55 protein-coding genes, 1 rRNA gene and 1 other RNA gene (1 of these 57 running past the window's edge) are annotated in these 56,030 nt (G+C 63.9%); 9 read left to right on the top strand and 48 right to left on the bottom strand.

Annotated elements, in window-relative coordinates:
• Together ACTIEZ_RS12240 and ACTIEZ_RS12245 are read right to left on the bottom strand one after the other, a co-directional pair.
• Positions 1-747: ribosomal RNA gene (locus tag ACTIEZ_RS12240) — 16S ribosomal RNA — on the bottom strand; the annotation flags it as partial.
• An 800-nt stretch (positions 748-1,547) separates the two neighbouring features.
• Positions 1,548-1,967, bottom strand: coding sequence for a CBS domain-containing protein (locus ACTIEZ_RS12245; RefSeq protein ID WP_439546964.1), 420 nt, complete (start codon positions 1,965-1,967; stop codon positions 1,548-1,550).
• Positions 1,968-2,142: 175 nt separating this feature from the next.
• Between ACTIEZ_RS12245 and ACTIEZ_RS12250 the strand changes: the two genes are divergently transcribed.
• Positions 2,143-2,358 carry a hypothetical protein gene (locus ACTIEZ_RS12250; RefSeq protein WP_439546965.1) on the top strand — a complete coding sequence of 72 codons (216 nt, stop codon included), beginning with the start codon at positions 2,143-2,145 and terminating at the stop codon, positions 2,356-2,358.
• 20 nt (positions 2,359-2,378) lie between these two features.
• On the opposite strand, the gene ACTIEZ_RS12255 is transcribed toward ACTIEZ_RS12250, so the two are convergent.
• From ACTIEZ_RS12255 to ACTIEZ_RS12280, 6 genes are all read right to left on the bottom strand, one after another.
• The gene (locus ACTIEZ_RS12255) at positions 2,379-3,365 is read right to left on the bottom strand and encodes a DUF4167 domain-containing protein (protein ID WP_439546966.1); all 987 of its coding nucleotides are present in this window, start codon (positions 3,363-3,365) and stop codon (positions 2,379-2,381) included.
• Positions 3,366-3,532: 167 nt separating this feature from the next.
• Positions 3,533-4,336 carry an SDR family NAD(P)-dependent oxidoreductase gene (locus ACTIEZ_RS12260; RefSeq protein ID WP_439546967.1) on the bottom strand — a complete coding sequence of 268 codons (804 nt, stop codon included), beginning with the start codon at positions 4,334-4,336 and terminating at the stop codon, positions 3,533-3,535.
• On the bottom strand, positions 4,333-5,019 hold the full coding sequence (locus tag ACTIEZ_RS12265; protein ID WP_439546968.1) for an NnrU family protein: 687 nt from the start codon (positions 5,017-5,019) through the stop codon (positions 4,333-4,335). Before ACTIEZ_RS12265 ends, ACTIEZ_RS12260 begins: the two co-directional genes overlap by 4 nt.
• Before the next feature lie 39 nt (positions 5,020-5,058).
• Positions 5,059-6,354: an amidohydrolase family protein gene (locus ACTIEZ_RS12270; protein WP_439546969.1), complete on the bottom strand. Its 1,296-nt coding sequence runs from the start codon at positions 6,352-6,354 to the stop codon at positions 5,059-5,061.
• Positions 6,351-7,772, bottom strand: a complete 1,422-nt coding sequence (locus ACTIEZ_RS12275) for an amidohydrolase (RefSeq protein WP_439546970.1) — start codon at positions 7,770-7,772, stop codon at positions 6,351-6,353. Before ACTIEZ_RS12275 ends, ACTIEZ_RS12270 begins: the two co-directional genes overlap by 4 nt.
• A gap of 53 nt (positions 7,773-7,825) precedes the next feature.
• Positions 7,826-9,586, bottom strand: coding sequence for a peptide MFS transporter (locus ACTIEZ_RS12280; protein WP_439546971.1), 1,761 nt, complete (start codon positions 9,584-9,586; stop codon positions 7,826-7,828).
• A gap of 133 nt (positions 9,587-9,719) precedes the next feature.
• On the opposite strand from ACTIEZ_RS12280, the gene ACTIEZ_RS12285 reads away from it, so the two are divergent.
• On the top strand, positions 9,720-10,298 hold the full coding sequence (locus ACTIEZ_RS12285) for a nitroreductase family protein (protein WP_439546972.1): 579 nt from the start codon (positions 9,720-9,722) through the stop codon (positions 10,296-10,298).
• On the opposite strand, the gene ACTIEZ_RS12290 is transcribed toward ACTIEZ_RS12285, so the two are convergent.
• From ACTIEZ_RS12290 to ACTIEZ_RS12315, 6 genes are all read right to left on the bottom strand, one after another.
• The gene (locus ACTIEZ_RS12290) at positions 10,299-10,979 is read right to left on the bottom strand and encodes a head GIN domain-containing protein (protein ID WP_439546973.1); all 681 of its coding nucleotides are present in this window, start codon (positions 10,977-10,979) and stop codon (positions 10,299-10,301) included. It abuts the gene before it with no gap.
• A gap of 59 nt (positions 10,980-11,038) precedes the next feature.
• Entirely contained in the window at positions 11,039-11,581 is a 543-nt protein-coding gene (locus ACTIEZ_RS12295; RefSeq protein ID WP_439546974.1) for a hypothetical protein, read from the bottom strand.
• A gap of 30 nt (positions 11,582-11,611) precedes the next feature.
• Positions 11,612-12,115, bottom strand: coding sequence for a CarD family transcriptional regulator (locus tag ACTIEZ_RS12300; protein ID WP_439546975.1), 504 nt, complete (start codon positions 12,113-12,115; stop codon positions 11,612-11,614).
• 346 nt (positions 12,116-12,461) lie between these two features.
• Complete coding sequence (fdxA, locus tag ACTIEZ_RS12305) at positions 12,462-12,800, bottom strand: ferredoxin FdxA (protein ID WP_439546976.1); 339 nt, start codon at positions 12,798-12,800, stop codon at positions 12,462-12,464.
• Between the two features lie 57 nt (positions 12,801-12,857).
• Entirely contained in the window at positions 12,858-13,187 is a 330-nt protein-coding gene (locus ACTIEZ_RS12310; protein WP_439546977.1) for an RNA-binding S4 domain-containing protein, read from the bottom strand.
• 3 nt (positions 13,188-13,190) lie between these two features.
• On the bottom strand, positions 13,191-15,794 hold the full coding sequence (locus tag ACTIEZ_RS12315) for a helicase-related protein (protein WP_439546978.1): 2,604 nt from the start codon (positions 15,792-15,794) through the stop codon (positions 13,191-13,193).
• 349 nt (positions 15,795-16,143) lie between these two features.
• Here ACTIEZ_RS12315 and ACTIEZ_RS12320 point away from each other — a divergent pair, with 349 nt between their 5' ends.
• Genes ACTIEZ_RS12320 through ACTIEZ_RS12330 form a run of 3 tightly spaced genes read left to right on the top strand, consistent with a single transcriptional unit; the run spans position 16,144 to position 18,882 of the window.
• Positions 16,144-17,703, top strand: coding sequence for a peptidoglycan DD-metalloendopeptidase family protein (locus ACTIEZ_RS12320; RefSeq protein ID WP_439546979.1), 1,560 nt, complete (start codon positions 16,144-16,146; stop codon positions 17,701-17,703).
• Positions 17,704-17,753: 50 nt separating this feature from the next.
• The gene (locus ACTIEZ_RS12325; protein ID WP_439546980.1) at positions 17,754-18,413 is read left to right on the top strand and encodes a class I SAM-dependent methyltransferase; all 660 of its coding nucleotides are present in this window, start codon (positions 17,754-17,756) and stop codon (positions 18,411-18,413) included.
• 43 nt (positions 18,414-18,456) lie between these two features.
• Positions 18,457-18,882, top strand: a complete 426-nt coding sequence (locus tag ACTIEZ_RS12330) for a DUF3429 domain-containing protein (RefSeq protein ID WP_439546981.1) — start codon at positions 18,457-18,459, stop codon at positions 18,880-18,882.
• Here ACTIEZ_RS12330 and ACTIEZ_RS12335 read toward each other — a convergent pair.
• The 12 genes from ACTIEZ_RS12335 to ACTIEZ_RS12390 form a co-directional block, all read right to left on the bottom strand.
• Positions 18,879-19,751, bottom strand: a complete 873-nt coding sequence (locus ACTIEZ_RS12335) for a class I SAM-dependent methyltransferase (protein ID WP_439546982.1) — start codon at positions 19,749-19,751, stop codon at positions 18,879-18,881. The two genes, ACTIEZ_RS12330 and ACTIEZ_RS12335, sit on opposite strands and share 4 nt — an antisense overlap.
• A complete protein-coding gene (locus ACTIEZ_RS12340) occupies positions 19,748-20,977 on the bottom strand; it encodes a M16 family metallopeptidase (RefSeq protein ID WP_439546983.1) in 1,230 nt (409 codons plus the stop codon). The genes ACTIEZ_RS12335 and ACTIEZ_RS12340 overlap by 4 nt, the downstream gene beginning before the upstream one ends.
• Entirely contained in the window at positions 20,974-22,365 is a 1,392-nt protein-coding gene (thrC, locus tag ACTIEZ_RS12345) for a threonine synthase (protein ID WP_439546984.1), read from the bottom strand. The genes ACTIEZ_RS12340 and thrC overlap by 4 nt, the downstream gene beginning before the upstream one ends.
• A gap of 10 nt (positions 22,366-22,375) precedes the next feature.
• Complete coding sequence (locus ACTIEZ_RS12350) at positions 22,376-23,017, bottom strand: SURF1 family protein (protein WP_439546985.1); 642 nt, start codon at positions 23,015-23,017, stop codon at positions 22,376-22,378.
• Positions 23,014-23,316, bottom strand: a complete 303-nt coding sequence (locus ACTIEZ_RS12355) for a DUF983 domain-containing protein (protein ID WP_439546986.1) — start codon at positions 23,314-23,316, stop codon at positions 23,014-23,016. The genes ACTIEZ_RS12350 and ACTIEZ_RS12355 overlap by 4 nt, the downstream gene beginning before the upstream one ends.
• A gap of 61 nt (positions 23,317-23,377) precedes the next feature.
• Complete coding sequence (locus tag ACTIEZ_RS12360) at positions 23,378-24,211, bottom strand: cytochrome c oxidase subunit 3 (protein WP_439546987.1); 834 nt, start codon at positions 24,209-24,211, stop codon at positions 23,378-23,380.
• Between the two features lie 10 nt (positions 24,212-24,221).
• Entirely contained in the window at positions 24,222-24,815 is a 594-nt protein-coding gene (locus tag ACTIEZ_RS12365; RefSeq protein ID WP_439546988.1) for a cytochrome c oxidase assembly protein, read from the bottom strand.
• Complete coding sequence (locus tag ACTIEZ_RS12370) at positions 24,812-24,994, bottom strand: hypothetical protein (RefSeq protein ID WP_439546989.1); 183 nt, start codon at positions 24,992-24,994, stop codon at positions 24,812-24,814. Before ACTIEZ_RS12370 ends, ACTIEZ_RS12365 begins: the two co-directional genes overlap by 4 nt.
• Complete coding sequence (locus ACTIEZ_RS12375; RefSeq protein ID WP_439546990.1) at positions 24,991-25,917, bottom strand: heme o synthase; 927 nt, start codon at positions 25,915-25,917, stop codon at positions 24,991-24,993. The genes ACTIEZ_RS12370 and ACTIEZ_RS12375 overlap by 4 nt, the downstream gene beginning before the upstream one ends.
• Positions 25,918-25,962: 45 nt before the next feature.
• A complete protein-coding gene (gene ctaD / locus ACTIEZ_RS12380; RefSeq protein WP_439546991.1) occupies positions 25,963-27,600 on the bottom strand; it encodes a cytochrome c oxidase subunit I in 1,638 nt (545 codons plus the stop codon).
• Positions 27,601-27,623: 23 nt separating this feature from the next.
• On the bottom strand, positions 27,624-28,580 hold the full coding sequence (gene coxB, locus ACTIEZ_RS12385) for a cytochrome c oxidase subunit II (protein ID WP_439546992.1): 957 nt from the start codon (positions 28,578-28,580) through the stop codon (positions 27,624-27,626).
• A 107-nt stretch (positions 28,581-28,687) separates the two neighbouring features.
• Entirely contained in the window at positions 28,688-29,524 is an 837-nt protein-coding gene (locus ACTIEZ_RS12390) for a crotonase/enoyl-CoA hydratase family protein (RefSeq protein ID WP_439546993.1), read from the bottom strand.
• 29 nt (positions 29,525-29,553) lie between these two features.
• On the opposite strand from ACTIEZ_RS12390, the gene ACTIEZ_RS12395 reads away from it, so the two are divergent.
• Positions 29,554-30,075 (top strand): (2Fe-2S)-binding protein, encoded by a 522-nt coding sequence (locus tag ACTIEZ_RS12395; RefSeq protein WP_439546994.1) that lies wholly within the window; start codon positions 29,554-29,556, stop codon positions 30,073-30,075.
• Between the two features lie 39 nt (positions 30,076-30,114).
• Positions 30,115-30,354 (top strand): hypothetical protein, encoded by a 240-nt coding sequence (locus tag ACTIEZ_RS12400; RefSeq protein WP_439546995.1) that lies wholly within the window; start codon positions 30,115-30,117, stop codon positions 30,352-30,354.
• A gap of 10 nt (positions 30,355-30,364) precedes the next feature.
• Here ACTIEZ_RS12400 and ACTIEZ_RS12405 read toward each other — a convergent pair whose 3' ends face one another.
• The 14 genes from ACTIEZ_RS12405 to rpoB form a co-directional block, all read right to left on the bottom strand.
• Positions 30,365-30,904 (bottom strand): DsrE family protein, encoded by a 540-nt coding sequence (locus ACTIEZ_RS12405; RefSeq protein WP_439546996.1) that lies wholly within the window; start codon positions 30,902-30,904, stop codon positions 30,365-30,367.
• A gap of 11 nt (positions 30,905-30,915) precedes the next feature.
• Complete coding sequence (locus ACTIEZ_RS12410) at positions 30,916-31,431, bottom strand: DsrE family protein (RefSeq protein ID WP_439546997.1); 516 nt, start codon at positions 31,429-31,431, stop codon at positions 30,916-30,918.
• Entirely contained in the window at positions 31,428-32,381 is a 954-nt protein-coding gene (locus tag ACTIEZ_RS12415) for an NAD(P)H-dependent flavin oxidoreductase (RefSeq protein ID WP_439546998.1), read from the bottom strand. Before ACTIEZ_RS12415 ends, ACTIEZ_RS12410 begins: the two co-directional genes overlap by 4 nt.
• Positions 32,382-32,558: 177 nt before the next feature.
• A complete protein-coding gene (locus ACTIEZ_RS12420; RefSeq protein ID WP_439546999.1) occupies positions 32,559-33,995 on the bottom strand; it encodes an aldehyde dehydrogenase family protein in 1,437 nt (478 codons plus the stop codon).
• 140 nt (positions 33,996-34,135) lie between these two features.
• A complete protein-coding gene (locus ACTIEZ_RS12425; RefSeq protein WP_439547000.1) occupies positions 34,136-35,419 on the bottom strand; it encodes an amidohydrolase in 1,284 nt (427 codons plus the stop codon).
• Entirely contained in the window at positions 35,389-36,171 is a 783-nt protein-coding gene (locus ACTIEZ_RS12430) for a sulfite exporter TauE/SafE family protein (protein ID WP_439547001.1), read from the bottom strand. Before ACTIEZ_RS12430 ends, ACTIEZ_RS12425 begins: the two co-directional genes overlap by 31 nt.
• Positions 36,172-36,175: 4 nt before the next feature.
• Positions 36,176-36,829 carry a DUF4893 domain-containing protein gene (locus ACTIEZ_RS12435; protein WP_439547002.1) on the bottom strand — a complete coding sequence of 218 codons (654 nt, stop codon included), beginning with the start codon at positions 36,827-36,829 and terminating at the stop codon, positions 36,176-36,178.
• Positions 36,829-37,434: a guanylate kinase gene (gene gmk / locus ACTIEZ_RS12440; protein WP_439547060.1), complete on the bottom strand. Its 606-nt coding sequence runs from the start codon at positions 37,432-37,434 to the stop codon at positions 36,829-36,831. The genes ACTIEZ_RS12435 and gmk overlap by 1 nt, the downstream gene beginning before the upstream one ends.
• A 65-nt stretch (positions 37,435-37,499) precedes the next feature.
• Positions 37,500-37,997: an SspB family protein gene (locus tag ACTIEZ_RS12445; protein ID WP_439547003.1), complete on the bottom strand. Its 498-nt coding sequence runs from the start codon at positions 37,995-37,997 to the stop codon at positions 37,500-37,502.
• Positions 37,998-38,065: 68 nt separating this feature from the next.
• Complete coding sequence (locus tag ACTIEZ_RS12450; RefSeq protein WP_439547004.1) at positions 38,066-38,203, bottom strand: hypothetical protein; 138 nt, start codon at positions 38,201-38,203, stop codon at positions 38,066-38,068.
• A 261-nt stretch (positions 38,204-38,464) separates the two neighbouring features.
• Positions 38,465-38,814, bottom strand: a transfer-messenger RNA (tmRNA) gene (ssrA, locus tag ACTIEZ_RS12455).
• Complete coding sequence (locus ACTIEZ_RS12460) at positions 38,807-40,000, bottom strand: glycosyltransferase family 4 protein (protein ID WP_439547005.1); 1,194 nt, start codon at positions 39,998-40,000, stop codon at positions 38,807-38,809. Before ACTIEZ_RS12460 ends, ssrA begins: the two co-directional genes overlap by 8 nt.
• Before the next feature lie 156 nt (positions 40,001-40,156).
• Entirely contained in the window at positions 40,157-44,299 is a 4,143-nt protein-coding gene (gene rpoC, locus ACTIEZ_RS12465; protein ID WP_439547006.1) for a DNA-directed RNA polymerase subunit beta', read from the bottom strand.
• 136 nt (positions 44,300-44,435) lie between these two features.
• Positions 44,436-48,578, bottom strand: coding sequence for a DNA-directed RNA polymerase subunit beta (gene rpoB / locus ACTIEZ_RS12470; protein ID WP_439547007.1), 4,143 nt, complete (start codon positions 48,576-48,578; stop codon positions 44,436-44,438).
• Positions 48,579-49,136: 558 nt separating this feature from the next.
• On the opposite strand from rpoB, the gene ACTIEZ_RS12475 reads away from it, so the two are divergent.
• Positions 49,137-49,679 (top strand): outer membrane protein, encoded by a 543-nt coding sequence (locus ACTIEZ_RS12475; protein WP_439547061.1) that lies wholly within the window; start codon positions 49,137-49,139, stop codon positions 49,677-49,679.
• A 59-nt stretch (positions 49,680-49,738) separates the two neighbouring features.
• Here ACTIEZ_RS12475 and ACTIEZ_RS12480 read toward each other — a convergent pair whose 3' ends face one another.
• From ACTIEZ_RS12480 to ACTIEZ_RS12495, 4 genes are all read right to left on the bottom strand, one after another.
• Positions 49,739-50,131 carry a cupin gene (locus ACTIEZ_RS12480; protein WP_439547008.1) on the bottom strand — a complete coding sequence of 131 codons (393 nt, stop codon included), beginning with the start codon at positions 50,129-50,131 and terminating at the stop codon, positions 49,739-49,741.
• 182 nt (positions 50,132-50,313) lie between these two features.
• Positions 50,314-50,688, bottom strand: a complete 375-nt coding sequence (gene rplL / locus ACTIEZ_RS12485; RefSeq protein ID WP_439547009.1) for a 50S ribosomal protein L7/L12 — start codon at positions 50,686-50,688, stop codon at positions 50,314-50,316.
• Positions 50,689-50,732: 44 nt separating this feature from the next.
• On the bottom strand, positions 50,733-51,254 hold the full coding sequence (gene rplJ / locus ACTIEZ_RS12490; RefSeq protein ID WP_439547010.1) for a 50S ribosomal protein L10: 522 nt from the start codon (positions 51,252-51,254) through the stop codon (positions 50,733-50,735).
• A 352-nt stretch (positions 51,255-51,606) separates the two neighbouring features.
• On the bottom strand, positions 51,607-53,211 hold the full coding sequence (locus tag ACTIEZ_RS12495) for a hypothetical protein (RefSeq protein WP_439547011.1): 1,605 nt from the start codon (positions 53,209-53,211) through the stop codon (positions 51,607-51,609).
• Between the two features lie 165 nt (positions 53,212-53,376).
• Between ACTIEZ_RS12495 and ACTIEZ_RS12500 the strand changes: the two genes are divergently transcribed.
• A complete protein-coding gene (locus ACTIEZ_RS12500; protein ID WP_439547012.1) occupies positions 53,377-54,060 on the top strand; it encodes a PEPxxWA-CTERM sorting domain-containing protein in 684 nt (227 codons plus the stop codon).
• A gap of 88 nt (positions 54,061-54,148) precedes the next feature.
• On the opposite strand, the gene rplA is transcribed toward ACTIEZ_RS12500, so the two are convergent.
• The 4 genes from rplA to secE form a co-directional block, all read right to left on the bottom strand.
• Positions 54,149-54,847 carry a 50S ribosomal protein L1 gene (rplA, locus tag ACTIEZ_RS12505; RefSeq protein WP_439547013.1) on the bottom strand — a complete coding sequence of 233 codons (699 nt, stop codon included), beginning with the start codon at positions 54,845-54,847 and terminating at the stop codon, positions 54,149-54,151.
• A gap of 4 nt (positions 54,848-54,851) precedes the next feature.
• On the bottom strand, positions 54,852-55,286 hold the full coding sequence (gene rplK / locus ACTIEZ_RS12510; RefSeq protein ID WP_439547014.1) for a 50S ribosomal protein L11: 435 nt from the start codon (positions 55,284-55,286) through the stop codon (positions 54,852-54,854).
• Positions 55,287-55,358: 72 nt separating this feature from the next.
• On the bottom strand, positions 55,359-55,895 hold the full coding sequence (gene nusG / locus ACTIEZ_RS12515) for a transcription termination/antitermination protein NusG (protein WP_439547015.1): 537 nt from the start codon (positions 55,893-55,895) through the stop codon (positions 55,359-55,361).
• 8 nt (positions 55,896-55,903) lie between these two features.
• Positions 55,904-56,030: the 3' portion of a preprotein translocase subunit SecE gene (gene secE, locus ACTIEZ_RS12520; RefSeq protein WP_439547016.1), read on the bottom strand. Its footprint extends 101 nt past the window's final position; only the last 127 of its 228 coding nucleotides appear in the window; its start codon lies beyond the right edge, outside the window — the gene reads right to left on this strand; it ends in the stop codon at positions 55,904-55,906.

Raw genomic sequence — 56,030 nt, forward strand, 5'->3', positions numbered from 1 at the left:
ACTACCAGGGTATCTAATCCTGTTTGCTCCCCACGCTTTCGTACCTCAGCGTCAACAATGGTCCAGTGAGCCGCCTTCGCCACTGGTGTTCTTCCGAATATCTACGAATTTCACCTCTACACTCGGAATTCCACTCACCTCTCCCATGTTCAAGCTACCTAGTTTCAAAGGCAGTTCTGGAGTTGAGCTCCAGGCTTTCACCTCTGACTTGAATAGCCGCCTACGTACGCTTTACGCCCAGTGATTCCGAACAACGCTAGCCCCCTCCGTATTACCGCGGCTGCTGGCACGGAGTTAGCCGGGGCTTATTCTCCCGGTACGGTCATTATCTTCCCGGGTAAAAGAGCTTTACAACCCGAAGGCCTTCTTCACTCACGCGGCATTGCTGGATCAGGCTTTCGCCCATTGTCCAATATTCCCCACTGCTGCCTCCCGTAGGAGTCTGGGCCGTGTCTCAGTCCCAGTGTGGCTGATCATCCTCTCAGACCAGCTAAGGATCGTAGCCTTGGTGAGCCTTTACCTCACCAACTAGCTAATCCTACGCGGGCTCATCCCTGGGCGATAAATCTTTGGTCCGAAGACATCATACGGTATTAGCAGTAATTTCTCACTGTTATTCCGTACCCAAGGGCAGATTCCCACGCGTTACGCACCCGTGCGCCACTAAGCCCGAAGGCTTCGTTCGACTTGCATGTGTTAGGCATGCCGCCAGCGTTCGTTCTGAGCCAGGATCAAACTCTCAAGTTCATGCGACCAGATGCTACGGGGAAAACCGTTTGCATCCGACCGTTCGTTCAGGAGCTTATTCTGTCTGCACAACATCACTAACGTACCGGCAAAAAGCCGGTGTGCTTTGTGGTATTGAGACATATAAGCGTTGGTTTAACCACGGTATCCGGAGCCTGAACCCCCGAACCGTGGACCGCCGCCCACATGTCCCTTCATTTCAACCTACGATGAGAAAGAGCGACACCTGCTTGCCCCCTGGTTGCCCAGGTTCCAAACCGGTGTCTTGTCTGAGGTCGGCGGCGAACGCTTTGCCCTGAAGGGCGGTGGGCTCGTCGTCGGCGACGGAGGCGGCTTATGGTCCGCTCAGAACGCTCCGTCAACAACTTTTTCCGTTTTCTTTCCGATTGCTCGGAAGCTCCGAAGTTCCCGGAACCACAATGATTGTCTGCCCACTTTACTGGTGGGTCAAGACGACCGTTGCTGTTGTCGTTGGCTTTCGGCGAGAACCGGTGGTGCTCGTCGGCCGGGAGCGCTCGTCTATGGGCGGGGCCTCGAACTGGCAAGGAGTTTTTGCGGAAACGTGAAATTTTATGTCTCTCCCTTGGAAGATGCGAACCCTGTCCCTGTTGGACGACGCGCTTGCATGGCCCGGTTTTGGATGTCCCAGCGGCGGCAATGCGCCGAATCGGTGGGAACGACTCCTGGTTCAGACGGTTGGAGGCACCGTCACGAACCGGATTCGGAGCAAGGACCTGGTGCAACTGCCCTCTCGCAAGGACGAATCACTGCCCTGAGGCAGCGGCGTGGCAGCGGCACAATCAGCTCGCGATATAGTGTTTGAGCGAATCGGCCTCGGCCTCGGCATCCTCGATGCGGCGTTTGACGAGATCGCCGATCGACACGAGGCCGAGCAGCTTGCCGTCCTCCACGACCGGGAGATGGCGGAAGCGCCGGTCGGTCATGATGGCCATGGCATCACAGACACTCGTGCGCGGATCGGTGGTGATCACCGGTGCCGTCATCAAGTCACGCGCACGGGCATCATGCACTGCGGTGCCATGGGTGTGCAGGCAGCGGCAGATGTCGCGTTCGCTGACCAGGCCTGCAATCGCATCACCATCCATCACCAACACGGCACCAATGCGATGTTCGTGCAGTAGGGCGACAATTTCCGGCATGGTGGCATCGGGGTGCACGCTGACAACCGCCGTCTTGTCGACCAGAATCGAACCGATCATGATTCGCCTCCCCATGATTGGCGCGGTATGGTGCGCCGTGGGCCTGTGATCCGGATCGATGATGCGCCCATCCGGACAGGAAGGCAAAAGTTCAGTGAACAACAGACGAGACGGGCATGACCCGCAGGGCCAGGGCTCCCCAGCGATATCGGCATGGGTGCCATTCAAGCGGCTGATGGCGATTGCGAGCGGCCTGGCATTTGCCGCAGTCGTGGCGGCAGCGGCCTGGCTGCAGTGGACCGGCGCGCCGCCGCGCTGGGAGCTTTATCTGGCAGTGTCGGTGGGCGTGGCCGGCACGGTGCTGCTGACCGGCGCGCTGATGGGCCTGGTGTTCGTCTCCAGCCGATCAGGGCATGACGAATCGGTCGATCGCCGCGACGCGGGCGACTGACGCCCACGTCGCGGCAATGCTCATTCGGCGGCCGGCTCGATTTCGGCGACGACCTTGCGCGGACGTCCGCGGCGCTTGGGCGCCGGAGCTTCGGCCGATTCGTCTGGTGCAGGGGCCGGCGCAGGCGGTGCGGCTTCCTGAACCTGAGCCTCAGGTTGAGGTTCAGGCGTTACGCTGAGCGGACGATCTTCGTCGCGCACCGGCGCGCGGGCCGGTTCGGCACGTGAAACCGGCGGCGGCAGCGCCTGCAGCAGCGACTCGCGATCATCGGCAGCATCGGCGGCGCGCGGCGCGTCGTCCCGCTCCGGCCGACGGCTGCGGTCTTCGCGGGGGCGGTCACGCTGCCAATCGCGGCGGCTGCGGTCTTCGCGGGGGCGTTCTTCCTGCGGACGCTCGGTGCGCTGGCGCTCTTGCGGGCGATCATCACGCTGGCGGTCACTGCGGGGCCGGTCTTCGCGGGGACGATCATCGCGCTGACGGTCGTCACGTTGGCGATCCTGGGGACGATCCTGGGCCCGTTCCTGCGGGCGGTCCTCGCGCATGCGTTCGTTGTTGCGTTCCTCATCGCGGCGGGCGTCGTCGCGGCGCGACCCGCGATCATCGACATCGTCGCGGCCATCGTCACTGCTGTCGTTTTCACCATCGCTATCGATGCCATCATCGTCATAGCCTTGGCCGCGGCGCGCGTCGGGCTGGCGATCACGATAATCGCCGAGCAGGCGGAAATAATGTTCGGCATATTGCAGATAATATTCGGCGGTCACCCGATCGCCGGCCTGCTGCGCATCACGCGCCAGGGCCCGATATTTCTCCAGCAACTGGGTGGCATTGCCGCGCTGGCGATTGTCGAGCCGCGGGCCATAATTATTGCCACCAGCCATTTGCTGCGGGCGGGGGCCATTGTTGCTGCCACCCCGACGCCGGCGCTGGTTGTTTCTGATCAAGAGCCTTGTCCCCGTTCTTGGCCCCACCTGGGCCCGCTGTGGGTGAACTTCAGTGCCTTGCACTTGCCATCAGGCTCCAGCGTTGCCGAGTCTGCGGTTGTGCCCGCCTGCGGTTCCGTGGCCGTAAAGCCCGGCTGCCGATGTGCGAAGGCCGTCCAGCTGCAGTGCATGCGCCGGCTACCTGTGTGCGCCTTAGCGGCGCTGACGCCATCCGCCAAGGGAAAAAGACATTATCGGGCAACCTTGGGCGCCATGCTGGCCATCATGGCAAAGCAGCCTTCGGGGTCTTGCCGCTTCAGATCGAGCAATTGCATCTCCGGCGCCCCTTCGCGACCCACAGGAATCTCCGGCTTGTCGGCCAGGATGCCGGCGATGATCTGCGCCGCGGCTTCGTGGATGGAGATGCCGGCGTCGACCGGATCATCGCCCGCGCCTTTCTGGCTGCCATCACCGCGCAGCGCGTTGGCACCGATGCCGGTGGCAACAAAACCCGGCGTCAGCACATGCACGTGCAGGCCATATTGGCTGATTTCGGCGCGCATCGCATCGGACCATCCGACAAGCGCGTGTTTGGCCGCGCAATAACCGGTGCGCAGCGGCGAGCCGACCTTGCCGGCGACCGAGGCATTGTTGATGATTCGGCCGCTTCCCCGCGCGACCATCGCCGGCAGCACCAGCTGCGTCAGCCGCAGCGGCGCGAAGAAATCCACCTCCATGATGGTCCGGTACACGCTGAAATCCGTGTCGAGCGCCAGGCTGCGCTGCGAGATGCCGGCATTGTTGACCAGCCAATCGATGCCGCCGGTCACCGCCTGCACACGATCGACAATGGTGGGCAGCGCATCAAGATCGGTGCCTTCGAACGCCTCCACGATGCTGCCGGGGCATTGGGCCGCCACTTCATCGAGGGCGGCCTGGTTGCGGCCGGACAGCACCAGCCGGGCGCCATGGGCGGCCAGCGCCAGCGCCAGCCCCTTGCCGATGCCCGACGAAGCGCCAGTGATCCAGATAATTTTGCCCGCAACATTGCTCATTGCATGTAACTCCAACCTGCGGCGGGAACGCCGATCAGCCAGCTGTGGCCCCAGCCCAGAAACACGAACCAGATCGCGGCGCCGCCCAGCATCGGCACCACGCCGGGCCACACTGCACTGACCGGCTGCCGGCCGGCAAGGATCGCCCCGAACGGCACATGGCTGGTGCGCGCCATGTGGGCGGTGTAATTGCTGTCCTGTTGCTGCTTCTTGCTGTCCTGCATCACGGTGCCGATCAGCGCCAGCGCAGCGATGCCGGCGGCCAGGATGATGGTGCGCGGATCGGCGGTCATGGCCATATGCACCCCGGCCCACAGCACGAAGCTCCACATCATCGGATGGCGGGTGATTCGCTGCATGCCCTTGGGCTCCCCCTTCACGCCGGGCATCATCGCCGGGTTGGGCGCAGTGACGGATCCGACGAACAGGATGAAGGCGATCAGCATGACGACCAGCGCCGGGCCATAGGCCCAGGCCGGCGTGTCCCACAGCCGGGTGCCGGGGATCTGCCGCCACAATTGCACGGCACTGCTCAGCGTGGCGATCGCCACCAGCGAATAGACGACCGCAAAGCCCCCTGCCCCCAGCCGCGCCACCAGCGGTGCGCGCAACGGGTGGGAGAGAAGTTCATGGGTGACGACAAACGCGCCAACCAACACGGCGAGCAACAGCAGATCAGACATGTTGTTCTCCCCGCGCTGCGGCCCTGCCGGCTGCAGCGATCATTGCGGATATTGCAGCGGCAAATCCGTTCGGCCAAGCGTCTTGTAACGCTGCGCCAATATGCTCTGCCGGCTGGTCATCGGCTGCGACGCCCCGTCGATCCAGACAATGGTCGGCGTGCTGGTCAATTCCAGCGGATCGCCATCCCACAGCACGATATCGGCGCGCTTGCCGACCTCCAGCGTGCCGGTATCGGTGAGGCCGAGCAGGCGCGCTGGATTGGCGGTGATGCTGGCGAGCGCCTGGGCATGGCTGAGCCCCTTGCCGCCGGGGATCAGCCCTTGCGCCACCGCATTGCCGGCATAGCCCGGCAGATTGACCGGCGTGGTGCCACCGATGCCGCCCAGGGGACCCAGCACCACCGTCACGCCTGCCGCCGTCAGGATGCCGGCATTGTTGCGTGATGCCGCCAGCCCTTCGAAATCGTCGGGCAGATCATAGAGGCTGTGGGTGATCACCGGAACGCCGGCGCGCGCAATCTGCGGCGCCACCAGCCAGGCTTCGCGGGCGCTGACCAGTACGGGCCGCAGCGCCGGGTAGCGCGCCTTCAACTTGAGCACCTCGAGGATGTCGGCGGCGCGTTCGACATGCACCATCAGCAATTGCGTGCCGTTCAGGACTGGCAGCAGCGCCTCCACATCGCGGCGCTTGACCAGCGAGCCTTCATCCTCGCCGCCAACATTTGTGGCCGGGTTGGCCGCCAGCCGTTTCGCAGCATCGAGCAGGCCGAGCAGTTGCGCCCAAGCCGCCGGGCGCGAGCCGCCGGCCAGCCGCGCACCGGCTTCGCCCAGTTCGACATATTGAAAGGCACGCGCCTTGATTACCGTTGGACCATCGGCCGCCAGGCTGACCAGCGCGCCCTGGCCGCCAAAGATGGCAGCACCCGATTCGGGCACGGCGGCGGCGCGGGTGACACCAGCCATGCGATAGATAGCGAAATGCAGCGAGGCCGGGTTGATGGCGGCCGCCATGTCCAGCGACGCCGAGAAGGGCGAGGTGCGCGCGCTGCCATCATTGGTTTCGCGCACGCCGCCGACTTCGGTCAGGCCGAGATCGCTGGGCACGGCGACGATGCCGGGGGTGACCGGCTGGCCCTTGGCGTCGATCACCGTCGCGCCGGCCGGGGCGGGCAGGCCAGCGCCAATGGCGGTGATGCGGCCATTGTCGATGATGATGGTGGCGTTCCGGATCACCTCCTCACCGCGTGCCGTGTGGGCGGTGGCGCCGGTGATGGCGATGGGGGCGGAAAACGCCGGTGCGCTTGCCAGCAGCGCAAGAATCGCAAGCCGTTTCATTTCACTTCCCCCTGGCCGGGCTGGCCCAGCTCGAAATCGGCAATCGGCCGGCGTTTGGGGTCGTCCCAATCATACATCAGCGCGCCATCGATCCAGACGTTCATGGGCCGCGCATAGACGCTGAACGGTTCGGCCGACCACAGCACGACGTCAGCGGCCTTGCCGACCTCCAGACTGCCGGTGCGATCGGCGATGCCGAGGCCCTTGGCCGGGTTCAGGCTGAGCCAGGTCCAGGCATATTCGGGCGTGATGGTCAGGCCCAGCCGGCGGCCGGCGGCGATGGCCTTGGCGGCTTCCTGATTCAGGCGCTGGATGCCGTTGGCATCATCGCTGTGCACGATGGCGCAGGCGCCGGCGGCGTCCACCAGCGCGATATTCTCGCGGATGCCGTCATAGCTTTCCATCTTGAAGCCGTACCAATCCGCCCACATTGCCGAGCAGATGCCTTCGGCTTTCAGCATGTCGGCGATCTTGTAGCTTTCTACCGCGTGGTGGAAGGCCGTCACCTTGTAACCAAACTCCTTCGACATGCTGATGACGTTGGCCATTTCATCGGCGCGATAGCAGTGGTTCTGCACCAATATCTCGCCACTGAGCACGCCGGCCAGCGTGTCCATTGCCAGTTCGCGGCGCGGGACGTCAGTGGGCTTGGCTTTGCCGGCCTCGGCGCGGCTGCTGTAATCATCCCAGCGGCGCTTGTAGGCCGCCGCGTCCGACCATAATTGGCGCGCGTAGGCAATATTGCCCATGCGGGTGGAGGGCAGTTGGTTGCGGCTGCCATAGACGCGCTTGGGGTTTTCGCCGCAGGCCATTTTCAGGCTGTAGGGCGCGTTCGGAAACTTCATTTCCTGCACGCTGCGGCCATAAACGGGTTTCAGCGTGGTGCCGCGGCCACCGAACAGATTGGCGGAGCCGGGCAGCACATGCAGCGCGGTGATGCCGCCGGCCAGCGCCCGCGAAAATCCGGGGTCCTGCGGCCAGACGCTATGTTCGGCCCACACTTCCGGGCGGGCCGGGCTGGTGGCTTCGTTGCCGTCGCTGTGCGCCTGCACGCCGGGGCTGGGATAGACGCCGAGGTGGCTGTGAATGTCGATGATGCCGGCCGTCACATATTTGCCGGCGGCCTCGATCAGCTTGGCGCCGGGCGGCACGGCGACCGATGGGCCGATTTCGGCGACCTTGCCGTTTTCGATGCGGATCATGGCATTGTCGAGCCGGCGGCCGGTGCCATCATAGATGGTGGCACTGCGGATCACCGTGGTCTGGCCGGGGTAAGGCTTGTATTGGCTGGGCCAGGGATCCTTGCCGACCCGGATGACTTCGGCGGGGGCGGGCGACGCATCGTCCTTCTTGTCGGCGGCGTAGGCTGTGGTCGCCAGCACCAGTGTGGCGGCAGCCAGCAAGTAGGTCGATTTCATCAAACACGCTCCCCTGTTGGCGCCATGCTGGGCCAACGACATGCAAATCGCAATCACTTCACGCCGTGCATCAACCGCTTCAGCAACGGCGAGATCAGCAGCAGCACGCCGCCGATGGCCGCGGCCGCCAGCCCGATGGTCTGGAACACCTGGGTATAGGTATCGAGGCTGACCTTCAGGTTGGTGACCTGGCCCCCCACCGTCTCGACACTGGCGACCTGCGCCACCAGGCCGCCGACATATTGCGCGCAGGCGATGGAGACGAACCACAAGCCCATCATCAGCCCGACGATGCGGGCGATCGACAATTTGGTGACCATCGACAGGCCGACCGGGGAGATCATCAGTTCGGCCATCGAATGGATCAGATAGAGGCCGGCCAGCCACCACACGCCGACCTTGAAATTCGGGCCGGCAAACTGCGTACCCCACACCAGGAACAGGAAACCGAGGCCGACGCCGACCAGCGCCATGCCAAACTTGACCGGAATGCCCGGTTCAATGCCGCGCCGGCCCAGCGCCTGCCACAGCGCACTGAACACCGGGGCGAGCATGACGATGAAGATGGCGTTGAAGAATTGCGTCTGCGCCGGCTGGATATCGAACAGGCCGAAGATCGACAGATCGGTGTTGCGCGACGCGAACAGGGTCAGGCTGGAGCCGGCCTGCTCGAACAGCGTCCAGAACACCACGTTGAACACAATCAGCACGATGGCGGCGAGCATCATCTGCCACTCCTGCCGCGTGCCGACCATGAACGACCAGATCGGGATCAGCACCACGCAGGCGAGGAAGGTTGCGAACAGCACCTTGCCCAGGATCGGCAGGGCGATGAGATAGCCGATGAAGCCCTCGCCCTCCACGGGGGGCGGCGCCGCCATCAGATTGGTGAACAGGAACCACACCAGCGGAATGGTGAGGATGGCACCGATATAGATGGGCAGATCGCGCTTGGGGGCATCCTTGGGCGGTTCGCCATAGCCGGCGAGTTTCGGCCCGGAAAACTGGATCAGATACCAGGACAATGTCATGCCCAGCGCGGCCAGCAGGAAACCGGCCCACCAGCCGAACTCGGCCGCCACGAACGGACAGGCGAGCTGGCTGCCCAGCGAACCAAGGTTGATGCCCATATAAAAGATGGTGAAGCCTGCGTCGCGTCGGGGATCGCCCTTGGCATAGAGGCTGCCGACCATCGTCGAGATATTGGGCTTGAAAAAGCCGTTGCCGATGGTGACGGCCGACAGGCCGAGCAGCAGGATGGTGACGGTGAGCGCATTGCGATCCCCGCCAGCTTCGAAGCCGCCCTTGGCAATGCGGCGCGCTTCGCTGCCATCGGGCACGGTGAGCGATACGCTGCCGTCTTCATTGCCCTTGATCTGCAGGCGGGTGCCATCCAGCTCGACGAACTGCGCGGTGTCGTTGCCGGTCTTCACCACGGTGACGTCGTAACGCTGGCCGTCGATGCTAGCCCAGGGCCGCGCCGCTTCGCCACCGAAACACAGGGTGAAATAGCCCACCGCCATCATGATCGCGCCGAATTTCACGGCTTTTTTGGATCCGAGATACTTGTCGGCCAGCAGGCCGCCGATCAGCGGAGTGAGATAAACCAGCGCGGTGAAGCCGCCATAAAGGCTGGTGGTCGTGCTGTCAGAAAACAGGAAATGCTCGGCGAGATAGAGCGTGAGCAGCGCCCGCATGCCGTAATAGCCAAAGCGCTCCATGGCTTCGGTGGTGAACAGCCGCGCCAGTTGCGCCGGGTGGCCGAACCATTGCGGGCGGGTGTCGGCCACCGCGGCGCTCGCATTCTCGCTCAAATCGCGTCTCCCTCGCGCGCCGCCCAGGGGCAGCGTCCAACCTCGACTCCTGATAGCGGGGTTGCATCGCTTGGCAATGGGGCGGCCTTGCACTGTGATTGCCGAGGCGCACTGCCAGCGCTAAACCAATGCCATGGATAGTTTCAATGATCAGACCAACATGGCCAGCCTGCTCGCGACGCGGCGATCGGGCAAGGCGCGCGATATGGTGGCGCCGGGGCCGGACGCGGGGCAGTTGCAGGCGATCCTGGCGGCAGCCGCGCGGGTGCCGGACCATGGCAAGCTGAACCCGTGGCGGTTTGTGGTAATCGATGATCGGGCGGCGTTTTCCGAGGCGCTGATGGCCATCTATCTGGCCGGCAAACCCGATGCCGGCCGGCTGGAGCGTGAAGCGGTGACGCAGTTCGCCACTCAGGCGCCGTGGCTGGTGGTGGTGATATCGAGCCCGAAGCCGAGCCATATCCCGCGGTGGGAGCAGGAGCTTTCGGTGGGGGCCGCCTGCCAGAATCTGCTGCTGGCGGCGCATGCGCACGGCTTTGTCGGCAATTGGCTGACCGGCTGGGCGGCTTATGACGCGGCCGTGCTGGCGCTGCTGGGTGGCGCCGCGCCCGAACGGATTGCCGGGTTCTTCTTCATCGGTTCGCAAGCGCGTCCGCTGGAAGAACGGCCCCGGCCCGAATTGGCTTGCGTAGTCAGCCGCTGGCCGGCCTGATCAGCCGCAGCGCACCGTGCCGCTGCCGGCGACCCGCTTTGTGCAGCGCCCGCCGCCGGTGATGGTCACATCGCCAGAGCCTGCGACACGGACGGTGGCTTCGGCAGTGGCGTGGGCGGCGACATCGCCCGATCCGCTGACGGCGATGTTGGCGCGTTCGCACTTGAGGCCGGCCAACATGGCATCGCCGCTGCCGGAAATGCGCACATCAAGTGCCCCGCATTTGCCAGCCGCCGTGGCGTCGCCAGAGCCGGACACAGCCAGCTTGACAGTGGCGGCATCGAGCGCAGCCACGTTGATGTTGCCCGAACCGGAAATAGCCATGGCAAATTCAGGGCCCTGGCCGCGATCGGCCGTGACATTGGCCGAGCCGGAAACCGACAACGCATGCAGCGCGGGCATGGTCACCGCAACTTGCACGCCCTTGCCGCCCCAGCTCCAGCGCTCCGATTTGCGGCGCACCTTCAACTGGCCATTTTCCACCACAAGATCGAGCTTTGCCAGATCGTCGTCGGTGCCGGTGGCCACCACGCGAAAGGCGCTGCCCTGGCGGATGCTGACATTGTCACTGCCGGCGACAGCCACCTTGTCAAAGCCAGCCAGTTTGAAACTGCGATCCGCAGCCAAGGACGGGGCGGCGAGGCCGGCAATCAGGCTGGCGGCAATGGCGTAGCGGGACATGGGCAGACACTCCTTAGCGTATTGCCTGAGCAATACACCTGCGTGCTGACCTGCGCAAGTCACAGCTTCGCGCGGGTTGAATCAAGCCCGAAAATATTGATTTCAATGACGAAAAAACAGACGATCCAGATGGCTGCATCCCAGAAATCCAGCCATGCACCATCCATCCCCCACCAGACGGCGCAGAGGAAGGTGATGCCATAGAGGCTCCAGCGCAGCGCGGCGCGCGCTGGCCCGCGCGATCCATCCGGGCGGAACAGATCAACCCAGATCAGCGCCGAGATTGCCAGCCAGGCAGTGGCGTTGGCGATTTCGATGGGGTCGCGGATGGCGACATAATGGTTCAGCGCAAACAGCGCGCACGCATAGCCGAGCAGTTCAAAGCCCAACGAAGGCACGCTGATGCGGGTCAGCGCTTCGCCGGGCGGCAAGCGGCCAGTTTCCCATTCGAAGACAGCGAGGATGATGATCCAGCCGATCTGATCGACTGCCTTGGGCGCCAGCCAATCATCGCCGTCCAGAATGAACAGGCCGACATTGGCCAGCAACGCCGCATAGACCACGGCCTTGAAGGCCTGGAACCAGAGGAATTTGCTGGCCAATGTCGGCGCTGATCAGATCAGCGGATTGGCTCAGGCAGCTTTGAGCACCTGTTCGATCTTCTGCTGGGCGGCTGGTTCGTCGATATTTTCCATCGCCGCCAGTTCGCGCGCCAGCCGGCCGATGGCGGCTTCGTAGATCTGCCGCTCGGAATAGCTTTGCTCCGGCTGATCCTCGGCGCGGTGGAGATCCCGCACCACTTCGGCGATGCTGACCAGATCGCCCGAATTGATCTTGGCTTCATATTCCTGGGCGCGGCGCGACCACATGGTGCGCTTGATGCGCGGACGGCCCTTCAAGGTGGTCAGCGCTTCGTTCATGGTGGCCGTGCTCGACAGCTTGCGCATGCCGACGCTTTCGACCTTGTTCATCGGCACCCGCAGCGTCATCCGCTCTTTTTCGAAGCGCAGCACGAACAGATCGAGCGCGACCCCGGCAATTTCCTGGTGCTGGATCTCCACGACACGGCCAACGCCATGCTTGGGATACACAACATAGTCACCGACTTCGAAACCGAGCGGTTTGGCAAGTGCCATCGATCCATGTCCTTCTATTCTTTGCGGCAGCCGGGGCAAATCCACGCGCATCCCGACCGGTTAGGCGCCGGTTGATGCCATTTCGCGAATTCGACCAACCATGCTGCCTGCCTGCCTTGCTCCAGACCTGGCCCCTCATCCGCCCGGCAGGGGGGCGCGTGGATGGTGAACCGGCGATACGGAAATGGCATTCACCACCAACCGTGTAGGGTTAGTATCAGAAACTTGTCACAAACGCCATATCAGCGTGACAAAAGCGTCGGCGGATGACCGCCGACGCCGATTTCAACCCTTATCGTCTGGCAGCAACGCGCAAAAACGTCGCGTTTTGCCCGTTAGTTGCCGCTCAGGACCCTTTGCCGGGTGTATCGGTGAAATATTTGTCGAACTTGCCTTCTTCGCCCTTATGCGAATCGGCGTCGTCCGGGGTTTCGCCCTTCATGGTGATGTTGGGCCACGATGCCGCGTAGGTGGCGTTCAGCTCCATCCACTTTTCCAGGCCGCCTTCGGTATCGGGCAGGATGGCTTCGGCCGGGCATTCCGGTTCGCACACGCCGCAATCGATGCACTCGTTGGGGTTGATGACCACCATGGTCTCCCCTTCATAGAAGCAGTCCACCGGACAGACTTCCACACAATCCATATACTTGCACTTGATGCATGCTTCGGTGACGACGTAGGCCATAAGTCTCCCCTGGAGCCAGGTTTTGGGGGGCTACCCCCCTTCAAGTTCGTCGCGGCCTTAGGCGACCGCAAAGCCTTCTGGCAAGAGGGCATGTTGCCCACAGTTCATGTTGCTGCGCTCCGGCGTCAGATCGGTGTAATATTCCCGCGCCTCCACATAGGGTCCGCGCCGGTCGGGAATGCCCTCCACCCGTACCACGATGATCTCGTCGCCGCGCGGCCAACTGAGCACGCTGCCAGCGCGCACCAGGGCCGAGGCGCGATCGACAACGCGGCCATCGATCCGCAATCGTCGGCTTTCACACAGGTCCTGGGCATAAGATCGGCTCGGCGCCAGGCGCGCGAACCAGAGATATTTGTCGAGCCGAAGCCCTGCCCCGTAGACCAAATGCTACCTGCCTTTCATGCCAGCCAGAACAGCGAAGGGTGACGTGTCGTTCCCTCTGGCCACAGGAACGGCGTCAGGTGGTGGCAGTGGTGGGCGGCGCCTGCCGGCCCAGGCAAAATGCGGCGCGCCATCGACCAGGCGCGGGCGATAGCCGAGTGCACGCAGCAGCCGCGCCAGCCCGTCCTGCGACAGGCCCAGGCTGGCGGCCCAATTGGGATCGGGCATGAACGGCACGCGGCCATCGCGGCGTTCGTGGATGTGCCGCGCCAGCCGATCGACCATGTCGATGCGCACGGCGATGGCGTCGCGGCCCCCGTTGCCGCTACTGCCGACACGCCAGTAGCCGGCGACGGCCAGCACATCGGCGTCGGCCTCCACGTCGGCCGCCATGGACACGCGACCCGGCGCCGGCAGTGGCGGCAACATCGTCAGATCATTGGCCACCGCCCACAGCGCCAGTCGCCAGCGGGTCGGTTCCGGGCGCAGCAGATTGGCCATGAACAGGTGCAGTGGCCCCAGCCGCACACCGCAGCGCGCCAGCGCCTGGCGATCCGTACGGGTGAGGCCGACCATCTGTTCGGCGACGGCTTCGCGCGACAGCACGCCCAGGGCGGCCACCAGTTGCACGATCAGGCCGCGCGCCGACGGCGAGACATCGCCATGCAGGGCGGAAAGTTTGGCCAACGGCGCCAGCACCTTGCCGGCGCTGTCGGCGACGAAGCGTTCGAGCCGTTCGCTGACCCGGCGGCGATCATCGGGGGCAAGGCCAGCGATGCTGCGGTCCACCTCCACCCGCGGGGTGAGCGCATCGCGGCCCTTGCGCAGCACCGCCACCCGTGCGCCGCGCCACGTGAGGCGGGGCGGCAGATCGCCATTGAAATCAAGTGCGAAATCCTTGTCGTCGCTCTCCGCAAGTTGCTTCGCCCGCGCGGCCAGTTCGCGCACCAGATGGCGTTCGGCGGCCGCCAGCAGCAGGCGTTGTTCGCCGGCGCGGGCCTGAGCATCGGCGGTGAAACGAAAGCCCTCCAGCCGCCCGATCGGCTCGCCATCCACCGCGACTTCGCCGGTGGCGTCGATCAGCACGGCAGCGGACGCGCCCTTGGCCTTCAGATCCTTCAGCAACACTGCGGTGCGGCGATCGACGAAGCGCTGGGTCAGCGCGCCGTGCAGCGCATCGGACAGGCGGTTTTCGACATCGCGGGTGCGTTCGGCCCATTCCGCCGGATTGGCCAGCCAGTCGGGCCGGTGCGCCACATAGGTCCAGGTGCGAACCGCGGCGATCCGGTCCGCAATCGTCTCAACATCGCCGCTGACGCGATCGAGATGCGCGACTTCGGCAGCGATCCAGGCTTCGGGCAGATGGCCGGCGCCTTCGGTGAGGTGGCGGAACACCCGGCCGGCCAGACGCGTGTGCGCCTCCACGCCGGTCTTGCGATAATCGGGCAGGCCGCAGGATTGCCAGAGGCGGAACAGGCCGCGTTCGCCGAGCAGGCGGGCGTTCGCGCGTTCCATCACCCAGGGTTCGCCAGCGAGGCGCTTCAGCACGGCCAGATCGAGTGCATCATCGGCGCGCACCAGTTCGGGGCGGGGGCTGCGCGCCTCCATGGTCGCCACCAGCCGCGTCAGGCTGGAGAAATCCAGATCATGGTTGCGCCACACCAATTGGGTCAGCGGCTCGAAACGATGTGCTTCCAGCCCTTCGATTTCTTCGGGCGTGAAGGCGCAATTGGCTTCGGCGCCCAGTTGCACGGTGCCGAACGTGCCGTCCTTCTGGTGGCGGCCGGCGCGGCCGGCAATCTGTGCCATTTCCGCCAGCATCAGCCGGCGCTGGCGCTTGCCATCGAACTTGCCCAGCCCAGCGAATGCGACATGGGCGATATCCATGTTGAGGCCCATGCCGATGGCATCGGTGGCGACAAGATAATCGACCTCGCCCGATTGATACATCGCCACCTGCGCGTTGCGGGTGCGCGGCGACAGGCTGCCCATCACCACTGCAGCACCGCCCTTTTGCCGGCGCAGCATTTCGGCGATGGCGTAAACCTCGGCAGCGGTGAAGGCGACGATGGCCGTGCGGCGCGGCAGCCGCGAAAGCTTCTTCGGCCCGGCGTAGGCCAGGGTGGAAAAGCGCGGCCGGGTGATGATCTCGGCTTCGGGCACCAATTTGCGGACCAGCGGCTTGATGGTTTCGGAGCCCAGGATCATGGTTTCGGCATAGCCGCGCGCATGCAGCAGGCGGTTGGTGAACACATGGCCGCGTTCGGGATCGGCGCCCATCTGCGCTTCGTCGATGCCGATGAACGCGGCTTCGCGGTCGAGCGGCATCGATTCCATCGTGCACAGGAACCAGCGTGCCTGCGGCGGCACGATCTTTTCCTCGCCGGTAATGAGCGCCACGCTGTTGGCGCCCTTGGCCGCGACAACCTTTTCATAGACTTCGCGGGCGAGCAGCCGCAGCGGGAAGCCCATGATGCCGCTGGCATGGCCGCACAGCCGTTCGACGGCCAGATGGGTCTTGCCGGTGTTGGTGGGGCCGAGCACGGCCGTGACCTTCGCCTCACCAGACGAATTGCCGGGCCGATTGAACGAGGCGCCGATACCATTCACGCGATGAAGGTGGCCGTTGCTGGCCCGCCCCGCAATGGGGTGTGGCGATTGCGCCCGACGAAGCGAGCCAGGAGCGCGGGTGCCAGAGCGTATGGGTGAGCGGGCGGACAAAAGGCCGGCAAACCGGCGGCGAGCGAAGCGGCGTGACGCCGGATCGGCAGGCAGTCTGTCACGCGAATGGAGCACCGCTGGACATGACCGGAAATAAGCACAGCCGCGAATCGGCGGCAAGTGACCGTTTGATGGCAACGCTTGGCCGGGATTGACAGTATCAGCCGCTGTTGCGGAATTGACACGACGACTCGGCAGGGGCAGACCATCGCGAACCGGTCCTGCGTCTCGGATCGAAATGCGGTGGGGTCGCACCTTGTACCAGGCGGGATTGCAATCACTGGCGGGCGGCAATGTCGCCTCGCCGCGCGCGCGGCGTGCGCCGCTGCCAGCAAGCCTGTTGCGCCGGGTGGGCGATGGCCTGACCGATGTGCGGCAACAACAGATGCGCCTGGGCCGCGATGCGGTTTCCCTGCTGCGCAAGGCCCGCAATGGCGAGATTGATCCCAGCGATCTTGATCTTGATCTTGGCACCGGGCTGTTCAGCCGCGCCTGGTGGCTGAAGGCCGCAGGGTGCACGCTGTTGCTGGGTGCCGCGCTGTGGGCGGGCAGCCACGTGACGCCGATCCTGGAGGCGACCCCGGCGGCGTTCACGCCCAGCCAGCGCGAGGATGCTGCGGTGTTCGCCCTTGCGCCGCTGGCGCGCGGCGGCGTGACCGGCATGGCGCCGCGGGTGGATGCCCGGCAATTGCGGCCCTTGGCCGAAGCGCCGGAACGCCCGCGTGTGGAGCGCAGCCTGACCATCGGCCGGCGCGGATTGACCGCAGCGCTGCGCAACGCCGGGGTGGGAGCCACGGATGTTTCCGCGGTGACGCGCCTGTTGGCCGGGATCAACCCTGGCGGCGGGTCACGGGCGGAACTGGTGCTGGGCCGGCGCGAGACGAAATCGGTGCCGCGGCCGCTGGATCAATTATCCTTGCGCGCGGCCTTTGATCTGAAGGTGGAGCTGACCCGCGTCGATGGCGCGCTGACCCTGAAACGCATCCCGATTGCGGTCGATTCAACGCCGCTGCGGGTGGAAGGCGCTGCCGGCGGCAGCTTGAACCGGGCGCTGCGCAGTGCTGGCATCCCGGCGGGGCCAGCGGCCGAATTCGTCAAGCAGATGCGCCACGTGGTGGATTTCCAGCGCGGGTTGGGCAAGGCCGACCGCTTCGACATCATCGTCGAACAGGATCGTGCCGCAACCGGCGAAGTGCGGCACGGCAAATTGCTGTTCGGCGCACTGACCCGCAAAGGCAAGACGCCAGTGGAAATCGGTCTTTACAAAGGCGACTATTACCAGGCCAGCGGCGAAGGCGTGACCCGCGGCTTGATGCGCACACCCGTCAATGGCGCGCGGATGACCAGCAAGTTCGGCATGCGCCTGCATCCCTTGCTGGGCTTTTCGCGCATGCACCAGGGTGTCGATTTCGGCGCAGTCAGCGGCACGCCGATCATCGCCGCCGGTGGCGGCACGGTCAGCTTTGCCGGCTGGCACGGCGGCCATGGCCAATATGTGATGATCCGCCATAACAAGGACCTCGCGACGGCCTATGCCCATATGTCGCACATCGCGGTGAAGGCCGGGCAGAAGATCCGCCAGGGCCAGGTGATCGGCAAGGTGGGATCGACGGGCATGTCAACGGGCCCGCACCTCCATTATGAAGTGTGGTTGCGCGGCAAGCCGGCGAACCCGGTGTCGCTGAAGTTCATTGGCGGGGCCGAGCTGGCCGGGCGCGACCTGGACGCATTCCAGCGCCAGATGAACCGCTGGCGGGCGCTGCCGGAAAGCCAACCGGTCGTGGCGGCCGACGACTGACATTTTTCCGGTGACATTTTTTGGCCATACGCGACTGTCATAGTCGGGTCATGCACCTTCTGCTCCCGTTGATTCCGCTGTTGCTGGCCGCTGCGCCGGCGACTCTTCCGAAACCGCAACGCCCGGTCGCGCCGGTGGTCGCGCTGGAATGGGGCGATGAAGCCTCGCGCGACCGGGTGGGGGAGGCCGCCGACGTGATGCGCATCGCCGGCATCAAGGCCGGCAGCGCGGTGGCCGATATCGGCACTGGCGGCGGCTATTATGTGATGCGGCTGGCGCCCGTCGTGGGCCCGCAGGGGCGGGTGTTTGCTCAGGATATCTCGCTGGCGGCGCTGAATCAGGTGCGGCGGCGGGTGACGGCGGCCAAATTCACCAATGTGCGCTATGTGCGCGGCGGCCAGGCCAATGCCCGGCTGCCGGCGGCGAGCATCGATGTGGCGTTGATGATCCACATGTATCACGAGATCGAGCAGCCCTATCTGTTGCTCGATCGCTTGCGGAGCAGCCTGAAGCCCGGCGGACGGATCGTGATTGTCGATCTGGATCGGCCGTCGCAGCAGCATGGCATGCCCAAGGCGCTGCTGACCTGTGAGGTGAAGGCGGTGGGCTATGAAATGGTGAGCATTACCGACATTGCCCAGGGCTATGTCGCGGTGTTCCGCCCTGGCTTGCGGCCCAAGCCGGGCAGCGTGCGTGCCTGCAGGGCATGATGCCGCATTTGCGCGCCGCCGGGCGCATGACAATCGGGGTGGCATGACTGGGAAGCCACCTGCCGCCGTGTTGTTTTATGGGTTTGCCGGGTTGATTCCGTTTTTTGCGCCGCCCGTGCTGTCGTGGTTGTTTCCCGATCATCGCCTGATGTTTGAACAGGCCTTGCTGTGGTGGGCGGCGATCATCCTGTCCTTCCTGGGCGGCGCGCGCTGGGGCGCGGCGGTGCAGGCGCCGGCGCCTGACCCACTGCTGATCGGGCTGACCATGCTGCCGAGCATCTTTGCGTGGGGGGCTTTACTGGCGCCGGTGGCGCTGGCGGAACGCGTGCTGATTCTTGTGGCGGGGTTTACCCTGCTGCTGATCTGGGATCGCCGGTCAGGCGGCTTGCCGGGCTGGTATGGCTGGCTGCGACAATGGCTGACGGTGCTGGCCAGCGTAGGATTGCTGGGGCAGTTGCTGGTCAGTTAGGCGCTCCAGCGCGCGAAGATCGCGGTGGGCAGGATCAGGCCGCGCGTTTCCTCGCGGATGCCCATGTCGCCAACTTCGATAACACCGCCGCGCGGGGACAGCGCCTGATCGAGCAGCGGGTGAAGGGCGAGGGCCGACATGCGGATAGCGTACACCGTCAGCACCATGAAGCGAGCATCGTCGGCCAGCAATTGCCGTGCCAGATCAACCAGTTCGGGCAGATCGCGCTCCAGCTGCCAGATCTCGCCATCGGGGCCGCGGCCATATTTCGGCGGATCGAACATCAGGCCGTGATATTTGCTGCCGCGACGGACCTCGCGGCGCAGGAATTTCAGCGCGTCGTCGATGATCCAGCGGATCGGCGCATCGCCAAGGCCGGACAGCGCCGCGTTTTCGCGGGCGGCAGCGACGCTTTTCTTGCTGGCATCGACATGGGTGACATGGGCGCCAGCGCGCGCCGCGACCAGGCTGCCCACACCGGTGTAGCCGAACAGATTGAGCATCCGGTCACCGGGGCGGAGGTGCGATTGCAGCCAATCCCACTGACCGCCCATGTCCGGAAAGAAGCCGAGGTGGCGAAACGGCGTGTTGCTGGCCCAGAAGTCGACTGGCCCAGCGGGGGATGGCCGCTGCATGGCCCAGCGTTCGGGCACATTGCTGAGCTGCCAGCGACCGCCGCCGTCTTCGTCACTGCCGCCGATGAACTCGCCATCGGCTTTCCAGTCCGGATTGGCCGGGGACCACATCGCCTGCGGTTCCGGGCGGATGAACTTGAACCGGCCATAGCGTTCGAGTTTGCGCCCCGATCCCGAGTCGATCAGGCCGTAATCCGCCCAGGGTTCGGTGACGAGGGTGTCGAGCGCCGTCATGCAGGCTTGTGGCGGCCGATCTCGGCGCGGGCCGGGGTGTGGGCGAGCATGGCGGCACCAGCAGCGCGGGCTTCGTCCACCGTCACCGCTTCGATGCGGGCGACGATTTCGGCCGGCGGCACGATTCGGCGGTGCACCAGCAGGCTGCGCGCCATGAAATCCGCAACACCCTGCGGCGCCTCAAGCGCCATCAGGAGGCCGGCGAGCGCCTGGGCGCGGGCGCGGTTCAGCTCGGCCTGCTCCAGCCCGGCGGCAGTTTCGTGCAACACCTGTTCGACCAGCGCGCGTGCGGCGGCGGCCTGGGCCGGATCGGTGGCCGCATGGACGCTGAGCAGCCCGCCATCGGCATAAGGCTGCAGCGCCGCCGACACAGTGTAGGCGAGGCCGCGTTCTTCACGCACCTGCTGGAACAGCCTTGAAGACATGCCGCCACCCGCCGCCAACGCGAACAGCAGGGCGGCATCCTGCGCCGAATCATGGTGGCCCGGCGCGGCCCAGGCGGCGGTGAGCTGCGCCTGTTCGATGCGGCGCTTGTCGTGGCGATTGGATGGCGCGAATTGCGCGGCATCGCCGTTGGGTGCGACGGCATCGGTGGCGGGGCCGGGAAACGCGGCTTCGGCGAGGCGGCACAGCGTGTCGTGATCGAGCTTGCCGGCGGCCACGAGTGTCAGGCGCTGCGGGGCGTAATGATCGGCCTGCCACGCCAGCAGATCGTCGCGGGTGATGGCAGCGAGGCTGGTTTCGTCGCCCAGCACGGAGCGACCGAGGCCCTGATTCGGGTAGGCGGCCTCTTGCAGTTGATCGAACACGATATCGTCCGGTGTGTCGCGGGCTTCGCCGAGCTCCTGCAGCACCACCTCTTTCTCGCGGATGATATCGTCAGCATCGAAGCGCGCGCTTGTGACGAGATCGGCAATCAGATCGACGCCCAGCGGCAGATCGCGCGCCAGCAGGCGGGCGTGGAACATGGTGGCGTCGCGGCTGGTCCAGGCGTTCAGCTGCGCACCGACATCTTCCATCTCCTCGGCGATCGCGCGAGCCGACCGGCGCGCTGTGCCCTTGAACACCATATGCTCGAACAGATGCGCAAGGCCGTTTAGCCGCGCCGATTCGAAGCGGGAGCCGGTGTCGGCGGACAAGGCGACCGCAGCGGTTTCGACGCCAGGTAGGGCCCAACTGGCGACGGTGAGGCCATTGGGCAGGATGGTGAGGTTTGGTTGATTCATCTTGGGGCAGCGCGGGCGGCGATATAGGCCTCGATCGCCTGCAACTGCGCCGGTTCGACATCGAAGCGTTCCGGGCGGCTCATCAGATCGGCAAGGCGCGCCGGCAGGGCAGGTTCGATGCTGCACGCGGCTGAAACGGCCGCCGGGAATTTCGCCGGATGGGCGGTGGCCAGCGTGACCATCGGCGCGGTACCGGTGTCCCGGCGGGCCGCCGCGAGGCCGATGGCGGTGTGCGGATCGAGAATCTCGCCGGTGTGCGTCTGCGCCCAGCGCATGGTGTCGGCCATTTCGGCGGCGTCGATGCGGGCAGAGGTGAACAGCTTCGTCGCCGATTCGCGCTGGTCATCGGGGATGGCCATGCGCTTGGTGGCTTCGAATTCGGCCATGCGCGCCGACAGCGCGGCGCCGTCGCGGCCGGCGAGATCGAACAGCAGCCGTTCGAAGTTGCTCGATACCTGGATGTCCATCGACGGCGAATCGGTCGGCGCCACCGCGCCCGCGCTGTAATCGCCGACGGACAGCGCGCGGTGCAATATGTCATTCTCATTGGTCGCCACGATCAGGCGTTCGATGGGCAGGCCCATTTGCGCCGCGACATAGCCGGCAAAGACATCGCCAAAATTGCCAGTCGGCACCGCATAGGCGATGGCGCGGTGCGGGGCCCCGAGTGCCAGCGCCGACGTGAAATAATAGACCACCTGGAACATCAGCCGCGCCCAGTTGATGCTGTTCACCGCGCCCAGATTGAAGCGGCCCGAAAACGCCGCATCGTTGAACATCGCCTTCACCAGCGCCTGCGCATCGTCGAAATTGCCGGTGATGGCGATATTGTGGATGTTGGGCGCCAGCACGCTGGTCATCTGCGCGCGCTGCACCGGGCTGACGCGGTTGTGAGGGTGCAGCATATACACCTCGACGCCGGCGCGGCCGGCGAGCGCATCGATGGCGGCAGAGCCAGTGTCACCCGAAGTGGCGCCGATGACGGTGATGTGCTGGCCCGAGCGCGCCAAAAATCGTTCGAACACCAGGCCCAGCGATTGCAGGGCGATATCCTTGAAGGCCAAAGTCGGCCCGTGGAACAGCTCGAGCAGCAAATGGCGATGATCGAGTTGCTTCAGCGGCGCGACGGCGGCGTGGGCGAAGCGGCCATAAGCGGTGGTGAAGATTTCGCGCAGCGCCGCCTCGTCCAGGCAGTCGCCCGTGAACGGTCGGCAAACGCGCACTGCGACCTCGACATAGGAAAGCCCGGCCATCGCGGCGATTTCGGCGTGCGTGAAGCGCGGCCAGGATTCCGGCACATAGAGCCCGCCATCACTGGCCAGGCCGGCCAGAGTCGCGGCTTCGAAATCGAGGACCGGCGCACGGCCGCGGGTGCTGATGTAGCGCATGGCTGTGTCGTTATTCGGGTGTGACGGCGGGCGCAACCATGGACCGCCGGCGCAACCACAAGCCATAGATGGCGGCCAGCGCCACGGCGAGGCCGAACCATTGCCCGGCATAGGCAAGATGATTGTCGGGCAGATCGGCGGGCCGGGGTTGCTGCGGCTTGCCGAGCGGGGCAACCGCCGTGTCTGGAATCAGCATGAAGCGTGGGCGATTCGGGGCGTCGCCATAGGGTCGCTCGATCACCACCCCGGAAAATTCATGATCCAGATCGATTGTGACGTCTTTCGCGTCCACGCGCCGCGTCCAACCGGCCACCGCGACGATATCTGGCGGCAGATCATTGGGGCGGCAGGATACCACCACGAAATAGCCCGAAGTGCCGCCGGCCGAACTGCCGGGGCGCAGATCATAGGGTTTGCGCGGGCCCGCGTGGCAGCCGATGTCGGCCCGGCGATACTGCACGCTGATGTCGCCCTGCATAGCGGCGCGGAATTCGCGCGGGGAAACCGGCGGCAGCGTGGCGGCGGACTCCAGCCTTGTGATCAGATCGGCTTTCCAGGCGCGGCGCTCAAGCTGCCAGCGGCCGAGACTGCACAGAATCAGCATCCCGATAAGCGTGATCAGGGTCGGGATGATGGGCGCACGCAATATCATATGCTTCCCTGACCCGCATTGTTCCGAAATTCCAATGCGACCAGCAGTCCCTTGGCGATGCGTTGCAGCGCGATGGTCATTGCAATGGTGATCGGCGTCCACAGCAGCACATGCACCCACCAGGCCGGGGCATAGTTGGCGTCAACGACCAGTGCGGCGACCATCACCACGCCGCCAACCAGGAAGATCAGGAAGGCGGCGGCGCCATCGCCGACATTGAAGCGGCCATAATCAAGGCCGCATTTGGTGCAGCGCGGCGCGAGAGCCAGGACGCCGGAAAAGCCCTTGCCGGAAAACAAGGGGCCGCCGCCACAACGTGGACAGCAGCCCCGAAGCGCAACCTGCGCGAGTGAGTTTGGATCAGCCAAACTGGCCGGCAGAGGCGGCAGCGCCGAAATTCGAGCCCCACACATAGATGGAGATGAACAGGAACAGCCATACCACGTCGACGAAATGCCAGTACCAGGCGGCCGCTTCGAAACCGAAATGCTGGCGGGCGGTGAAATCGCCTTTGTACGTGCGCGCCAGACAGACCATCAGGAAGATCGTGCCAACGATGACATGAAAACCATGGAAGCCAGTGGCCATGTAGAAGGCGGCGCCATAGACGCTATCGGCCATGCCATATTCGGCGTGGTGATATTCATAGGCCTGCACGCCAGTGAAGATCAGGCCGAGGATGATCGTCACCCACAGGCCCTGCTTCAGGCCTTCGCGATCATTATGGATCAGCGCATGGTGCGCCCAGGTGACCGCGGTGCCGGACAGCAGCAGGATCAATGTGTTGAGCAGCGGGAACACGAACGGATCGAGCAGTTCGATGCCCTGCGGCGGCCAGGTGCCTTCGATGCCTTCGTGCATGGAAGGGTAGAGCGCGGCGTTGAAATAGGCCCAGAACCAGGCGACAAAGAACATCACTTCTGACGCGATGAACAGGATCATGCCGTAGCGATGGTGAAGCTGCACCACGGGCGTATGATCGCCGGTGTTGGCTTCGTGGACGACGTCACGCCACCACAGGAAGAACATCGCACTGACCGCGACAAAGCCGGCGGCAAAGGCCGGCATGCCCCACGCTGTCTTGTGCATCCAGCCGATCGCGCCGGCGGCCAGCACCAGCACCGCGAACGACATCATGAATGGCCGCGATGATGGGTTGAGAATGTGAAAATCGTGGGTTTTACTGCCCGCCATGGCTTGGGCCCTATCCTGCGTTGGTACGTTTTGCCGCACCGCTTAGCGTGACCGGTGATGGATTGTCCACCGGGTAGAAGGTGTAGCTGAGGGTTATTTCATCAACCTTGCTGGCGGCCGGATCATCGAGAATAGCCGGATCGATATAATAGCTGACCGGCATGTCGACAGTCTCACCCGCGGCAAGCGTCTGTTCGGTGAAACAGAAACAATCGATCTTGATGAAGTAACGGCCAGCGATATCTGGCGAGACATTATACACGGCGCGACCGGTGATCGGCGTGCTGCCCCGATTGCTGGCCGTGTAGAAGCCAAGACGTTTTTCACCAATCGGAATCGATACTTCGGTGGCCTTGGGCCGGAAGCGCCAATCGAGTCCGGGTGCGATGTTGGAATCGAATCGGATCTTGATGCTGCGGCCTGTTACGCCGGTGTTCAATGGCGCGGTCGATGCGACCTGGGTGGTGCCGCCAAAGCCGGTCGCTTCACAGAACATGCGATAGAGCGGTACTGCGGCATAGGCGAGGCCGACCATAACAACGGCCATCAGCGCAGCGAGCGCACCGACACGTCGGTTGGCAGCTTGCAGGGGCGCGGCGCTCATTGCGTGGCGGCCGCGGCGGGTGCAGCGGCAAGCTGATCGGTCATGCGCACAACCGTGATGCCGAAAAACAAGACGACGAGGGACACCAGCAGGATGCCGAGGGCGCGATTGCGCGATTCGCGGCGTGCATAGAAGGCCGTCCGCTCTGCCTCGGTCCAGGTAGCAGGATCTGGTGTCATGGCAGCAGCAGTCGATCGGCAACGAGCGCGCCGAACAGGCAAGCCAGATAGAGCAGGCTGAACTTGAACAACTGCTTTTCAGCAGCCATGCCGGCCGGCGTCGTGGCGGTGCTGCGTGAAACCTTGAAGGCCATCCACAGGAAGATGGCGCCCAGCGTGATCGCGGTGCCGCCATACGCCCAATCGGCCATGCCGAGCAGAGTCGGCGCGATGGTCAGCGGCACGAGCAGGAAGCTGTAAAGCAGGATCTGCCGGCGGGTTTCCGGCATCCCGTGGGTTACAGGCAGCATCGGCACCCCGGCCTTGGCATAATCGGCTTCCATGAACAGGGCCAACGCCCAGAAATGTGGCGGGGTCCACAGGAAGATGATGCCGAACAGGATCCAGGCGAACATGGGCGTGTCACCGGTGACCGCGGCCCAGCCGCAAATCACTGGAAAGGCACCGGCAGCACCGCCGATGACGATATTCTGCGGTGTGCGGCGCTTGAGCCAGACCGTGTAGACCATCACGTAGAACAGGATCGATACGGCCAGCCAGAAGGCGGCGACCCAGTTCAAGGCCAGGCCAATCATCGCGACCGATCCGGTGCCCAGGATGACGCCGAACGCCAGGGCTTCGCCAGCAGCCAGCTTGCCAGCAGGCAGTGGGCGATTGGCAGTGCGCTTCATCAGCGCGTCAATATCGGCTTCATACCATTGGTTGAGCGCGCCGGCCGCACCAGCAGCGACCGCGATACAGAGAATGCCGGTAAAGGCCAGCATCGGGTGCAAGCTGCCGGGCGCGACCGCCATGGCGCAGGCGGCGGTGAAGATCACCAGAGTCATCACGCGCGGTTTCAAAAGCGCGAAATAATCCCGCCAGTCCGCGAACAGCGTGGCCGGTGCGCCCGCTTGTGTCGCGTCAGTGGCAATATGGTTCATTACTTTATCCTGATCGGGGGCGGCGTTGACCGCCCCCGAACTGCATCACTTGATGACGGGAAGGGTTTCGAACTGGTGGAACGGTGGCGGGCTGCTCAGCGTCCATTCCAACGTGGTGGCGCCTTCACCCCAATAATTATCCTCCACCTTGCGGCGCGACGAGAAGGACACGATCAGGTTGAGGAAGAAGAACACCATGCCCAGCGCCATGATGGCGTAGCCATAGGAGGCGATCTGGTTCCAATAGGCGAAGGCATCCGGGTAATCCGGGATACGGCGCGGCATGCCGTCCGACCCCAGGAAGTGCATCGGGAAGAACATGATGTTCACGCCGATGAAGAACACCCAGAAATGCAGCTTACCCAGCGTTTCGTTATACTGTTTGCCGAACATCTTGCCGAACCAGTAATACCAGGCGGCAAAGATGGCGAACACAGCGCCCAGCGACAGCACATAGTGGAAGTGCGCGACCACATAATAGGTGTCATGGAAATAGGTGTCGACGCCAGCGTTGGACAACAACACGCCCGTGACGCCACCCACCGTGAACATGAAGATGAAGCCGATCGCCCACAACATGGGCGTTTCGAACTTGATGGAGCCACCCCACATGGTGGCGATCCAGCTGAAGATCTTGATGCCAGTAGGCACCGCGATGATCATCGTTGCGGCGGTGAAATACATCTTGGTATTCACATCCAGGCCAGCGGTGAACATGTGGTGCGCCCACACAATGAAGCCGATGAAGCCAATGGCGACCATGGCATAGGCCATGCCGAGATAACCGAACACCGGCTTGCGGCTGAACGTGGAGACGATCTGGCTGACGATGCCAAAACCCGGCAAGATCAGAATATAGACTTCGGGGTGACCGAAGAACCAGAACAGATGCTGGTAAAGCACCGGGTCGCCGCCGCCATCCGCCGTGAAGAAGTGCGTGCCGAAATTGCGGTCGGTCAGCAGCATGGTGATGGCGCCAGCCAGAACCGGCAGCGACAGCAGCAGAAGGAAGGCAGTGACCAGCACCGACCAGACGAACAGCGGCATCTTGTGCAGAGTCATACCCGGCGCGCGCATGTTGAGAATGGTGGTGATGAAGTTAATGGCGCCCAGGATGGAAGACGCGCCGGCAATGTGCAGCGACAGGATCGCCATGTCGACAGCCGGGCCAGGGTGGCCCTGTGTCGATAGTGGTGGATACACTGTCCAACCCGTCCCGGCACCATTGGCACCCGCCGGGCCTTCAACGAACATCGAACCGCACAGCAGCAGGAAGGCCGGCACAAGCAGCCAGAACGACACATTGTTCATGCGCGGGAACGCCATGTCTGGCGCGCCGATCATGATCGGTACAAACCAGTTGCCGAAGCCGCCGATCATGGCCGGCATGACGGTGAAGAACACCATGATCAGGCCGTGGGCAGTGATGAACACGTTCCACAGATGGTTGGCCTGATCGACATTCCCTTGCGTCATGAAGGTGAGATACTGGATGCCCGGCTCGGCGAGCTCGAGGCGCATGACACCCGAAATCGCGCCACCGATCGTGCCGGCGATGATCGCGAAAATCAGGTATAGAGTGCCGATGTCCTTGTGATTGGTCGAAAACAGCCAGCGCTGGACAAAGCCCAGCTTGTGGTCGTCGTGGGCGTCGTGCGCTCCGGCAGTCGCGGCGTGAGCCATGGTCTGGGCGTCCTCTTGACGGATCAGGCGGCCGGGGCTGCGACGGGCGCAGCCACTTCGGCGGGGGTTGGTGCAGGTGCAACGGCGGCGGTAACGGCCGGCTCGATGCCATTTTCCTTTTGCTTGGCAGCGACCCAATCGTCGAACTGGTCGCGCGGCAGAACCTCGACGGCGATCGGCATATAGGCATGGCGCGAGCCACACAACTCACTACACTGGCCGAAATAAACGCCGGGCTTGTCCACCTTGAACCAGGTTTCGTTGATGCGGCCAGGAACTGCGTCCATCTTCACATAGAAGGATGGCATCGCAAAGCTGTGGATGACATCAGCCGCTGTCGTCAAAATCTTCACGGTGGCGCCAACCGGCACGACCAGGCGATTGTCTACATCCAGCAGGCGCGGCGTGCCGCGCTGCGCCGCTTCGTCGTCCGTCAGCATAACGCTGTCGAACGTGAAACCGCCCTGGTCGGGATATTCATATTCCCAATACCATTGATGGCCGACGGCCTTGACGGTGATGTCGGCGGTGGGCGGGCTGTACTGATTGGCAAGCAGGCGGAAGCTCGGCACCGCGATCACCAACAGGATCAGCGCCGGCACCGCGGTCCAGATGACTTCGATCGTGGTGTTGTGGCTGGTCTTGGACGGCACCGGATTGGCAGCAGCGCGATAACGATACACGGTCCAGGCCAACAGAATCATCACGAATATCGTGACCCCAGCCATGACCGGGTTGAGCACATAATCGACCATGTTGTGCGCTTCGATGGCAATATCGGTCATCGGGGCTTGCAGTTCCCAACCACCGCTGGGCTGACCAATGCCTGAGACAGGCGCCGTCAGATTGATCGTTCCAGTCGGCACCTCCGTCGCGGAAACCGGCGGCACTGGTGCGGCGGCTACGGCCTCCTGCGCGAAAACGATCCCCGGTGCGAACATGGCTCCGGTGGCGGACAAAATTTGGAAAATGCGGCGCATACTGCCTCTGGCCTGAAACGGGCGGAACGGCCCGCCAAAACAACATGGTGTGTATGGCGTGCTGCATCGCAACAGGCAAGCCGAAACGCGGCCGTCGCAGTGTCGCATCAGCCTGTCAAATTGGCGAAGACCGCCTGCGTTTTGGCCATTTGGGCGGTAACCGCCTGAGCGACATCGTCGCCCTGCAGCATGCCGGCGTTCCACACCGCGACATACTCCAGCCCATCGGCCACGCTATGATCACGGCCGTAATTCAGCACCTGCTTGATGCCGGTGATCGCCAGCGGCGATTTGGCGGCTATGTCCCGCGCCATCCCATCGGCTGCAGCCAGCGCCGCTTCGTGGCTGTCGGCCACGCGGTTGACGAATCCCCACTTCGCCGCCTCCGCGGCCGGAAAGCGGCGGCCGGTGTAGCAAAGCTCGCGGATCAGCCCCTGCGGCAGCAGATGCGGGATGCGCTGCAGCGTGCCGACATCGGCAACGATGGCAATGTTGATTTCCTGGATCACGAAGAACGCATCGCTGGTGCAGATGCGGATATCACACGCCGTCACCAGATCGACACCGCCGCCGATGCAGCCGCCGTGGCACACCGCAATCACCGGCACCCGGCAATTGTCGATCACGTTGAAGCTTTCCTGCAACTCCTTCACATGGCGGCGGAAAGCTTCGCGCTGGCGGCCGATATCGGCGCCGCTGTTGGCAAGCGCGCCGCTGCTCGCCATTTTCAGATCAAGCCCGGCGGTGAAATGCTTGCCGGTCGATGCAATGATCACGCAGCGCACCGACGGATCGGCATCGATGGCGTGGAACACCTGGATCATTTCCGGCCAGAACGCCTTGTTCATGGTGTTCAGCTCGGCCGGTCGGTTGAGCGTTACCCGCGCAATACCATCCTCGACGCGGTAATCGAGAGTCGTCAGGTCCCCAGAACTCAGTTTCATCATGGCCTCCCTCGGCTTATGGGGAAGGCATGACCAAATTCACCGTGAACGGCAATCCTGTCGAATTTCTGATGGCGCCCGATACGCCCCTGCTGTGGGCGCTGCGTGATGCAGCGGGGCTGACCGGCACCAAGTTCGGCTGCGGCGCCGGGCTGTGCGGCGCGTGCACCGTGCATGTCGATGGCAAGGCGACGCGATCCTGCCAGGTGAGTATCGTCGATCTGGAAGGCACGTTCGTCACCACGATCGAAGGCCTGTCCGACAATCGCAGCCATCCGCTGCAGCAGGCGTGGATCGCGGTGCAGGTGCCACAGTGCGGTTATTGCCAATCGGGCATGATCATGGCGGCGGCGGCGCTGTTGAAGGACAAGCCGAACCCCAGCGATGAGGACATCAACGCCGCCATCACCAATCTGTGCCGCTGCGGCACCTACAACCGCATCCGCCGCGCCATTCACATGGCGGCGAGCGGCCGGATCGACGTGGTGGTGCCGGGGCCGGAAACAAATGCCGATGACGCAGCGGTGCTGGTGCCAAGCCTGAAGGGCTAGGCGCTGTTTTTTGCTGTTGAGCTATGGTATTTGCCGACCATGGCTGAGGTCGACAATCTTGTGCTTGAAATGCTGCGCGGCATACGCAGTGACGTTGCGGCCATCCGCGATGTTCAGCGCGAGCATGGTGTGCGCCTCGCAGAACTGGGTACGACGATGGCCGGACTGCGTCGCGACACTGCGGGTGATGCCGAGGTAACCGCACATCTTGCGGTCAGGATCGATCGGTTGCGCGACGAAGTTGACCGGATCAAACGGCGGCTGGAAATCGCCGACTGATCCCGGCCGATCAGAACGGGTTCAGCGTGTAGCCGCGCTGCTGATAGACGGCGTGGGCGGTGATGGCGGAAAGCGACATCTTCACGCCGGGCAACAGATCAGCCTTGGTGATTTTCTGGCCCATCGCAGTCTGGCCGCACAGATAGAATTCCACCCCGGCGCCGATCAGCTTGCGGATGGCGTCCATGCTGCCATTGGCCTTGCCGTCGTTGCGCGCGGCATAGACGTCGGGCTTGAGCAGGTCCATCGCACCCGGGCCGTGGACGACCACCACGATCTGCACATTCTCCTTCGGAACGCCGGCAGCCACATGCATGTTGAGCGTGCGCCCTGCGGTTTCGATCTGGCGGCTGAGCGCGCCGGGTGTGGCCTTGGCCGACACATCGAAGGCGATCTTGAATTTCGCGCCCTTGGGCAGCGGCAACTCACTGTCCACCGGGGCAATCGGGCCGACATCCGGCAGCACCGGGCCGGGGCCGAAGCCTTCGCGGGTCTGCGCCAGGGCCGGCGCGGCCAGCAACATCAGGGAGAGGGCAGCGGCACGCAGCATGTTCAGGCCTTTCAGAACGGATTCAACGTATAGCCTTGCGCCTGCAGAATCGCGTGCGCGCTGCTGGCTGAAATGGCCAGTTCGACGCCGGGAAGCAAGTCGGCCTTCTTCACGCCCATGGCGTTGGCCGCCTGGCCGCAGACCAGAAAGCGCACGCCCTTGGCCAGCATTTCCTCCACCATCGCCTGGCTGGCATTGGCGGCACCGTTGCTGCGGGCGGCATAGACCGCAGGCTTGGTCAGTTCATTGATGGCGGTTCCGTGCACCACCACCGCCACCGCCACATCACGCAGCGCCATGCCGTTCGCCACATGGCTATTGATGAAGCGCGCGGCGGTTTCGAAACCGGGGTTCCGCTTGCCGGGTGTGGCGGGGCGCACATCATAGACGTGACGCAGCACCATGCCCTTGGGGATAGCGACATCATGTTCAACAGGCGTGTGCGTGCCAAAGCCCATGAACACCGGGCCATCGGTGGCAAGCGCAGGCGACGCCAACAGCGCCGCAATCAACAGGAGCCGCATCATCCGAACCGCTTCAGGCCAGCCAGCGCACTTTCCGCTTCCGCGACCGTGCGGCGGACAATTTCACCGGCGGGCAGGATTTCTGCGATGCCGCCCCCACCCTGCCCGGCTGCTAGGCACTGGGTTTCCGGGATGACGTCCAGCACGCCGGCAATCGGCCCCAGCCGATTGAGCTGCACCGATTCCATCACTTGTGCGGCAAACGGCTTGGCGGTGCGATTGTCGAAATCGCGGTTGCTGTCATTCACGATGGCGCGCAGCGTCTTGCCGGTGAATACGCGGCTGATCACTGTGTCGCTTTCGGTCATGCCGACAATCGCATCCTTGTAGGCCTGGCCGGCATGCGCTTCGTGGCTGGCGATGAAGCGGGTGCCCATCCACACGCCGACACAGCCAAACGCCAGTGCGGCAGCCAGCCCGCGACCATCATAAAGCCCGCCGGCAGCCACCACCGGGATATCGATGGCGTCCACGCACTGCGGCCACAAGGCAACACTGGCGACACTGCCGGTGTGGCCGCCGCCTTCGGTGCCTTGCGCGATCACCACATCACAGCCGGCTTCGGCGGCCTTGATCGCATGCTTCACATTGCCGGCCATGCACATCACGATAACGCCGGCCTGCTTCAGTTCGGTGATGATCGCGATCGGCACGCCAAGGCCGGCGATGAACGCCTTGGCGCCGCCCTTGATGATCACATCGACACTGGCGGTGAGGGTTTCGGGCTGCGCGGTAAGCAGATCGACGCCGAACGGCTTGTCGGTGAGGTCTTTCACGCGGGCCATCTGATCGGCAATGAACTTGGGCGGCAGCCCGGCCATGCCCAAGGAGCCGAAGCCGCCGGCGGCGGAGACGGCAGCGCAGACTTCGGCATAAGAAACGCCGCCCATGCCGGCGAGGAGGACGGGGTGCTCGACACCGAGCAGGTCACAGATGGGGGTGTGGATAGTCATTCTCGTCTCCTCCGCTCCCGCTTTCTGCTCCCCTCCCGCTTGCGGGAGGGGTCGGGGGTGGGATTACTTGCGTTGATCGGTCTTCGGTTCAGGTGGTGAGACCCACCCCCAGCCCCTCCCGGGGGGCCCGCCAAAGTATTACTTTGGCGGGAACCCCTTGCGGGAGGGGCGCTCGGTTCACTCCGCCGCTTGCGCTTCACCGAACCCGATGATCGCCTTCACTTCCAGGAAATCGGCAAAGCCATGATCGCCCCACTCGCGGCCGTTGCCGGACTGTTTGTAGCCACCGAACGGCGCCATCAGATCAAACCCGGCCTGATTGATGTTGACCTGCCCAGCGCGCAGTTGCCGGGCCACCTGGCGGGCATGTTCCGGCTCCCCCTGCACATAGGCGGCGAGGCCATAGACGGTGTCGTTGCCGACTGCGATGGCCTGTTCCTCGCTGTCGTAAGGCAGCATCGCCAGCACCGGGCCAAAGATTTCCTCCCGGGCAATCGTCATGTCGTTGGTGACATCGGCAAAGATCGTGGGCTTCACATAATAGCCCTTGTCCAGCCCTTCCGGCCGGCCGGGGCCGCCGGCAACCAGCGTGGCGCCTTCCTTGATGCCCTGCTCGATCAGACCTTGGATCTTGTTCCATTGGGTTTCGCTGACCACAGGCCCCATGGCGCTGTTGCCATTGGGTTCGCCCACGGTGGTGGCTTCGGCAGCCTGCTTGGCGATGGCGGCGGCTTCGGCCATTTTCGCGCGCGGCACCAGCATGCGGGTGGGGGCGTTGCAGCTCTGGCCGCTGTTCATCATCACGCTCTGCACGCCGCCGGTGACGGCCTTCACCAGATCGGCATCGGGCAACACGATGTTGGGCGATTTGCCGCCCAGTTCCTGCGCCACGCGCTTGACGGTGTCGGCCGCATTCTTGGCGACCGCGATACCGGCGCGGGTGGAGCCGGTGAAGCTGACCATATCAACATCAGGATGGCCGGACAGTGCCGAACCGACGCCTGGGCCATCCCCATTCACCAGATTGAACACACCAGCCGGAACGCCCGCCGCGTGCAGGATTTCCGTCCAGATATAGGCGCTGAACGGCGCGATTTCGGACGGCTTCAGCACCATCGTGCAACCGACGGCCAGCGCTGGCGCCACCTTGCAGGCGATCTGGTTGATCGGCCAGTTCCACGGCGTGATGAAGGCGCAGACGCCGATCGGCTCCTTGGTGATCAGCGTGGTGCCGCGCAGCTCGTCGAACTTGTAATTCTTCAGCACTTCGATGGCGGTGGCGATATGGCCGATGCCAAGTGCGGCCTGCGCCTGGTTGGAAAGCCAGGCCGGCGCCCCCATTTCCTCGGTGATGGCAGCAGCAATATCATTGTACCGCTTCTGATATTCCGCCGCGATGGCGCCCATCAGCTCGATGCGTTCCGCAACACTGGTGCGGCTGAAGCTGGTGAACGCGGCCTTGGCAGCGGCAACAGCGCGATCAACGTCGGCGGCGCTGCCGAGATTGATCCTGCCGGCAACTTCTTCGGTGGCCGGGTTGATGACATCGAGCGGATTGGCGACGGCCGGTTCGACCCAGGCCCCGTTGATGTAGAATTTGGTGTAATCGCGCATGTCGTGTCCTTCCCAAGGTTTGTTGGAAAGATGATAGCACGAAGGCCAAGCGATTCGGGGCTTGGGCTTTTTGAGGGGTCGGGCGCCCTCGTCATGAAGCAACCCGTCATCCCGATTTGAGCTGATTGGGCTGTTCAGCCCTACTTTACCGGCATCAACATCACCGCCGCGGCGGTCATCGTCTCCACCCCCGTCGCAATCGTCGGCCCGGGGTCGGGCGCCCAGCCGCCGTTGTGCAGACTGGGGATCGCCGGCCCGCCGGCCTTTGCGGCGTCCCATTTGGCCTGTGGCACACCGCCAAGCCAATAGATCACCGACGGCACGTTCGCCTCAATCCCGAACAGTTGGAAATCTTCCGACGCCATCGATGGATCGAGATCGATCACCCGCGCCTGGCCGAGTTTGCTGACGAACAGCGCCTGCAGCCGGGCGGCCAGCGGCGCATCATTCAGGGTCGGCACGCCGATGGCGGTGGTACGGATCACCGGCATCAGATTGTCGGGCAGGCCGGCGGCGATGGCTTCGCCCTTGGCCACCCGCGCAATGCCATCGAGCAATTGCTGCTGCTGGGCGGCGTCATAGCTGCGGATGGTAAGCTGCAGTGCCACCTCATCGGGGATGATATTATGCTTGGTGCCGCCGTGGATGCTGCCCACGGTAATCACGGCGGGATGAAACGGATCATTTTCCCGGCTGATCAGCGTTTGCAGCGACGTGACGATGCGTGCCGCCAGTGCCACCGGGTCCTTGGTGGTCGCCGGATAGGCGCCGTGGCCGCCGACGCCCTTGACGGTCATGTCCATCGACGTCGAGATCGAGAGCGCGCGCAGCGGTGGCACGCTGACCGTGCCAGCGGGAATGGCGGCGCTGTCGTGCAGGGCCAGCGCGAAATCCGGTTTGGGAAAGCGGGTGAGCAGGCCATCGTCCAGCATGGCGCGGGCGCCGCCCAGGCCTTCCTCGGCCGGCTGCCCGATCATCACCACGGTCCCGCGCCACTTGGCCTTGTTTTCCGCCAGCCAGCGCGCGGCGCCCACCCAGACCGCCATGTGGATATCATGGCCGCAGGCGTGCATGACCGGTGTCATCGGGCCATCGGCATACTGGCCCGTCGCGGTACTGGCATAAGGCAGCCCGGTGGTTTCCTGCACCGGCAGCCCGTCCATGTCGGCGCGGATCAGCACGGTGGGCCCGGCGCCGTTCTTCAGCACGGCAACGACCCCGGTGCGACCGACCTTTTCGGTGACCGCAAAGCCGGCAGCGCGGGCTTCGGCGGCGAGGATGCCGGCGGAGCGGATTTCCTGGAAGCTGAGTTCCGGGTGGGTGTGGAGATCCTTGTAGAGGCTGACCAGATCGACCCGCGCCGCTGCGGCCGGCGCCGCGATCATCAATGCGATCAGGCCGTTAGTGCCCAAAATCCGTCCCATGCCAGTTTCGTCCCCACCAAGATCATCAATATATGCATGATGGCATAGAAACGCGGGCCATCAACCCGCCGCACCAATACCGTGCCAGCCCAGGTAGAAAGGATTGCCGCCGGCATCAGGATCACCGCCAGCCACAGATTGGCCGGCGTGAACGCCCCCAGCGCCCAGTAAGCCGGCACTTTCAACCAGTTGATGGCGGCGAAAAACACGCTGCTGGTGCCGATGAACACATCGCGCGGCAGCTTGCGTGGCAGCACATGCATCTGGAATGGCGGCCCGCCGGCATGCGCGATCTGGCTGGTGAAGCCGGCCACGGCGCCCGCTGCAACGCCTTCCCACGCCGGCCCGATGCGGGCGGGGATGCCGCGTTTTTCCGCGATAATGCGCTGGATGCCAAAGCCGATGGCGATCAGGCCCACCGCCGCCTCCACCATCGCCACCGGCACGAAGCGCGCCAGCGCCCAGCCAGCAAGGATGCCGATGCAGGCGCTGGGAATCATCACCTTCAACAAGCCATTGTCACGGTGGGCGCCAAAGGCGCGCACCGAGAATACATCCTGCACCAGCAAGATCGGCAACAGGATTGCGGCGGCGATCACCGGGTTCATGCCCAGCGCCATGATCGGCACGCCGAGCACGCCCAGCCCGGCAAAACCACCTTTTGCCAGACCAAGCACGGTGACGCCGATGAGGGCGGCAATCCAGAAACCGGCGTCCTGGCCCGCCAGCGCCGCCAGCAATGCATCCATCATCGGATCAGGCGCTGCGCAGTTCGATCACCACCAGCCGCGCGCTCCAGCGTGGCCAGGGCATGGCAATGCGCCAATGGCCGGGCTCCACCATGGTCAGCACGCCCAACTGATCGCGGTCGGCATCCTCGCCATAGCGCAGCCGGCCCATCTCGCCGGCCAGCGCCACGCTGCCGAGGAAAACCAACCGGCCATCATCCGGATAAAGCGCGCCGAAATAGCGCTGCTGCGCTGCTGATGCTTCGAACCGCAACAAATTGCCGTCGGCGATCAACTGGCACGGCGCCCATTCGCCGGCCTGCACTGGCGGCGCGATGTGCGCGGTGCCTTGGCGCCAGCCCAGCCGGATGGTGCGGCATCGATAGCGGCCGGCACCCGGCAATGTTACTGGTGGCTGGGTTTCGCCCATCGGTTCTGTGCCGGCCAAGGCTGGCACGACGGGGCCAAGGGCAACCAAATCTGCATCGGCGCCGGCGCTGGTGATATCGGCGCGCGCCTGTTCCCAGGCACCCGACAGGCGCGCCAGCCGGCCGCGGTCGTTGTCGCTGATCACCGCCTGCCAGACATCGGCGCGCTGCACGATGGCATAGGGGCGCAGCCCGTCGGATTTGGTGCATGCTGTGAGCAGCAGTCCCAGCAATAAGGCCCAGGCACGGGCCATCACTGGCCCAGCATGTCGCGCACGAAGCCGGCGAGGCCGAGCTGGCGTTTGCGGCGCAGGCGCTCTGCCTTCAGGATCGAGCGGATTTCGCCGAGACAGGTTTCGGCGTCATCGTTGACCAGGATATAATCATATTCGCCCCAATGGCTTATCTCATCGCGGGCGCGCGCCATGCGGCCAGCGATGACTTCGGGATGATCGGTGTTGCGCATGGTCAGCCGGCGCTCGAGCTCAGCAAGGTTGGGCGGCAGGATGAACACGCGCACCAGATCGGATGCGGCATCGGTTTGCTGCAACTGCTGTGTGCCCTGCCAATCGATATCGAACAGCACATCGCGCCCGGCGGCCAGCGCGGTTTCCACCGGGGCGCGCGGGGTGCCGTAACGATTGCCGAATACATGCGCCCATTCCAGCAGGGCATCGCCGTCGACCATCGATTGAAACTGTTCGTGCCCGACAAAGTAGTAATCGACGCCGTCGATCTCACCGGGCCGCGGCGGGCGGGTGGTCGCCGAAACGCTCAGCGTGATCTGACTGTCCTCGGCCAGCAGCGCGCGCGACAAGGTGGTCTTGCCGGCGCCCGACGGGGAGGACATCACGAACATCAGGCCGCGGCGCGCAGGTGACCGGGACGACGACCGATTCTGGGCGTCGCTGCTGACGAACTGGGTCACTTGCGGCGGAACCGATCGAGCGTCACGACATTGCTGCCGTCCTCACTGCCTTCCGGCGGCGGGGCTTCGGGTTCGGGCGGGGTGCTGCCGGGCGGTATCGTGCCAGGAGGGGGCGATTCGCCATCCTTGGCAGCGAACTGCAACGCGAAATTCACCGCCGGATCAACAAAGCCGACCACGGCATCATAAGGCACCACCAATTTGGCCGGCATCTGGTTGAAGCTGAGCCCGATGGCGAAATGCTCTGCCTCCACCTCCAGATCCCAATAGCGATGCTGGACGACGATGGTCATTTCGTCCGGGTAACGCTCCAGCAGGTGCGCCGGGATGGAAACGCCGGGCGCGCGGGTGCGAAACGCGATGTAGAAATGGTGGCCACCAGGCAGACCGCCGGCCTCCAGGATACGGCGCAGCACGCGGCCGACGACGGTGCGCAGGGCATCCTGCACGATGTCGTCATAGGGGATGAGGCTGTCGGGCGTCGTCTCGTTCACGGGAGCGGGCCTATCATTGCAAATGGCGCCCCCGATTGGCGCGGGCCGTGCCGCAGGTCAAGCGCAACTCAGTTCAGCAGCCCCGCGACAGCGACGATGGCCAGTGCGGCCACGCCCGTGATGGCCCAACCTTCCCACGATGCCGGCGACCAGCCGTAGCCGAAACGCTTCGGCCGGAACCAGGCGGTGACGGGGGTGCGTGGCATGGGAAATGCTCCGATATCCGGTTTGGCCGGGGACGTTCCCGACGAAATGATGATATCACGATTTCTGCTTGAGCGAAGAAAAATCGGTGAGGGGGTAATGTTGCCCGGCCCCCCCGCGTTGACTGTGGGTCGGAGGGCCTTGTGAGGGCAAATCGGTGAGGGGGTTCTGTTGCCCGGCCCCCCGCGTTGACTGTGGGTCGGGGGGCCGTGTGCGGGCAAATCGGTGAGGGGGTTCTGTTGCCCGGCCCCCCTCGGGCCGCTGGAATCCACTTCTGTTGCCCGGTGTGGCCCGAACCGCGCTTTCGGCCAGTTTAACCTAGAATCTGTGAAGATTCCGGATTACGCTGCGATTGCGAATGCCTCGTTGTCGTTGGCATTTATGGGGTTTTGAACGGTTTTACGGCTCATTCAGGCCGGGCAAAAATATCGTCTTTGAACACACGTCGATCCTGGTTCGGCCCCCTACATCACCCCGACAACAGGCTGAATAATGGTGGAGCCGCCGGGTACTGCCCCCGGGTCCGCTGCGTCTATTTCACGACATCATTTATCGCCATATCCGGCAAGCCGGCACAGTCCATGTAGGCGCTGTGCAGTGATTCCTCAAGAGTGCTGTCGAGCCAGTTCGCGATAGCGACTGAGCACAGCGCCATTTATCACATCCCAGTCAAAGGCTTGCGCCGCATCCAGTCCGGCCTTGCCATGGGCAGCGCGCGTGTGCGGTTCGGCGCAATAACGGGCCAGGGCATCGGCATAGGCTTGCGTTTCGTGGGGTGGGACGAGCGCACCGGTGATGCCGTCGGTGACCAGCGCCTCGTTGCCGCCGGCCCGAGCAGCGACGACCGGGATACCGCTGGCCATCGCCTCCAGATTGATATTGCCGAATGTCTCGGTGGTGGACGGGTTGAGCAGCATGTCGGCGCTGGCATAGGCGCGGGCCAGGTTGGTGCCATCAAGGAAACCCGTGAAGATCGCACCGGGCACACGTGCCTGAAAATGCTCACGTGCCGGGCCGTCGCCGACGATCAGCAGGCGATGCCTTATACCGCGGGCTGCCAGTTCGTTGACGGCCGCCGCGACCATGTCGAGGCCCTTTTCCAGCACCAGCCGCCCGACGAAGCCGATCACCGGTTCATCGTCAGCAATGCCAAGGCTCCAGCGCCATTCCAGGCTGCGGCGGCCGGGATTGAAACGGGTCTTGTCGACGCCCCTGCTCCACACGGCGGGATGGACGCCGATGATGCCGGTGTCGCGCATCGTTTCGCCAAAGCTTTGCGATGTGACGAAAATCTCGTCGAGCCCACTGTAGAAGCGCCGCAGCAGCACCTCGATGCCCGGGCGGATGAAGCCGAGGCCATAATATTCGAAATAGGTTTCGAAGCGGGTGTGGATGGAGGCGACCACGGGCACACCCAGCGCGCGGGCAAGCTTCTTGGCGGCATGGGCCGCTGGATCCGGGGCGGACAAGTGAATGATATCAGGTCTGAAATCGGCAATGTCGCGCTTCAGCCGATCGGGCAGGCCGAAGGCGACCCGATATTCGCCCCGCCCCGGAAATGCGAAGCTGGGCACCGACACCAGCGTGCCGGTCGGTTCGAACGCCGGCGTGTCGCTGGTGGGGGAATAGACCCGCACCACACAGCCCTGCGCTTCCAGAAACGCCACCAGCCGGTTCAGCGCCTGGTTGGCACCGTCGCGCACATAATTATAATTTCCAGAAAACAGCACCACCCGCAGCGGGCGGCTTTCGGCCGGTGTTTGCCCGGAAGGGTCTGGCAGCTTGAAGGCGGTGGCCACGCACGAATTCCTAGTGAACGGGAATTATGTCGCACAGCTTTGTGGCCAATCCACGGCAATCGTTGGCCGAACCTTGGCCAATGGAGTCCACAATGAAAAACCCCGCCGGCATCGCTGCCGGCGGGGTGATTTTCAACGAGAGCAGATGAAAGCCGATCAGCCTTCCGTCTGCTCCAGCGCCTTGGCACTGGCCTGCTGGACAGCGCGCAAAGCCACGTCGCGGCTGTTGGCCGCCACGCGCAGCCGGTTCATGCCGGCGCCGGTGCCGGCCGGGATCAGCCGGCCGACGATGACATTTTCCTTCAGGCCGGTCAGGGTGTCGATCTTGCCCTGCACAGCCGCTTCGGTCAGCACGCGGGTGGTTTCCTGGAACGACGCGGCCGACACGAAAGACTTGGTCTGCAGCGACGCCTTGGTGATGCCCAGCAGCACCGGCTTGCCGGCGGCATGGCGGCCGCCAGCCTCCAGCTTGCTGTTTTCGCTATCCATCTCCTCGCGATCGACCTGTTCGCCCACCAGCAGCGTGGTGTCGCCGCTGTCGGTGATTTCCACCTTCTGCAGCATCTGGCGCACGATCACTTCGATATGCTTGTCGTTGATGCGCACGCCCTGCAGGCGATAGACTTCCTGGATTTCGGCGCAGAGATATTCAGCCAGCGGCTCCACACCCAGCACTTCCAGGATGTCGTGCGGGTTGGGGTTGCCATCGATCAGATAGTCACCCTTGCGCACGAAGTCGCCTTCCTGCACCGCCACGTTCTTGCCCTTCGGCACCATGTATTCGGCGAGATCACCACCATCTTCCGGACGAATGTTGATCCGCCGCTTGGTCTTGTAATCCTTGCCGAATTCCACGCGGCCATCGATGCGGGCGATCACCGCATTGTCCTTGGGGATACGCGCTTCGAACAGTTCGGCCACCCGCGGCAGACCGCCGGTGATGTCACGGGTCTTGGCGGCTTCACGCGGAATACGCGCAAGCACGTCCCCGGCCGACACCATCTGGCCATCGGCCACCGACAGCACCGCATCGACAGCGAGCAGATAGCGCGCCGCTTCACCGGAATCATCGTCCAGCAGGGTGATGCGCGGGCGCAGATCTTCCTTCTTGGAAGCGGTCTTCCAGTCGGTGACGACCTTGTTGGCGAGGCCAGTGGCTTCGTCGACTTCTTCCTTCAGGGTGACGCCTTCGATGATGTCCTGATACTTCACCTTGCCGGACTTTTCGGTGATCACCGGCAGCGTGTACGGATCCCATTCGGCCATGCGATCGCCCTTGGTCAGCGAAGCCCCTTCGGCAACGTTGATGATGGCGCCATATGGGATGCGGTGGATCGAGCGTTCACGGCCTTCGGCATCACGGATCACCAGTTCGCCGTTGCGGGCCATGGCGATGTTGCGACCACGGCTGTCGCCGATAGTGGCCATGCCGCGATATTCGACAACCCCGTCAACCGGCGCATCCAGCGTCGATTGTTCGGACACCTGAGCCGCCCCACCGATGTGGAAGGTGCGCATGGTGAGCTGCGTGCCCGGTTCACCGATCGACTGCGCCGCGATGACGCCAACCGCTTCGCCCATGTTCACCGGCGTACCGCGCGCGAGATCGCGGCCATAGCAGGTGCCGCAGACGCCGCCCTTGGTTTCGCACAGCAGCGGCGAGCGGATCTTCACTTCGGCCACGGCGGCCTTCTCGATGCGCGTCACATCGGATTCGGTGAGCAGATGCCCCGCCGGCGCCACGACTTCGCCGGTTTTGGCATCGACGATATCGACCAGCACGGTGCGGCCCAGAATGCGCTCGCCAAGGCTGACAATCGTGTTGCCGCCCTCGACGATCGCCTTCATCAGCATGCCGCGCTGCGTGCCGCAATCATCCTCGACCACGACGCAATCCTGGCTGACATCCACCAGACGGCGGGTGAGATAGCCGGAGTTGGCGGTTTTCAGCGCGGTATCGGCCAGACCCTTGCGAGCGCCGTGGGTGGAGTTGAAATACTCCAGCACGGTGAGGCCTTCCTTGAAGTTCGAGATGATCGGCGTTTCGATGATCTCACCCGACGGCTTGGCCATCAGGCCGCGCATGCCGGCGAGCTGCTTCATCTGCGCCTGGGAACCGCGCGCCCCGGAGTGCGCCATCATGTAGATGGAGTTGATCGGCAGGGTGCGGCCGGTGGTCGAATCCTTTCGCACGGCCCTGATCTCGTCCATCATGGCGTTGGCGACGAGGTCACCGCACTTGGCCCAGGCATCGACCACCTTGTTGTACTTCTCGCCCTGGGTGATCAGGCCATCCTGATACTGTTGTTCGAAGTCCTTCACCTCGCCCTTGGTCTTGTCGACCTGCGTGGCCTTGGCGGCGGGGATCACCATGTCGTCCTTGCCGAAGCTGATGCCGGCCTGGAACGCGTGGCGGAAGCCCAGCGCCATGATGGCATCGGCGAACAGCACTGTCTCCTTCTGGCCGGTATGGCGATAGACGATGTCGATGACGTCGCCCAATTCCTTCTTGGTCAGCAGCCGGTTGATGGTTTCGAACGGCACCTTGTGGCTTTTCGGCAGCGTTTCCCCCAGCAGCAGGCGGCCCGGCGTGGTGTTGACCCGCTTCATGTAGAGCTTGCCGTCATCATCGGCCTGCAGCACGCGGGCGATGATCTTGGTGTGCAGGGTGACGTTCTTGTTGAACAGCGCCTGGTGCACTTCGGCCATGTCGGCAAAGGCCATGCCTTCGCCGGGTTCGTGTTCCAGCTCCATCGACAGATAATAAAGCCCGAGCACCATGTCCTGCGACGGCACGATGATCGGCTTGCCGTTGGCCGGGCTGAGGATGTTGTTGGTCGACATCATCAGCACGCGCGCTTCAAGCTGGGCCTCAAGGCTCAGCGGCACGTGCACGGCCATCTGATCGCCATCGAAATCGGCGTTGAACGCGGCGCAGACCAGCGGGTGCAGCTGGATGGCCTTGCCCTCGATCAGCACGGGTTCGAACGCCTGGATGCCCAGGCGGTGCAGCGTCGGTGCACGGTTCAGCAGCACGGGATGTTCGCGGATCACCTCATCGAGGATGTCCCAGACCTCCTTGCGCTCCTTTTCCACCCATTTCTTGGCCTGTTTCAGGGTCATCGACAGACCCTTGGCGTCGAGACGCGAGTAGATGAACGGCTTGAACAGTTCGAGCGCCATCTTCTTGGGCAGGCCGCATTGATGCAGCTTCAATTCCGGGCCGGTCACGATGACCGAACGGCCGGAATAATCGACGCGCTTCCCGAGCAGGTTCTGGCGGAAGCGGCCCTGCTTGCCCTTCAGCATGTCCGAAAGCGACTTCAGCGGCCGCTTGTTGGCCCCCGTGATTGTCCGGCCGCGGCGACCGTTGTCGAACAGGGCATCGACGGCTTCCTGCAGCATGCGCTTTTCGTTGCGGACGATGATGTCCGGCGCGCGCAGTTCGATCAGCCGCTTCAGGCGGTTGTTGCGGTTGATGACGCGGCGATAGAGATCGTTCAAGTCCGACGTGGCGAAGCGGCCGCCATCCAGCGGCACCAGCGGGCGCAGTTCCGGCGGGATCACCGGCACCACGGTCAGCACCATCCATTCCGGCTTGTTGCCCGAATTGATGAAGCTTTCGACCACCTTCATCCGCTTGATGATCTTCTTGGGCTTCAGCTCGGACTTGGTGGTGCGCAGCTCTTCGCGCAGCGTCTCCATCTCGCCTTCGAGATCGAGTTCCTGCAACAGGATGCGGATGGCCTCGGCGCCGATGCCGGCCTGGAAGGCGTCTTCGCCATATTCTTCCTGCGCCGTGAACAGCTCATCTTCGGTGAGCAGATCAAATTTCTTGAACGGCGTCATGCCCGGATCGAGCACGACATACTGCTCGAAATAGAGCACGCGCTCGAGCTGCTTGAGCTGCATGTCGAGCAGCATGCCGATGCGGCTGGGCAGCGATTTGAGGAACCAGATGTGGGCAACCGGCGCGGCCAGCTCGATATGGCCCATGCGTTCGCGGCGCACCTTGGACACGGTGACTTCCACGCCGCAATTTTCGCAGACGATGCCCTTGTATTTCATGCGCTTGTACTTGCCGCACAGGCATTCGTAATCCTTGATCGGGCCAAAGATGCGCGCGCAGAACAGGCCATCACGCTCTGGCTTGAACGTGCGGTAGTTGATGGTTTCCGGCTTCTTGATCTCGCCGAACGACCAGCTGCGGATCTGTTCCGGGCTGGCAATGGCGATCTGGATCTGATCGAAGGTCTCCGGCTTGGCGGCCGGCGAGAAGAAATTGGTGACTTCGTTCATGGTTTTTTCCTCCGTCTCCCCTCCCCTTCAGGGGAGGGGCTGGGGGTGGGGCCGTGGTGGCAAAAAGGCTTTCTGTTTCAGGGGGCAGGTCCTTCCCCACCCCCGACCCCTCCCCTGAAGGGGAGGGGAGTTGGCCTCACTCCACCTCTTCGTTGGTCTGCAGTTGAACGTTGAGGCCCAGGGACCGCATTTCCTTGATGAGCACGTTGAAGCTTTCCGGAATGCCGGCTTCAAACGTGTCGTCACCCTTGACGATGGCTTCATAGACCTTGGTGCGGCCGACGACGTCATCGGATTTGACGGTGAGCATTTCCTGCAGCGTGTACGCGGCGCCATAGGCCTGCAGCGCCCACACTTCCATTTCCCCGAAGCGCTGGCCACCGAACTGGGCCTTGCCGCCCAGCGGCTGCTGGGTGACGAGGCTGTAGGGACCAATCGAGCGGGCGTGGATCTTGTCGTCCACCAGGTGGTGCAGCTTGAGCATGTAGATATAGCCCACGGTCACCTTGCGATCGAACTGATCGCCGGTGCGGCCATCGAACAGCTCGACCTGGCCCGACGAATCCAACCCAGCCAACGCCAGCATGTTGGACACGTCGCTTTCCTTGGCGCCATCGAACACCGGGGTGGCCATCGGCACGCCGCCCACGAGGTTGCGGGCCAGTTCCACCACGCCTTCATCAGCCAGACGCTCGATATCCAGCTCATATTGCGAGCCATAGATCGCCTTGAACAGTTCACGGATTTCGTCCGCGGAACCGGTCGTCATGGTGGCGTTGATATTCTCCAGCATCTCGGCAATCTTCTTGCCAAGGCCGCGCGCGGCCCAGCCGAGGTGGGTTTCGAAAATCTGCCCGACGTTCATGCGGCTGGGCACGCCCAGCGGGTTGAGCACGATATCAACAGGCGTACCGTCGGCCAGGAACGGCATGTCTTCCTGCGGCAGGATGCGGGAAATCACACCCTTGTTGCCGTGACGGCCAGCCATCTTGTCGCCGGGCTGCAGCTTGCGCTTCACCGCGACGAACACCTTGACCATCTTCAGCACGCCGGGCGGCAGTTCGTCGCCGGCCTGCACCTTGCCCTTCTTGTCTTCCAGCTTGGCATTGATGCTGGCGTGGGCTTCATCCCACTGCGCCTTCAACGCTTCCAGGCCGGCCTGCATGGCATCATCGGCAACGCCGAACTGCCACCACAGGCGCCGCGGCTGCTCTTCCAGCACGCTGTCGTCGATGGTGATGCCCTTCTTCACGCCCTTGGGCGCGGCGACCACTTCCTGGCCCAACAATGCATCGCGCACGCGGGCATAAGTGGCGCGATCGAGAATGGCGCGTTCATCGGCGGCATCCTTTTCGAGACGCTCGATTTCCTCGCGCTCGATCTGCAGGGCGCGTTCGTCCTTGTCGATGCCGTGGCGATTGAAGATGCGCACGTCAACGATGGTGCCCGACACGCCCGGCGGCAAGCGCAGCGAGGTGTCACGCACATCGCTGGCCTTTTCGCCAAAGATGGCGCGCAGCAGCTTCTCTTCCGGCGTCATCGGCGATTCGCCCTTGGGCGTGATCTTGCCGACCAGAATGTCGCCCGGCTCCACTTCGGCGCCGATATAGACGATGCCGGCTTCGTCGAGGCGGGCCAGCGCGTCTTCGCCGACGTTGGGAATGTCGCGGGTGATGTCTTCCGGGCCCAGCTTGGTATCGCGGGCCATCACTTCGAATTCATCGATGTGGATCGAGGTGAAGATGTCTTCCTTGACGATCTTCTCGTTGATCAGGATCGAATCTTCGTAGTTGTAGCCGTTCCACGGCATAAACGCGACGAGCACGTTGCGGCCCAGCGCCAGTTCGCCATCCTCGGTCGATGGGCCATCGGCGATGATGTCACCCTTGGCCACGATATCGCCCACCGTCACCAGCGGACGCTGGTTGATGCAGGTCGACTGGTTGGAGCGCTGGAACTTCATCAGCGTGTAGATATCGACGCCGGACTTGCCGGGTTCGACCTCTTCGGTGGCGCGGATGACGATACGGGCGGCGTCAACCTGATCGACGATGCCGCCGCGCTTGGCGCCAATGGCAGCGCCGCTATCACGAGCGACCGTGCCTTCCATGCCGGTGCCGACGAACGGCGATTCCGCCTTCACCAATGGCACGGCCTGGCGCTGCATATTCGATCCCATGAGCGCGCGGTTGGCGTCATCATTTTCCAGGAACGGAATCAGCGAGGCGGCGACGGACACCAGCTGCTTGGGCGACACGTCGGCCAGGGTGATCTGGTTCTTCGGCGCCATCAGGAATTCGCCAGCTTCGCGCGACGACACCAGTTCGTCGACGAACCTGCCATCGGCATCGATGCCGACATTGGCCTGCGCGATGGTGTGGCGGGCTTCTTCCATGGCCGACAGATAGACGACCTCGTCGGTCAGCTGGGTGTCGACCACCTTGCGATACGGCGTTTCGATGAAGCCATATTTGTTCACCCGGCTGAAGGTGGCGAGGCTGTTGATCAGGCCGATATTCGGGCCTTCCGGCGTTTCAATCGGGCAGATACGGCCATAGTGCGTCGGGTGAACGTCGCGCACTTCGAAACCGGCGCGTTCGCGGGTCAGACCGCCGGGGCCGAGGGCCGAAACGCGGCGCTTGTGGGTGACTTCGGACAGCGGATTGGTCTGATCCATGAACTGGCTGAGCTGCGAGGAGCCGAAGAATTCGCGCACCGCGGCCACCGCCGGCTTGGCGTTGATCAGATCGTTGGGCATGACCGTGTCGATATCGACGCTGCTCATGCGTTCCTTGACAGCACGTTCCATGCGCAGCAGGCCGACGCGATACTGGTTTTCCAGCAGTTCGCCCACCGAACGCACGCGGCGATTGCCGAGATTGTCGATATCGTCGATCTCACCCTTGCCGTCCTTGAGTTCGACCAGCGTCTTGACGACTGTGGCGATATCCTCGCGGCGCAAGATGGTCACGTCATCCGGGCAATCCAGATTGAGGCGCATGTTCATCTTCACGCGGCCGACCGCCGACAGATCATAGCGATCGGGATCGAAGAACAGGCCAGCAAACATGGCTTCGGCGGTTTCGCGTGTCGGCGGTTCGCCAGGACGCATGACGCGATAGATTTCAGCGAGCGCATGATCACGCTCTTCCACCTTGTCGGCCATCAGCGTGTTGCGGATCCACGGGCCGACCTGGACATGATCGATGTCGAGCAGCTCGATGCTGGTCTGGCCGGCCTTGTCGATGCGCTCGAGGTTTTCGGCGGTCAGCTCGTCACCGGCTTCGATATAGATTTCACCGGTGGCTTCGTTGATCAGATCGAACGCCGAGTAACGGCCGAAGATTTCCTCGGTCGGGATCAGCAACGCGGTCATGCCGTCGCTGGCCGCCTTTCGCACCATGCGCGGCGTGATCTTGGTGCCCTGCGTGAAGATGATCTCGCCGGTGTCGGCATTCACCACATCAAAGGTCGGCTTGGCATTGCGCCAGCTGGCTTCGACGAACGGCACCACCCAGCCGGCCTGGCCGTCCGGGCTGGTGCCACGTACCCACACCACGCGATTGTAGAACAGGTTGAGGATTTCTTCTGAATTCCAGCCCAGCGCATACATCAGGGACGTGACCGGCAGCTTGCGCTTGCGATCGATGCGGACGTTGACGATATCCTTGGCGTCGAATTCGAAATCCAGCCACGAGCCGCGATACGGGATCACGCGCGCCGCAAACAGATATTTGCCGGATGCGTGCGTCTTGCCGCGGTCGTGATCGAAGAACACGCCGGGCGACCGGTGCATCTGGGAGACGATCACACGTTCGGTACCGTTGACGATGAAGGTGCCGTTCTGCGTCATGAGCGGCATGTCGCCCATGTACACATCCTGCTCCTTGATATCGAGCACGGAGCGGGTTTCGGTATCGGCATCCACCTCAAAGACGATCAGGCGCAGCGTCACGCGCATCGGCGCAGCATAGGTCATGCCGCGCTGGCGGCACTCGTCCACATCGTATTTCGGTTCTTCCAGTTCGTAATGCACGAAATCCAGCTCGGCCGTGCCGGCGAAATCGCGGATCGGGAACACCGAGCGCAGGGTCTTTTCGAGGCCGGAGACATAACCAGTGGCCGGATTGGAGCGCAGGAACTGTTCATAGCTTTCGCGCTGCACCTCGATGAGGTTGGGCATCTGCACGACTTCGCCGATGTGGCCGAAGCTTTTGCGGATGCGGCGGCGGCTGTTGAAGGTCTTGACGCCCTGGGGCGGCTTCATCTGGGTGGCCATATGGTCTGGTCGCCTTATCTTGGTGCAGAGCGCCCCGGTTTTTTGCGGAGGCCCTGCAAAAACAGCAAAATCCGCACGTCACACCGCTGCTGCGGTATGTCGCACGGTCACTAGCGATTGCACCCCGTCACGCTTCCATCCGTCGCGGCCTGATCGCGATACAGGCCTTGTCTCGAAGCATGTCGGTCCGGCCCGGGAATCAGCCCCGCACCAGTCGATAGCTGCGGTATAGGCGTTTTGTTGGATTTGGGAAGGGGGTCTGGTGCCGATGGCCGCCCCGACGATGTGTTGCAGTGCGGCAACACCCTGTGGTCGATCCACGCCCGAGTGGAACCACCCGGCGGCGTGGCAGTTCATTGCGCGATGGCCGCCCCCGGCTCGTCCCTGATCATCAAGGAACTTATCATGCGCAACTCACTCAAGACCCCGGCATTGCTGCTGCTGATCGCCGCTGCCCCGGCAATGGCCCAGACGACGACCCAGATGCCGATGGAAGGCACCAACCGGGCGCCGGGCACGATGGAAAGCATGAACAGCGGCACGATGAACGATGGCAGCATGGGCAGCACCAGCAGCAGCACGATTGAGCGTGCCACCCAGAATGACGGCTACACCAGCCCGGACGGTTCCAAACCGTTCGGCATCGAGCCTTATTTCGGCATTGTCGGCGGCTACAACAGCTTTGACCGCGTCACCGACAACACCGGCTTTCAGCGTCCGCGCTACAATGGCTGGCTCGTTGGCGGCGTGGTTGGCGTCAACATTCCGTTGGGGCCGCTGTTCGTCGGCGTCGAAGGCCATGGTGCCCGCGGCTTTGGCGATATCCGCTGGGAGTATGGCGTGCGTGGTCGCGGCGGCTTCCGGGCCGGCGACAGCGGCATGATCTATGCCAGCGCTGGCTATACGTGGTCCGATGCCCTCAACCGCCGCGGCAATCCCGATCGCCAGGATTGGATGTGGGGCATGGGCGCCGAATTCGGCCCGCGCGATATCGGCCTGGGCGGCGTTACCAGCCGGTCGGGACCACGTTTCCGCGTGTCGGTGGAAACCGCCGATTTCGAAAGCCTGCGGCCGATGGCCGGCGTGATCTTCCACTTCTGATCCGCTGCACCTGACGCAGGAATGGGGCGCTTGCCAGCCGGCAGGCGCCCCATTTTTCGTCAGCGCGGGCGGCCCTGCGTGCCCAAGCCGGGCGTGATGAACAGGGCTGTCGCCTCCCCATCGACATCGGCGGTATGCCAGCAGCCCGGCGGGTTGATGGCATATTCGCCCGGCCCGATGGTGACGCTGTTCATCGTGCCGTCGGCATGTTCCTGGTGCAACGTCATCTGCCCGGTGAGGCACAGCACCACCTCGGCGCCTTCGGGGTGCATTTCCCAACTGTCCCAATCGGCGGTGAAGCGGAACTGGCTGACGAGCCGGCCGTCGGCGCCCTCATGGCCGTGGCGGGTGCCATAGGCTTCGTACCATTGGCCACCGGTGAAATCCGGCTGCGGCACGGCCGTTGCGCCGGGACCGAGGTGGAGGAAATGGGTGTCGAGGCGGTTGGGCATGATGGTCACACTCCCCATGGACTTTCGGGGATGATGCTGTGCGCCGGGCCGTGAGGGAAGCCATTTGCCACAGCCCTCCCCCCCTCACCCTCCCACCGGCGGGAGAGATGCCAGAGAAAAGGGGCTGCCCTTTGCAGGACAGCCCCTTCATTCAGCAAATCATGCGGCTGGGCCGCAGCGGATTACTTCAGTTCGACCGTGGCGCCAGCGGCTTCCAGCTGGGCCTTGATCTTCTCGGCATCAGCCTTGCTGATGGCTTCCTTGACCGCCTTCGGCGCGGATTCGACCAGCGTCTTGGCTTCGGTCAGGCCCAGGCCGGTGATGGCGCGGACTTCCTTGATGACGTTGATCTTCTTGCCGCCGTCGCCGGTCAGGATCACGTCGAACTCGGTCTGCTCTTCAGCAGCCGGGGCCGCAGCAGCAGCCGGGCCAGCCGACATGGCAACGGCGGCAGCGGCGGACACGCCCCACTTTTCTTCCAGCATCTTGGCGAGGTCAGCGGCTTCCAGCACGGTCAGGGCGGAAAGCTGTTCAACGATCGAATTCAGGTCAGCCATGGTAATCTCCAATGTTTTCAGTTTGCGGTTGGGTTCGAAACGGCTCAGGCGGCTTCTTTGTCTTTATCGGCATAGGCCGCAAAGACGCGGGCCAGCTTGGCGGCCGGCGCATTGGCCAGCTGGGCCAGCTTGGTGGCCGGGGCATTGACGAGGCCGATGATCTTGGCACGCAATTCATCCAGCGACGGCAGTTCGGCCAGGGCCTTCACACCGTTCACATCCAGAAGCGTGCCACCCATGGCACCGCCGACGATTTCGAACTTGTCGGTCGTCTTGGCGAATTCCACCACGATCTTGGCAGCCGCTACCGGATCGGCAGAGGTCGCCAGGCCACAGGGGCCGGTGAGCAGTTCGCCAAGCGGTTGGTAGGGTGTGCCGTCGAGCGCAATGCGCGCGAGACGGTTCTTCGTCACCTTGAAGCTGGCGCCGGCAGCACGCATCCGGTTCCTGAGATCGCTCGCTTGCGCGACGGTCAGGCCATTGTTGCGTGCGACCACGACCACCGAAGTTTCGGTGAGCGTCTTCGCCAGGCTGGAGACGGCTTCGGCTTTTTGGGCGCGATCCATGCTCACTCCTTGACAGGTTGGGCGCCTTTGCCGGCCCGAAGGCCCGCATTGGCGCGGTTATGGCATGATGTGCGAACACATCATGCCGGCTCGATGAGCCTGCAGCCTGCCGGATTCCGATGGGGAAGGTGGCGAGCCCAGGCCCGTCCGCAGAGGATCGCTCCCTACGCCGCGCCTGATGGGCCGAACGCAGGCCCAGCCAATGCGCCAAGCGCCAGCCGGGTGAAAAACTTGCCTCGTCTCATGCAGGCCCAAACGGCTTAAGGGCAAGGCCCACCTGCAATCTCGGACGGTCGCCCGGCCATTGCTGGCTGGGCAAGAGATGCCGCGTTAGGGATTTGCACATGCGGAGTCAAGCCGCAGTGCCGTTCGCCCGGCAGTGACGTGTCGCGCTGGCCTGCAGCAATTTTACCATTGAATCGCGGTCAAGCGGCGCCAGCGTTCCAGCATCGGCCATGCGACTGGTCATGGTGGCAGCTTCAGCGATCAGCGTACAGGCCGCCGTGCCGCGCCCGTCGACGGCCAGGACATCGGCCAGCGCATTCAGGCCCACCACCAGGGCGCGGCGACGTTCCTGGCTGTCGGGCTGTTCAACAAACCAGATGCGGCGTTCGGCCAGCGCGACGGAAAGCTCGGCAATTGCCGCCGCCCGCTGGCCAGCACCAGCCAGGGCTTCGCCATGCGACAGCCGGGTGGTGCGCACCCAACTGGCCAGCGATTGATCGGCAGGATCGCTGCGCGCCATCGCCAGCCAGCCATCGCGCGATGCCCGCAGCGCCGGCAGCGCTGCCGCATATTCCCGCAGTTCCAGCAGAGTGGTGCCGAGATTCCATTGCTGACGCTGCAAAGCCCAGCGATATCGCGGCTCGTCCGGCCAGCGCGCCATGCCGGCGCGTGCCGCCGCCACGCCGGCCTGATAGGTCGCGCGGGCGCTGGCCGGCGCACCGCCGTAAAATTGTGCTTCACCGATCAGATCGAGCGCGCGCAACTGGCGCAGCCCGCTGGCGGCGTCAGGAATCGGGCCAATGCGCACCGGTTGGGCCTGGCGGATGGCGGCGGCATAATCGCCACGCCAGTTTGCCACCTCCGCTTGTGCCAGCCGCACCTCGTCGCGCACGGCAGGCGGTGCGTCGGCTGCCATCTGCGCAGCTGCAGTCAGCAACGCTGGCGCCTGTGCCAATGCGCCATCGGCGGCTGCCTGGCGCGCCGATTCGGCCATTATCCGCGCGCGCAGCCAGCGGCCATCGCGGCTGGCATCGCCTGCGATCAGCCGCAGCGCCGCAGCCAGCGAAGCGCGGGCCCCGGCATGATCGCGCAGGCTGGGACGATCGACATTGTTTTGCACCAGGGCCAATCGACGCCAGGCTTCGGCGGCATCGCGGGCCAATGCCGGATCGGCGAAGGGCATCGCGGCAATGCGGGCCAGCATCGCGGCAGCATCGCGGGCCAGCGCGGCGCGCATCTGCACGGTGCCGGGCTGTTTTTCCAGGCGGTCGCTGAGCACCGCCACCTGCGATCGGGCCAATTGCCGTACGTCGGCAATACGCGCCAGGGTTTCATCGCGGCGCTGCCCGGCGATCTGCCAGCCGCGCCAGCCCAGCACTGCCAAGGCGGCCAACGCGAACAGCATCAGCATCAGCAGGGCGGGCCGCCGCTGCCCGGGCAACATGGCCGGCGCCGGATCGGGTGGCGGCGCTGGCGCCGGATCGGGGGTCGCAGGTGCGGTGCCGCGCGCGCTCAGCCATGCGGACAGTTCCGCGGCATGCGCGTAAACCGGTGCCCGCGGTTCACCGGGCACCCGGTGGACCGGCAGGCCGCGACTGGCCTCCCAGCGCTTCGCGGTGCGTTCATCGACACCCAGGTGCCGCCCGATCTCCTTCCAGCCGCGCAAGCGCACATCGGCGACCATTGCCGGCCCCGTCATCCCGTCCTGCGCCTCGCCTCTGCCCGGTTTCATGGTGGTCAAAGGTAACACAGGCAGGGCGAAGCGCCACCTGTCCCATCATGCCCCGACCTGTCCCGACACACCATCGGGCGCGGTGCGCAAGGCCATGGTTAAGCCTTTGCTGTCGACCTTCGCTGGTGGGGCATCGACAACATCATGACAATCAGGGAGATGACGATGAACATGCGACACCTGCTGCCACTGGCTCTTGGTCTGGCCGCATTGGCCAGCCCGGCGCTGGCCGCCACCACTCACACGCTCAACCTGACCGGCGCACTCGATGACGCCGAGGTGTTCAGCTTCGATTTCGGGCAGGATACGCTCACCTTCAGCTCGGTCGAGCTGACCGGCTTCACGCCCTTCACGCTGAACAGCGGCGACGAGATCATCTTCAACGTCAGCTTCACCGGCTTTTTTCGTGGCATCGCACCGTTTGACGGGTTCGTGATCGACGCTGCGACCGAAGGCGGCTTTGGCCAGTTATTCGGGATCAACTTCTTCCGGATCGACGATGAACCCCCGGTCAATGCCAGCAATGGCGGTGGCAGCGCTACCCTGATCGGCGCGACCGGCGACACGACCGGGGTGAACCTGAACGGCGGCTGCGGCAACTGCCTCTCGCCGATCTTTGGCCGTTCGCCGGGACCATTCGACGGATTCATGTTCACCGGCATTTCCGGCAACACCTTCGTGACGCTGGACGGCAGCTACACGGTGGACCGCATCAGCCTCAGTTCCCAGGTACAGACCGGTTTCGAGCCGGGCGCGGTGCCGGAACCGGCAAGCTGGGCGATGATGATCGCCGGCTTTGGCCTCGTGGGGGCCATGCAGCGCCGGCGGCAGCGGGTCGTCGCGGCCTGAACCTGGATGCGTGAATGAAAACGGGCCGGGGAGTGATGCTCCCCGGCCCGTTCGCTTGTTCAGCGCGCGGCTGTGATCAGGGCCGTGATCAGGCCATCTGGCCGGTCGAGGTCGGATCGACCTTGATGCCGGTGCCCATCGAGGAGCTGACCGCGACCTTGAGCAGATACTTGCCCTTGGCGCCGGTCGGCTTGGCCTTGACGACAGCATCGAGCAGCGCGTCGAAATTGGCGCGCAGATCGTCCTGGGCAAAGCTCGCCTTGCCCAGAATGCCGTGGATGATCCCGGCCTTCTCGACGCGATACTCCACCTGGCCGCCCTTGGCTGCTTCGACGGCAGCGGCGACGTTCATGGTCACGGTGCCGAGCTTGGGGTTGGGCATCAGGCCCTTGGGGCCCAGCACCTTGCCGAGACGGCCAACCAGACCCATCATGTCGGGCGTGGCGATGCAACGATCGAAATCGATGTTGCCGCCCTGCACGGCTTCCAGCAGGTCTTCGGCGCCAACAACGTCTGCACCAGCGGCCAGGGCTTCTTCGGCCTTGGCGCCGCGGGCGAACACGCCGACGCGCACGGTCTTGCCAGTGCCCTTGGGCAGGGTAACAACGCCGCGCACCATCTGATCGGCGTGACGCGGATCGACGCCGAGATTGAAGCTGACTTCGATGGTTTCATCGAACTTGGCGGTGGCCAGGCTCTTGACGAGGGTCAGCGCTTCATCGACGCCATACAATTTTTCGCGGTCAACCGCAGCGGCGAAGGCCTTGGCTTTCTTGGTCGTTGCCATGTGATCAGCCCTCCACCACTTCGAGGCCCATTGCGCGGGCCGAACCTTCGATCGTCTTCATCGCCATTTCGATGTTGTTGGCGTTCAGATCGGGCATCTTCTTTTCCGCGATCTCGCGGATCTGCGACTGCTTGATCTTGGCGACCGCAGCGCCCTTGCCCGGCGTGGTGCCGCCCGACTTCAGGCCGGCCGCCTGCTTCAGCATGTAGGATGCCGGCGGCAGCTTGGTGATGAAGCTGAACGAGCGATCAGCAAACACGGTGATCACGGTCGGGATCGGCGTGCCCTTTTCGATGCCATCGGTCTTGGCATTGAACTGCTTGCAGAATTCCATGATGTTGACGCCGCGCTGGCCCAGGGCCGGGCCGATTGGCGGGGAAGGGTTGGCCATGCCGGCCTTCACCTGCAGTTTGACGTATCCGGTAATCTTCTTGGCCATCGGGCCACTCCTTGCTCTGTGGTGCTGGCGGCCGGGGCGACCGGCCTCCCACAATTGACGTGGTCGGCAGACTTACTTCTGCTTTTCCACCTGTTCGAAGCCGAGTTCGACGGGTGTTGCCCGGCCGAAGATCGACACCGAAACCTTGACGCGGCCATGATCGAAGTCGATTTCCTCGACCAGGCCGTTGAAACTGGCGAAGGGACCATCGAGCACGCGAACGCTGTCGCCGATCTCGAAATTGGCCTTCTTCTTGATCTTTGCCGCCGGGGTTTCCTCGGTCTTGGTATTCAGCATCCGCGCCGCTTCGGATTCGGTGATCGGCTGCGGCTTGTTCTGCTGGCCCAGGAAGCCCGTGACCTTGGGCGTGTTCTTGACGAGGTGATAGACATCGTCGGTCATCGCCAGCTTGGCGAGCACATAGCCCGGCATCGACTTGCGTTCGACCTGACGCTTCTTGCCCTTCACCACTTCGGTAACGGTTTCGGCCGGCACTTCGACGGCTTCGATGAAGGCATCGAGGCCCATGCGGCGCGCTTCGGAAAGAATCGCCTCCTTCACCTTGCTTTCAAAGCCGGAGTAGGCGTGAATGATGTACCAGCGTGACATTATGATCCTCAGGCTGCGAGGCTGAGCAGGAATTTGACGGTGCGGCCCAGCACCTGATCAATGCCCGTGAAAAACAGCGACAGCACGGTCGTCATGATCAGCACCATGATCGTCATGCGCACCGTGTCGGGCAGG

Source organism: Sandarakinorhabdus sp. (assembly GCF_051860625.1).
Lineage (GTDB): Bacteria > Pseudomonadota > Alphaproteobacteria > Sphingomonadales > Sphingomonadaceae > Sandarakinorhabdus.

What these genes read in the sequence shown, in the direction of transcription:
- ACTIEZ_RS12245 (WP_439546964.1), bottom strand. Translation starts at nt 1,967, where the DNA reads ATGATCGGTTCGATTCTGGTCGACAAGACGGCGGTTGTCAGCGTGCAC.
- fdxA (WP_439546976.1), bottom strand. Translation starts at nt 12,800, where the DNA reads ATGGCCTACGTCGTCACCGAAGCATGCATCAAGTGCAAGTATATGGAT.
- rplL (WP_439547009.1), bottom strand. Translation starts at nt 50,688, where the DNA reads ATGGCTGACCTGAATTCGATCGTTGAACAGCTTTCCGCCCTGACCGTG.
- ACTIEZ_RS12275 (WP_439546970.1), bottom strand. Translation starts at nt 7,772, where the DNA reads ATGAAATCGACCTACTTGCTGGCTGCCGCCACACTGGTGCTGGCGACC.
- ACTIEZ_RS12320 (WP_439546979.1), top strand. Translation starts at nt 16,144, where the DNA reads ATGCGGTGGGGTCGCACCTTGTACCAGGCGGGATTGCAATCACTGGCG.
- ACTIEZ_RS12400 (WP_439546995.1), top strand. Translation starts at nt 30,115, where the DNA reads ATGGCTGAGGTCGACAATCTTGTGCTTGAAATGCTGCGCGGCATACGC.
- thrC (WP_439546984.1), bottom strand. Translation starts at nt 22,365, where the DNA reads ATGCGCTACATCAGCACCCGCGGCCGTGCGCCGGTCCTCGATTTCGAA.
- ACTIEZ_RS12430 (WP_439547001.1), bottom strand. Translation starts at nt 36,171, where the DNA reads ATGATGGATGCATTGCTGGCGGCGCTGGCGGGCCAGGACGCCGGTTTC.
- ACTIEZ_RS12290 (WP_439546973.1), bottom strand. Translation starts at nt 10,979, where the DNA reads ATGTCCCGCTACGCCATTGCCGCCAGCCTGATTGCCGGCCTCGCCGCC.
- ctaD (WP_439546991.1), bottom strand. Translation starts at nt 27,600, where the DNA reads ATGGCTCACGCCGCGACTGCCGGAGCGCACGACGCCCACGACGACCAC.
- ACTIEZ_RS12425 (WP_439547000.1), bottom strand. Translation starts at nt 35,419, where the DNA reads ATGGGACGGATTTTGGGCACTAACGGCCTGATCGCATTGATGATCGCG.
- nusG (WP_439547015.1), bottom strand. Translation starts at nt 55,895, where the DNA reads ATGTCACGCTGGTACATCATTCACGCCTACTCCGGCTTTGAAAGCAAG.
- rplA (WP_439547013.1), bottom strand. Translation starts at nt 54,847, where the DNA reads ATGGCAACGACCAAGAAAGCCAAGGCCTTCGCCGCTGCGGTTGACCGC.
- rplJ (WP_439547010.1), bottom strand. Translation starts at nt 51,254, where the DNA reads ATGGATCGCGCCCAAAAAGCCGAAGCCGTCTCCAGCCTGGCGAAGACG.
- ACTIEZ_RS12435 (WP_439547002.1), bottom strand. Translation starts at nt 36,829, where the DNA reads ATGGCCCGTGCCTGGGCCTTATTGCTGGGACTGCTGCTCACAGCATGC.
- ACTIEZ_RS12325 (WP_439546980.1), top strand. Translation starts at nt 17,754, where the DNA reads ATGCACCTTCTGCTCCCGTTGATTCCGCTGTTGCTGGCCGCTGCGCCG.
- ACTIEZ_RS12250 (WP_439546965.1), top strand. Translation starts at nt 2,143, where the DNA reads ATGGCGATTGCGAGCGGCCTGGCATTTGCCGCAGTCGTGGCGGCAGCG.
- gmk (WP_439547060.1), bottom strand. Translation starts at nt 37,434, where the DNA reads ATGTTCGTGATGTCCTCCCCGTCGGGCGCCGGCAAGACCACCTTGTCG.
- ACTIEZ_RS12340 (WP_439546983.1), bottom strand. Translation starts at nt 20,977, where the DNA reads ATGAATCAACCAAACCTCACCATCCTGCCCAATGGCCTCACCGTCGCC.
- ACTIEZ_RS12370 (WP_439546989.1), bottom strand. Translation starts at nt 24,994, where the DNA reads ATGACACCAGATCCTGCTACCTGGACCGAGGCAGAGCGGACGGCCTTC.
- ACTIEZ_RS12350 (WP_439546985.1), bottom strand. Translation starts at nt 23,017, where the DNA reads ATGATATTGCGTGCGCCCATCATCCCGACCCTGATCACGCTTATCGGG.
- ACTIEZ_RS12360 (WP_439546987.1), bottom strand. Translation starts at nt 24,211, where the DNA reads ATGGCGGGCAGTAAAACCCACGATTTTCACATTCTCAACCCATCATCG.
- ACTIEZ_RS12450 (WP_439547004.1), bottom strand. Translation starts at nt 38,203, where the DNA reads ATGCCACGCACCCCCGTCACCGCCTGGTTCCGGCCGAAGCGTTTCGGC.
- ACTIEZ_RS12265 (WP_439546968.1), bottom strand. Translation starts at nt 5,019, where the DNA reads ATGTCTGATCTGCTGTTGCTCGCCGTGTTGGTTGGCGCGTTTGTCGTC.
- ACTIEZ_RS12415 (WP_439546998.1), bottom strand. Translation starts at nt 32,381, where the DNA reads ATGACTATCCACACCCCCATCTGTGACCTGCTCGGTGTCGAGCACCCC.
- ACTIEZ_RS12420 (WP_439546999.1), bottom strand. Translation starts at nt 33,995, where the DNA reads ATGCGCGATTACACCAAATTCTACATCAACGGGGCCTGGGTCGAACCG.
- ACTIEZ_RS12300 (WP_439546975.1), bottom strand. Translation starts at nt 12,115, where the DNA reads ATGGCACTTGCCAAACCGCTCGGTTTCGAAGTCGGTGACTATGTTGTG.
- rplK (WP_439547014.1), bottom strand. Translation starts at nt 55,286, where the DNA reads ATGGCCAAGAAGATTACCGGATACGTCAAACTGCAGGTGAAGGCCGGC.
- ACTIEZ_RS12285 (WP_439546972.1), top strand. Translation starts at nt 9,720, where the DNA reads ATGGATAGTTTCAATGATCAGACCAACATGGCCAGCCTGCTCGCGACG.
- ACTIEZ_RS12260 (WP_439546967.1), bottom strand. Translation starts at nt 4,336, where the DNA reads ATGAGCAATGTTGCGGGCAAAATTATCTGGATCACTGGCGCTTCGTCG.
- rpoB (WP_439547007.1), bottom strand. Translation starts at nt 48,578, where the DNA reads ATGGCCACCCAGATGAAGCCGCCCCAGGGCGTCAAGACCTTCAACAGC.
- ACTIEZ_RS12500 (WP_439547012.1), top strand. Translation starts at nt 53,377, where the DNA reads ATGAACATGCGACACCTGCTGCCACTGGCTCTTGGTCTGGCCGCATTG.
- ACTIEZ_RS12375 (WP_439546990.1), bottom strand. Translation starts at nt 25,917, where the DNA reads ATGAACCATATTGCCACTGACGCGACACAAGCGGGCGCACCGGCCACG.
- ACTIEZ_RS12365 (WP_439546988.1), bottom strand. Translation starts at nt 24,815, where the DNA reads ATGAGCGCCGCGCCCCTGCAAGCTGCCAACCGACGTGTCGGTGCGCTC.
- rpoC (WP_439547006.1), bottom strand. Translation starts at nt 44,299, where the DNA reads ATGAACGAAGTCACCAATTTCTTCTCGCCGGCCGCCAAGCCGGAGACC.
- ACTIEZ_RS12495 (WP_439547011.1), bottom strand. Translation starts at nt 53,211, where the DNA reads ATGAAACCGGGCAGAGGCGAGGCGCAGGACGGGATGACGGGGCCGGCA.
- coxB (WP_439546992.1), bottom strand. Translation starts at nt 28,580, where the DNA reads ATGCGCCGCATTTTCCAAATTTTGTCCGCCACCGGAGCCATGTTCGCA.
- ACTIEZ_RS12335 (WP_439546982.1), bottom strand. Translation starts at nt 19,751, where the DNA reads ATGACGGCGCTCGACACCCTCGTCACCGAACCCTGGGCGGATTACGGC.
- ACTIEZ_RS12330 (WP_439546981.1), top strand. Translation starts at nt 18,457, where the DNA reads ATGACTGGGAAGCCACCTGCCGCCGTGTTGTTTTATGGGTTTGCCGGG.
- ACTIEZ_RS12475 (WP_439547061.1), top strand. Translation starts at nt 49,137, where the DNA reads ATGGGCAGCACCAGCAGCAGCACGATTGAGCGTGCCACCCAGAATGAC.
- ACTIEZ_RS12270 (WP_439546969.1), bottom strand. Translation starts at nt 6,354, where the DNA reads ATGAAACGGCTTGCGATTCTTGCGCTGCTGGCAAGCGCACCGGCGTTT.
- ACTIEZ_RS12405 (WP_439546996.1), bottom strand. Translation starts at nt 30,904, where the DNA reads ATGCTGCGTGCCGCTGCCCTCTCCCTGATGTTGCTGGCCGCGCCGGCC.
- ACTIEZ_RS12390 (WP_439546993.1), bottom strand. Translation starts at nt 29,524, where the DNA reads ATGAAACTGAGTTCTGGGGACCTGACGACTCTCGATTACCGCGTCGAG.
- ACTIEZ_RS12395 (WP_439546994.1), top strand. Translation starts at nt 29,554, where the DNA reads ATGACCAAATTCACCGTGAACGGCAATCCTGTCGAATTTCTGATGGCG.
- ACTIEZ_RS12480 (WP_439547008.1), bottom strand. Translation starts at nt 50,131, where the DNA reads ATGCCCAACCGCCTCGACACCCATTTCCTCCACCTCGGTCCCGGCGCA.
- ACTIEZ_RS12410 (WP_439546997.1), bottom strand. Translation starts at nt 31,431, where the DNA reads ATGATGCGGCTCCTGTTGATTGCGGCGCTGTTGGCGTCGCCTGCGCTT.